47 protein-coding genes, 1 rRNA gene, 2 pseudogenes and 1 riboswitch (1 of these 51 only partly in view) are annotated in these 54,782 nt (G+C 71.3%); of the genes and pseudogenes, 20 read left to right on the plus strand and 30 right to left on the minus strand.

Annotation, left to right across the window (positions count from 1 at the left end):
• On the minus strand, positions 1-984 hold the 5' end (the start) of the coding sequence (locus tag ACZ45Q_RS20490) for an N-acetylmuramoyl-L-alanine amidase (RefSeq protein WP_468263124.1). It extends 1,116 nt beyond the left edge of the window; the window shows 984 of its 2,100 coding nt (coding positions 1-984); the start codon lies at positions 982-984; its stop codon lies beyond the left edge, outside the window.
• A 604-nt stretch (positions 985-1,588) separates the two neighbouring features.
• Between ACZ45Q_RS20490 and ACZ45Q_RS20495 the strand changes: the two genes are divergently transcribed.
• From ACZ45Q_RS20495 to ACZ45Q_RS20515, 5 genes and pseudogenes are all read left to right on the plus strand, one after another.
• Positions 1,589-7,804: an RHS repeat-associated core domain-containing protein gene (locus tag ACZ45Q_RS20495; RefSeq protein WP_468263127.1), complete on the plus strand. Its 6,216-nt coding sequence runs from the start codon at positions 1,589-1,591 to the stop codon at positions 7,802-7,804.
• Between the two features lie 167 nt (positions 7,805-7,971).
• Entirely contained in the window at positions 7,972-8,574 is a 603-nt protein-coding gene (locus ACZ45Q_RS20500) for a hypothetical protein (RefSeq protein ID WP_468263130.1), read from the plus strand.
• Between the two features lie 333 nt (positions 8,575-8,907).
• A pseudogene (locus ACZ45Q_RS20505) lies at positions 8,908-10,071 on the plus strand (IS110 family RNA-guided transposase); the annotation flags it as partial.
• Positions 10,072-10,580: 509 nt separating this feature from the next.
• Entirely contained in the window at positions 10,581-11,195 is a 615-nt protein-coding gene (locus ACZ45Q_RS20510) for a F510_1955 family glycosylhydrolase (RefSeq protein WP_468263133.1), read from the plus strand.
• Between the two features lie 197 nt (positions 11,196-11,392).
• Positions 11,393-11,698: a hypothetical protein gene (locus ACZ45Q_RS20515; protein ID WP_468263136.1), complete on the plus strand. Its 306-nt coding sequence runs from the start codon at positions 11,393-11,395 to the stop codon at positions 11,696-11,698.
• On the opposite strand, the pseudogene ACZ45Q_RS20520 reads toward ACZ45Q_RS20515, so the two are convergent.
• A pseudogene (locus ACZ45Q_RS20520) lies at positions 11,698-11,811 on the minus strand (HipA family kinase); the annotation flags it as partial. The gene ACZ45Q_RS20515 and the pseudogene ACZ45Q_RS20520 overlap by 1 nt on opposite strands.
• 137 nt (positions 11,812-11,948) lie before the next feature.
• On the opposite strand from ACZ45Q_RS20520, the gene ACZ45Q_RS20525 reads away from it, so the two are divergent.
• A complete protein-coding gene (locus ACZ45Q_RS20525) occupies positions 11,949-12,455 on the plus strand; it encodes a Rieske (2Fe-2S) protein (RefSeq protein WP_468263138.1) in 507 nt (168 codons plus the stop codon).
• A 38-nt stretch (positions 12,456-12,493) separates the two neighbouring features.
• Positions 12,494-12,961, plus strand: coding sequence for a pyridoxamine 5'-phosphate oxidase family protein (locus tag ACZ45Q_RS20530; protein ID WP_468263141.1), 468 nt, complete (start codon positions 12,494-12,496; stop codon positions 12,959-12,961).
• Between the two features lie 68 nt (positions 12,962-13,029).
• Here ACZ45Q_RS20530 and ACZ45Q_RS20535 read toward each other — a convergent pair whose 3' ends face one another.
• Positions 13,030-13,932: a LysR family transcriptional regulator gene (locus ACZ45Q_RS20535; protein WP_468263144.1), complete on the minus strand. Its 903-nt coding sequence runs from the start codon at positions 13,930-13,932 to the stop codon at positions 13,030-13,032.
• Positions 13,933-14,007: 75 nt separating this feature from the next.
• Between ACZ45Q_RS20535 and ACZ45Q_RS20540 the strand changes: the two genes are divergently transcribed.
• Positions 14,008-14,991 carry a DMT family transporter gene (locus tag ACZ45Q_RS20540; RefSeq protein WP_468263147.1) on the plus strand — a complete coding sequence of 328 codons (984 nt, stop codon included), beginning with the start codon at positions 14,008-14,010 and terminating at the stop codon, positions 14,989-14,991.
• Here the strand turns inward: ACZ45Q_RS20540 and ACZ45Q_RS20545 are convergent.
• Positions 14,982-16,313 (minus strand): aminotransferase class I/II-fold pyridoxal phosphate-dependent enzyme, encoded by a 1,332-nt coding sequence (locus tag ACZ45Q_RS20545; RefSeq protein ID WP_468263149.1) that lies wholly within the window; start codon positions 16,311-16,313, stop codon positions 14,982-14,984. The two genes, ACZ45Q_RS20540 and ACZ45Q_RS20545, sit on opposite strands and share 10 nt — an antisense overlap.
• Positions 16,314-16,349: 36 nt before the next feature.
• On the opposite strand from ACZ45Q_RS20545, the gene ACZ45Q_RS20550 reads away from it, so the two are divergent.
• Positions 16,350-17,048: a pyridoxamine 5'-phosphate oxidase family protein gene (locus tag ACZ45Q_RS20550; protein WP_468263152.1), complete on the plus strand. Its 699-nt coding sequence runs from the start codon at positions 16,350-16,352 to the stop codon at positions 17,046-17,048.
• Positions 17,049-17,079: 31 nt separating this feature from the next.
• Here the strand turns inward: ACZ45Q_RS20550 and ACZ45Q_RS20555 are convergent, their stop codons facing one another.
• From ACZ45Q_RS20555 to ACZ45Q_RS20565, 3 genes are all read right to left on the minus strand, one after another.
• Entirely contained in the window at positions 17,080-18,045 is a 966-nt protein-coding gene (locus ACZ45Q_RS20555; protein WP_468263155.1) for a DMT family transporter, read from the minus strand.
• A gap of 224 nt (positions 18,046-18,269) precedes the next feature.
• Positions 18,270-19,274: an EamA family transporter gene (locus tag ACZ45Q_RS20560; protein WP_468263158.1), complete on the minus strand. Its 1,005-nt coding sequence runs from the start codon at positions 19,272-19,274 to the stop codon at positions 18,270-18,272.
• Between the two features lie 239 nt (positions 19,275-19,513).
• Positions 19,514-20,065, minus strand: coding sequence for a Clp protease N-terminal domain-containing protein (locus ACZ45Q_RS20565; RefSeq protein WP_468263161.1), 552 nt, complete (start codon positions 20,063-20,065; stop codon positions 19,514-19,516).
• A gap of 218 nt (positions 20,066-20,283) precedes the next feature.
• On the opposite strand from ACZ45Q_RS20565, the gene ACZ45Q_RS20570 reads away from it, so the two are divergent.
• Complete coding sequence (locus ACZ45Q_RS20570; protein WP_386321121.1) at positions 20,284-20,451, plus strand: hypothetical protein; 168 nt, start codon at positions 20,284-20,286, stop codon at positions 20,449-20,451.
• A gap of 156 nt (positions 20,452-20,607) precedes the next feature.
• Here the strand turns inward: ACZ45Q_RS20570 and ACZ45Q_RS20575 are convergent, their stop codons facing one another.
• Complete coding sequence (locus ACZ45Q_RS20575) at positions 20,608-21,252, minus strand: PadR family transcriptional regulator (RefSeq protein ID WP_468263164.1); 645 nt, start codon at positions 21,250-21,252, stop codon at positions 20,608-20,610.
• 198 nt (positions 21,253-21,450) lie between these two features.
• Here ACZ45Q_RS20575 and ACZ45Q_RS20580 point away from each other — a divergent pair, with 198 nt between their 5' ends.
• Positions 21,451-22,188, plus strand: a complete 738-nt coding sequence (locus ACZ45Q_RS20580; RefSeq protein ID WP_468263167.1) for a VOC family protein — start codon at positions 21,451-21,453, stop codon at positions 22,186-22,188.
• Positions 22,189-22,405: 217 nt separating this feature from the next.
• Entirely contained in the window at positions 22,406-23,215 is an 810-nt protein-coding gene (locus ACZ45Q_RS20585; protein ID WP_468263169.1) for a PhzF family phenazine biosynthesis protein, read from the plus strand.
• Between the two features lie 92 nt (positions 23,216-23,307).
• Here ACZ45Q_RS20585 and ACZ45Q_RS20590 read toward each other — a convergent pair whose 3' ends face one another.
• Positions 23,308-24,117, minus strand: coding sequence for a CPBP family intramembrane glutamic endopeptidase (locus ACZ45Q_RS20590; protein WP_468263172.1), 810 nt, complete (start codon positions 24,115-24,117; stop codon positions 23,308-23,310).
• Positions 24,118-24,300: 183 nt separating this feature from the next.
• Entirely contained in the window at positions 24,301-25,818 is a 1,518-nt protein-coding gene (locus ACZ45Q_RS20595) for a glutamate-cysteine ligase family protein (RefSeq protein WP_468263175.1), read from the minus strand.
• 555 nt (positions 25,819-26,373) lie between these two features.
• Here ACZ45Q_RS20595 and ACZ45Q_RS20600 point away from each other — a divergent pair.
• Together ACZ45Q_RS20600 and ACZ45Q_RS20605 are read left to right on the plus strand one after the other, a co-directional pair.
• Entirely contained in the window at positions 26,374-26,958 is a 585-nt protein-coding gene (locus ACZ45Q_RS20600) for a hypothetical protein (protein ID WP_468263177.1), read from the plus strand.
• A 359-nt stretch (positions 26,959-27,317) separates the two neighbouring features.
• On the plus strand, positions 27,318-27,524 hold the full coding sequence (locus ACZ45Q_RS20605; RefSeq protein ID WP_468263180.1) for a DUF5999 family protein: 207 nt from the start codon (positions 27,318-27,320) through the stop codon (positions 27,522-27,524).
• 124 nt (positions 27,525-27,648) lie between these two features.
• Here ACZ45Q_RS20605 and ACZ45Q_RS20610 read toward each other — a convergent pair whose 3' ends face one another.
• The 8 genes from ACZ45Q_RS20610 to ACZ45Q_RS20645 all read right to left on the minus strand — a co-directional run bounded on the left by ACZ45Q_RS20610 (position 27,649) and on the right by ACZ45Q_RS20645 (position 36,480).
• A complete protein-coding gene (locus tag ACZ45Q_RS20610) occupies positions 27,649-28,413 on the minus strand; it encodes a carbohydrate ABC transporter permease (protein ID WP_468263263.1) in 765 nt (254 codons plus the stop codon).
• An 83-nt stretch (positions 28,414-28,496) separates the two neighbouring features.
• Entirely contained in the window at positions 28,497-29,495 is a 999-nt protein-coding gene (locus ACZ45Q_RS20615) for a carbohydrate ABC transporter permease (protein ID WP_468263183.1), read from the minus strand.
• Positions 29,496-29,501: 6 nt separating this feature from the next.
• The gene (locus ACZ45Q_RS20620; protein WP_468263186.1) at positions 29,502-30,794 is read right to left on the minus strand and encodes an extracellular solute-binding protein; all 1,293 of its coding nucleotides are present in this window, start codon (positions 30,792-30,794) and stop codon (positions 29,502-29,504) included.
• Positions 30,795-31,000: 206 nt separating this feature from the next.
• Complete coding sequence (locus ACZ45Q_RS20625; RefSeq protein WP_468263189.1) at positions 31,001-31,666, minus strand: potassium-transporting ATPase subunit C; 666 nt, start codon at positions 31,664-31,666, stop codon at positions 31,001-31,003.
• A 35-nt stretch (positions 31,667-31,701) separates the two neighbouring features.
• Positions 31,702-33,789 carry a potassium-transporting ATPase subunit KdpB gene (kdpB, locus tag ACZ45Q_RS20630; RefSeq protein ID WP_468263266.1) on the minus strand — a complete coding sequence of 696 codons (2,088 nt, stop codon included), beginning with the start codon at positions 33,787-33,789 and terminating at the stop codon, positions 31,702-31,704.
• A 32-nt stretch (positions 33,790-33,821) separates the two neighbouring features.
• Positions 33,822-35,483: a potassium-transporting ATPase subunit KdpA gene (kdpA, locus tag ACZ45Q_RS20635; protein WP_468263191.1), complete on the minus strand. Its 1,662-nt coding sequence runs from the start codon at positions 35,481-35,483 to the stop codon at positions 33,822-33,824.
• Between the two features lie 8 nt (positions 35,484-35,491).
• The gene (gene kdpF, locus ACZ45Q_RS20640; RefSeq protein WP_016434100.1) at positions 35,492-35,581 is read right to left on the minus strand and encodes a K(+)-transporting ATPase subunit F; all 90 of its coding nucleotides are present in this window, start codon (positions 35,579-35,581) and stop codon (positions 35,492-35,494) included.
• 284 nt (positions 35,582-35,865) lie between these two features.
• The gene (locus ACZ45Q_RS20645; RefSeq protein WP_468263194.1) at positions 35,866-36,480 is read right to left on the minus strand and encodes a DUF1707 SHOCT-like domain-containing protein; all 615 of its coding nucleotides are present in this window, start codon (positions 36,478-36,480) and stop codon (positions 35,866-35,868) included.
• A 101-nt stretch (positions 36,481-36,581) separates the two neighbouring features.
• On the opposite strand from ACZ45Q_RS20645, the gene ACZ45Q_RS20650 reads away from it, so the two are divergent.
• From ACZ45Q_RS20650 to ACZ45Q_RS20670, 5 genes are all read left to right on the plus strand, one after another.
• The gene (locus ACZ45Q_RS20650; protein WP_468263197.1) at positions 36,582-36,974 is read left to right on the plus strand and encodes a TOBE domain-containing protein; all 393 of its coding nucleotides are present in this window, start codon (positions 36,582-36,584) and stop codon (positions 36,972-36,974) included.
• A 298-nt stretch (positions 36,975-37,272) separates the two neighbouring features.
• Complete coding sequence (gene modA, locus ACZ45Q_RS20655; protein WP_468263269.1) at positions 37,273-38,094, plus strand: molybdate ABC transporter substrate-binding protein; 822 nt, start codon at positions 37,273-37,275, stop codon at positions 38,092-38,094.
• Entirely contained in the window at positions 38,091-38,912 is an 822-nt protein-coding gene (locus ACZ45Q_RS20660) for an ABC transporter permease (protein WP_468263200.1), read from the plus strand. Before modA ends, ACZ45Q_RS20660 begins: the two co-directional genes overlap by 4 nt.
• The gene (locus ACZ45Q_RS20665) at positions 38,909-40,000 is read left to right on the plus strand and encodes an ABC transporter ATP-binding protein (protein WP_468263203.1); all 1,092 of its coding nucleotides are present in this window, start codon (positions 38,909-38,911) and stop codon (positions 39,998-40,000) included. The genes ACZ45Q_RS20660 and ACZ45Q_RS20665 overlap by 4 nt, the downstream gene beginning before the upstream one ends.
• Positions 40,001-40,026: 26 nt before the next feature.
• Entirely contained in the window at positions 40,027-40,446 is a 420-nt protein-coding gene (locus ACZ45Q_RS20670) for a TOBE domain-containing protein (protein ID WP_468263206.1), read from the plus strand.
• An 84-nt stretch (positions 40,447-40,530) separates the two neighbouring features.
• Here the strand turns inward: ACZ45Q_RS20670 and gcvP are convergent, their stop codons facing one another.
• The gene (gcvP, locus tag ACZ45Q_RS20675; protein WP_468263209.1) at positions 40,531-43,416 is read right to left on the minus strand and encodes an aminomethyl-transferring glycine dehydrogenase; all 2,886 of its coding nucleotides are present in this window, start codon (positions 43,414-43,416) and stop codon (positions 40,531-40,533) included.
• 174 nt (positions 43,417-43,590) lie between these two features.
• A riboswitch (glycine riboswitch) is annotated at positions 43,591-43,685 on the minus strand.
• Between the two features lie 139 nt (positions 43,686-43,824).
• On the opposite strand from gcvP, the gene ACZ45Q_RS20680 reads away from it, so the two are divergent.
• A complete protein-coding gene (locus ACZ45Q_RS20680) occupies positions 43,825-44,196 on the plus strand; it encodes a PRC-barrel domain-containing protein (RefSeq protein ID WP_468263212.1) in 372 nt (123 codons plus the stop codon).
• 104 nt (positions 44,197-44,300) lie between these two features.
• Here the strand turns inward: ACZ45Q_RS20680 and ACZ45Q_RS20685 are convergent, their stop codons facing one another.
• The 11 genes from ACZ45Q_RS20685 to rrf form a co-directional block, all read right to left on the minus strand.
• On the minus strand, positions 44,301-45,896 hold the full coding sequence (locus ACZ45Q_RS20685; RefSeq protein WP_468263215.1) for a DNA polymerase IV: 1,596 nt from the start codon (positions 45,894-45,896) through the stop codon (positions 44,301-44,303).
• Between the two features lie 106 nt (positions 45,897-46,002).
• Positions 46,003-46,647 (minus strand): MerR family transcriptional regulator, encoded by a 645-nt coding sequence (locus ACZ45Q_RS20690; protein WP_468263218.1) that lies wholly within the window; start codon positions 46,645-46,647, stop codon positions 46,003-46,005.
• A gap of 159 nt (positions 46,648-46,806) precedes the next feature.
• The gene (locus ACZ45Q_RS20695; RefSeq protein WP_004934251.1) at positions 46,807-47,280 is read right to left on the minus strand and encodes a bifunctional nuclease family protein; all 474 of its coding nucleotides are present in this window, start codon (positions 47,278-47,280) and stop codon (positions 46,807-46,809) included.
• A gap of 108 nt (positions 47,281-47,388) precedes the next feature.
• Positions 47,389-48,126 (minus strand): transcriptional regulator FtsR, encoded by a 738-nt coding sequence (gene ftsR, locus ACZ45Q_RS20700; protein ID WP_468263221.1) that lies wholly within the window; start codon positions 48,124-48,126, stop codon positions 47,389-47,391.
• A 42-nt stretch (positions 48,127-48,168) separates the two neighbouring features.
• Positions 48,169-48,705, minus strand: coding sequence for an FHA domain-containing protein (locus ACZ45Q_RS20705; RefSeq protein ID WP_468263224.1), 537 nt, complete (start codon positions 48,703-48,705; stop codon positions 48,169-48,171).
• Positions 48,706-49,189: 484 nt separating this feature from the next.
• On the minus strand, positions 49,190-50,032 hold the full coding sequence (locus tag ACZ45Q_RS20710) for a DUF881 domain-containing protein (RefSeq protein WP_468263227.1): 843 nt from the start codon (positions 50,030-50,032) through the stop codon (positions 49,190-49,192).
• Positions 50,033-50,037: 5 nt separating this feature from the next.
• Positions 50,038-50,370: a small basic family protein gene (locus tag ACZ45Q_RS20715; RefSeq protein WP_360225068.1), complete on the minus strand. Its 333-nt coding sequence runs from the start codon at positions 50,368-50,370 to the stop codon at positions 50,038-50,040.
• Positions 50,367-51,269, minus strand: coding sequence for a DUF881 domain-containing protein (locus ACZ45Q_RS20720; protein WP_468263230.1), 903 nt, complete (start codon positions 51,267-51,269; stop codon positions 50,367-50,369). Before ACZ45Q_RS20720 ends, ACZ45Q_RS20715 begins: the two co-directional genes overlap by 4 nt.
• Positions 51,270-51,366: 97 nt before the next feature.
• Positions 51,367-53,862: a sugar phosphate nucleotidyltransferase gene (locus ACZ45Q_RS20725; RefSeq protein WP_468263233.1), complete on the minus strand. Its 2,496-nt coding sequence runs from the start codon at positions 53,860-53,862 to the stop codon at positions 51,367-51,369.
• Between the two features lie 114 nt (positions 53,863-53,976).
• On the minus strand, positions 53,977-54,585 hold the full coding sequence (locus ACZ45Q_RS20730; RefSeq protein WP_468263235.1) for a CDP-alcohol phosphatidyltransferase family protein: 609 nt from the start codon (positions 54,583-54,585) through the stop codon (positions 53,977-53,979).
• A gap of 111 nt (positions 54,586-54,696) precedes the next feature.
• A 5S ribosomal RNA gene (gene rrf, locus ACZ45Q_RS20735) occupies positions 54,697-54,782 on the minus strand; the annotation flags it as partial.

Here is a 54,782-nt window from a genome sequence, read left to right on the forward strand (position 1 = left end):
CTTCCAGGCGGCCACCCGCGCCACGGCGGCCATCGCGGCCGGTGACGGGGCGGTGTCGGTGTAGGTACCGAGCACGGAGATGCCGGTGGTCTCGGAGTTGAAGCCGTAGGCGTGCGCTCCCATGACGGGGCGATCGATGCCGCCCTTGCGGCCCTCGTAGACGGTGCCGCACTTGTCCACGAGGAAGTTGTAGCCGATGTCTTTCCAGCCCAGCTGCTTCACGTGGTAGGCGTAGATCCCGCGGACGACCGCCGGGGCCTGCTCGCAGGTGTAGCTGTTCGACTCGGCGGTGTGGTGGACGACCACGGCCTTGATCCTGCCGCCGGGGAGATATCCCGGCTCCTCCGGAGCGATCGACTCGTCCGCGCCCCAGCCGGCCCGGGAGGTGACCGGCGGTTGCTGCACGGTGGAGGGCGGGGCCGGCGGGACGCTCATCGTCGGCCCCGGGCTCGACGCCCCGGAGGGCTCGGGGGCCGAAGGCGTCGGGGCAACGCTCGGTGTCCCGGACGGGGTTGCAGACCCGGTGTCAGCGGACTCCTCGGGTGTGGCACCGGCCGGGGGAGTCTCCGGCGAGGCCGGTGGCGCCGACGGCGTGGCAGCCTCGGCCGACTCCGACGGCACCTCGGCCGGGCTCGGGGACGCGGTCTCCTCACCGGTCGCTCCACCGGTCTCCTCGACGGCGAACGCCGCCGGCTCCATACCGGTGGCCTTGCCGCTGCCGGGGTCGATCATGTCCAGCCGCAGACCGGCCGGAAGCCGATGCGACGTCGCCCCGTCCGCCGCGCGCAGCCGGACCTCGACGCCGTCCGACGGCCCGACCCACGCGGGCTCGGTGCCGCCCCGCGAGGCCCCACGCTCGCCCTGGCCGCTGTCGCCGTCGAGCCGCAGCCACGCCGACCACTGCCCGGACCGCGTGGAGCGCGTCCGCACCTCGACGGCGCCGCTCACCCGCGCCGACGGATCGGTCCACGTGACGCCCAGCATGCTGAACGGCTCAGTGCCACGCCGCGGAAGAGAGGCGGATCGGCCCCCGTCGTCCACCGTCAGAGGCTCGGTCCGCGACTCGGCCCGGACCGGCACCGGACCTTCGCCGCCCACCGCGCCCTCGTCCGAAGCACCGGTCAGTCCCTGGAAGCAGATCACCCCGCCCAGCCCGGCGACCGCCGTGGCCGCCCCCACCCATATCCGACGCTGCCGCACGCAGCCTCCCCTTCGCTGAAACGCCCTCAACAGGCGTCACGGAGCGGCTCGGCCGCCCCTGCCTCCCCTGTGCGGAGTGAACGTACACCGTGGCGCGGCGGCGTTCTCCTCCGGGTGACCTCACAAGAGGCATGAGAGATACGAATGCGGGTAGGCGCCTACGGATTTGAGTCAGGAGTCGGTGTTGATCTCCTCACTCTCGGCCGCGAAGGCGCCCCGCATTACGGATGGTTGCCGGAGTTCAGCCTCTTTTGTCTCTGAGTACGGTCACACCGGGCACTGCACAGGCAGTGCACATATGTGATGAAGAGACCGAGGAATCATGACGATTCACAGTCCCACGCCGGAGGAGCGAGGACGGTCCTGGTCCGGGGGGAGCCTGCGCTACATGGCGGGCAGCCTCACCCTGGCCTTGACCGTCACCCTGCTCGACGGCGTGAGCGCCGCCGCCGGGCCGCGCTCTGAGGTGCCGTCCGCTCCGAATAGGTCGGCCGCCACCCAGGCGGCGGACATATCCTCAGCCCGTGTTGCCGCACGCTTGTCGGGCAAGCGGGTCGAGGCGCTGTCGGAGCGCACCGAGACTTCCACCACGTGGGCCAACAAGGACGGTTCGCTCACGACCGAGCTGACCGCCGGCCCGGTCCGCTTCCAGGACGGCACGACCCGTCAATGGCGTGACGTGGACCTGGACCTGGTCAGCCACGCCGGCGGTGTGGAGCCCAAGGCCCACCCGCGCGGCCTGAAACTGGCAGGTAAAACGGGCACTCCTGCCGCCTCCCTCAAGGCCGCTCAGGCTGCCAAGGCCGTCGACCTTGTCACGCTCGGCGAGGGGGACGACCAGATCACCTTGCAGTGGAAGGGCGGGCTGCCCGCGCCGAAGTTGAACGGCACGCGCGCTGAATACGTCAACGCCGTTCCCGGTGCCGACGTCGTAGTTGAGGCGACTCGCACTGGCTTCGAGCAGTTCGTCGAGATCAAGGAGAGGCCAGCCGCCGAGGGCTACACCTACACTCTGCCGCTGCGGACCAAGGAACTGAAGGTCAACCAGCAGGCCGACGGCAGCGTTCTCTTCACGGACAAGAAGTCCAAGAAGAGCGCCGTGATGCCGGCTCCGGTGATGTGGGACGCCACGGTCGACAAAGTGTCCGGCGAGCACACCCGCCGGGCCAAGGTCGCCATGAAGGTCGTCAAGACCCGGGGCGGTGTCGACCTGGTGATCACCCCGAACGGGAAGTTCCTCGCCGACCCTGACACGAAGTACCCGGTCACCGTCGACCCCTCCACCTCCGCACTCAGTAACGTCTTCGACACCTATGTCCAGCAGGGCGAGACCGTCGACTGGTCCACCGACACCGAGCTGGACCTGGGCAACCCGGGCACGAAGAATGCCGACGGCACGCCCCGCACTGCACGGTCGTTCATCTCCTGGAACACCACACCGCTCCAGGACTCACTGGTACTGGACGCCAAGTTGAGTCTGTGGAACTTCCACTCGGGCAACACCGACTGCAAGGTGTACCCGTGGGAAGTCTGGTCGACGGGCGCTGCCTCCACGTCATCGCGCTGGACCTCGCAGCCGACGTGGACGGCAAAGAAGGCCACCTCCTCCGAGACCCGCGGCAACCCGGGATGCTCGACGCAGCCGGACGGCTGGATCGCCGCTGATGTGACCACGCTCGTGCAGGAATGGGCGTCCGCCAAGGCCACCCGCGGCCACATGGGCCTGCGAGCCTCCAGCGAGACTGTGGTGGCCCAGTGGAAGCGCGTCAACTCCGCCAACGCCGCCTCCAACCCGCCGAAACTGGTAGTGAACTACAACTACCGGCCGCGTACCGGAACCAAGCAGGAAGCAGGCCCACCGTACTTCTCCTACAGCGGCGCCCACGTGGTCAACACCACCACCCCGACGCTGCGGGACACGTTCGTCGACGCCGACGGCGACAAGGTCAACGGCACCTTCCAGATCTACGACAACGCCACCAACACCCAGGTCGGCGACGTCATCGTGTCCAGGTACGTGCCCTCGGGCCAGGTCGCATCGGTGACCGTCCCGGCCGGTGTCCTGACCAACGGCAAGACGTACAAGTTCCGCACCAGCCCGTACGACGGCAGCCACTACAACACCGGCTGGTCGGCCTGGAAGACCTTCACCGTCGACACCAGCGCCCCGTCCGCCCCGGCCAGGATCACGTCCACGGATTACCCGGCGGGCAAGTGGACCAAGGGTGCGGGCCAAACTGGCACCTTCACCGTCACCCCGCCCGCCTCCGACCACAACTGGCTGGAATGGTCGCTGGACGGCGTGACCTGGACCAAGGTGGCAACCGGCGGCTCCAGCGCCGACAAGGCCATTTCCATCACCCCGCCACACGATGGAACCCACACCCTGCAGGTACGGGCCGTGGACAAGGCGGACAACAAGTCCGAAGCCATCGAGTACGCCTTCCACGTCGGACCCGGCGGCTTCGTCCAGCCCTCTGACGGGGAGCGCACCGCACGCCGCCTGCCGCTGGTCGCCGAGGCCGACGCGGGCAAGTACAACAGCGTCTCCTTCTCCTGGCGCCGCTCGGAAGCGGACCCTTGGGTGAAGATTCCGGTCGGTGACGTAACACAGAGTGGCCAGCCGCTGGCCTCATGGCCGGTAACGCTCGTAGGCGGCAAGAATGCACAGCTCGTCTGGAACGCCACCAGCACTGTCGATCCGGACGGCAGCGTCGAGATCAAGGCGGACTTCACCGGCCCGAACAGTGCCTCGGGCAGTACCGAGCCGCTGACAGTCGTTGTCGACCGGAATGCCCAGGGCGCGGCACCCACTCGGGTGGGACCGGGAGTCCTGAACCTGCTCACGGGTGACTTCTCCCTCTCCGAGTCGGAGGCGTCCTACTTCGGTCTGTCCGTTTCACGCACGTCTTCCTCGCGTGAGCCCGATGCGGATGCGAAGAGGGATGGCCAGGTCCCGATCTTCGGCAAGGAGTGGTCCGCAGGCGTCTCCGCGGAGGTCACCGGATCGGACTACGCGTACGTCCGCAAGGTCTCCGACACCGCCGTCGACGTGGTGACGAACAACGACGATGTGGTGCACTTCACGGCGAACGCCGGTAAGACCGGCTGGGTCGCCGAGCCCGGCGCGCAGACGCTCACCCTCAAGGGCAGCCTGACCGCCGACTTCACGCTCAGTGACACCGATGGTTCCGTCACCGTGTTCAGCAAGCTGGATGACGCCCTGCCGGTATGGAACGTCTCATCGACCATGCTGGACGGCAAAAGCGACACCACCGCTACGATGATCTCCGACACGGTCACCGTTGACGGGGTCAAGCTGGCCCGACCCAAGCGCATAGTCGCTCAGAGCTCGGCCGTCGAATCCGCCACGTGCGCCGTCACCCCGGCGACCAAGGGCTGCCGGGTGATGGAGTTCACCTACGCACCGTCCACGACGGCCACGCCCGACTCCTTCGGGGATTACACGGGCAGGGTCAAGGAGATCCGCTTCTGGTCCACCGCGCCTGGCGCCTCCGCCGCAACGTTCGAGGCGGTGCAGGCATACGCGTACGACAACACCGGTCGGTTGCGGCAGACGTGGAACCCGCAGATCTCGCCGGCTTTGAAGACCTCGTACAACTACGACAGCTCCGGCCGCGTCATCACGTATGACGCGCCTGGCGATCTGCCGTGGACCTTTACCTATGGCAAGGCCGGTATCAGCAGCGCAGCCGGGGAAGGAATGCTCCTCAAAGCATCGCGGCCCGCGCTCAAGCAGGGCACAGCCGACGTGGTCGAAGGTGAGGCTGCGACCAGTATCGTCTACGACGTCCCGCTAACCGGGGCCAACGCCCCCTACAAGTTGGGGGCGAACGATGTGAGGGCATGGGGGCAGAACGATGCCCCGACCGACGCCACGGCCGTCTTTCCGCCCGACTCGGTACCCGCCTCGCATACCGGAGGCGACCTGACCGCCGGTGCATACCCGCGGGCGTCCATCCAGTACCTGGGCGTGTCCGGTGGAGCGGTCAACTCGGTCTCTCCGGGCGGCCACGTCAGCACCAGCGAGCACGACCGCTTCGGCAACACGGTCCGCGAACTGACGGCGGCCAACCGTTCCCTGGCACTGGGCCTCACCGCCGCCGACAGATCTGCCCAGGCCGAGCTGGGCATCGCCCAGCTCGCCGGCGCCGAGCGCGCGGAGCTGCTGTCCACGCGGCGGGTCTACGACACCGACGGCACCCGCAAGCTGGAGGAGTTCGGGCCTCTGCACCGGCTCGACCTGACCGCCGACCTCAAGTCTGGTACCACGACGCTGGTGTCCGCCGGCACCTCCGTCATCGGTCGGTCATGGGCTGTCAACGCCTACGACGAAGGACGCCCGACGGACGGCACGGCCACGGTCGAGGACCAGGTCACACGTACCACCACCGGCGTCCAGGTACGTGAGCACCCCTCGGTGCAGGGCGAGAAGCGAGTGACACAGACCGTCTACGACTGGGCGATCGGGCTACCGGTCAAGTCCATTCAGGACCCCGACACCCTGGCCCTGACGACGACCACGGAATACGACGACAAGGGCCGTATCCGCAAGGAGATACCCCCGGGCGCGACCGGAACGGACGCCGCGACTCGAGTGACCACCTACTGGACCGCAAGCGGAAGCGGTGCATGCACCGGCCGACCGGAGTGGGCCGACCTCCTCTGCTCCACCGGCCCGGCCGGCACGGTTACCGGCGGTGCCTCGAACCCCACGGAACTCGTCACCGCCACCACGGAATACGACCGGTGGGGTAACACGGCGAAGGTCACGGAGACGGCCAACGGCGTGACACGCACCACCACCACGGCCCATGACGACGCCGGCCGACCGACCCGGTCCACCGTCACCGGCGGACTGGGCACCGCGCTCCCCGAAATTACGACGGAGTACAGCCAGGACAGCGGCCGCCCTGTCAAGACCGTCTCCACCACCAGTGGCACGATCACGCGCACCTTCGACAAGCTGGGACGGCAGATTTCGTACACCGACGCCGACGGCGGCGTGACCAAGGTGGAATTCGACAAGCTGGACCGTCCGGTCAAGGTAACCGACTCCGTCCCCTCCACCACCACCTTCACCTACGACGACAAGGCCGAACCTCGCGGTCTGGCGACGTCCGTCACGGACTCCGTCGCAGGTGAGTTCCGCACTTCCTACGACGCCGACGGATCCGTCACGCGCGAAACCCTGCCCGGCGGCTACACCCTCAACCAGGAGAAGGACCCTACGGGCTCGGCTGACTCACGCGTCTACACCCGGGACAGCGACGGGATCGTCGTCTTCTCGGACCGGGTCACGGAATCGGTGAACGGACAGGTGACGACTCACGCCGGTTGGTCCGATCAGTCGTACACCTACGACGCTGCGGCCCGCCTCACCTCAGTCGACGACACCGCCGGGACACTCTGCACCCGGCGAACCTACGGATTCGACAAGCGAAGCAATCGCACCACCCTGACCACCGCCGTCGCGGCGCCCGGACAGGACTGCACGAGTACGGGGAGTACCGCCCAGACGACGACCTACGACAGCGCAGACCGCATCGCCGGCTCCGGCTGGACCTATGATGCACTCGGTCGTGCGACGTCCGCTCCCGGCCACGGCACCATCGGCTACTACGCCAACAACCTGGCGCATCAGCAGACATCGAACGGCCAGCGCCAGACCTGGCAACTCGATGCCAACCTGCGATTCCGGTCGTGGAAGGTGGAGAAGGGCAGCGGCACGTCCTGGACGCAGACGGCATCCAAGGTCAACCACTACGACAGTGATGACGACACCCCGCGCTGGATCGTCGAGGACACGTCCACCGGAGCGGTGACCCGCAACGTCCAGTCCGCCAGCGGTGGACTGGTGGCGATCACCGGCAAGACCGGTGAGACCACCCTGCAGCTCACCGACCTGCACGGCGATGTCACGCTCCAACTCCCGCTGGACACCACGAAGGCTCCGGTGGTACTGGACAACGACGAGTACGGCAATCCTCGAAGCGGCCAACCCGCGGCCCGCTACGGCTGGCTCGGCGAGAAGCAGCGATCTACGGAGACCCTCACCGGCCTCACGCTGATGGGCGTACGCCTTTACGACCCGTCTCGGGGTCGTTTCATGCAACCCGACCCAGTGCCGGGCGGGTCTGCCAACGCCTACGACTACTCCAACGCCGATCCCTGCAATGCCACCGACACCGACGGCATGAGCCCGAAGTGCGGCAAGCGCAGGATCAAGAACGGCTACGGTATGCGCATCATCGTCAGCCGACGAGGCGGTGGCATCGCGAAGAACGGCTACCGCTACATGGGCTACTACATCAACGTCCAGGTCATGGGCTTCGCCAACCGCTATCTCGCCTACAACGCCACCTACGCGGAGACGTGGGGCGTGCCTCCCGGCAAGCGAGGCAAGATGCGCAAGCTCCAGGCTAAGGCCACCTGGAAGAACCCCGTCAAGATTGGCTGGGCCGTCCACTACAACATCCAGGTCAAACCAGGCACCCGGATCTGGACCTACGGCGCGGTCGTCGTCTCAGGCTGGAACGGATATGTAGCCGACATGTCCTACTCCTGCACGGCTGCCAGGTAACTCACCTTGCGGGCCGGCCGTTCCGCATCGCATGAGTCGGCCGGCCCGCACCCACTGAACTTGCTGGTGTGGCGCACCTTCACGGCGCGCCACACCAGTAACCCGCCTATGACGGAACATGGCGAAAATCCAAGGAAGGGTAAAGACAGGGCATCATGAGAGAATCCATGGCCGACATCGCCAGATGCGCCCTCCAGCAGGGGCGTCCGACCACCGCCGCCGCGGCGCCGAACCAACTGGCCATTCCCCCTGACACTCCTGTCGTCGCCGATGTCTGGGAGAGCGGTAACCTCGGCTTCGTCCTCTTGCTGCACCGCAGGAGGGACGGCCTCGTGGGCGAAGAACTCTACTACTCCGTGCGAGACGGGGACGGTGTCTGGGAAAGCCCAGACCACCTCAGCGGCGGCATTGTCGACATGGAGATCACAGATCGCCACGCCGTTGATAATGCGCTCGCCGGGGCACCGTTGGCCGTCGTTGGCGAGTCCGAGTCCCTGATCTACACGGGGTGCGAAGCGAGCTGCGACGAAGGCACACTTGTTAAAATCTGGGAAGTCTTGGTGAGCGAAAAGGCGGAGATCATCGAGGTCGAGTTCCTCTCGTCGAAGTCACAAGCGGCATCGACGCTTTCCAGGCGAGATATGACGAGCCCTTTGATGCTCCTCGTCCTTTCGCCCGGTGAACGCGTGCGCGTTTCCGCCGCGGGGAGAGGGAACTTGACGCTCACTCCGCTTGGCGAGGCTCTGGAGCTGTACTACCCAAAGCAGTGAAGAGACCACTGGTACCCAACCCGACCTCTCCGGTCAGGAAACCAACTCCTACCTCTACTACGCCATCGCCTCCCGTCTTCCTTTTCGCGGTCCTCCAAGAGGGCCGCTGGCCTCCGGGCCCGGCATGGCTGTTCCCCCGTGTCAAGTGGATGATCTGGGGGGTGGTGCCACCGGGCGCGAGTGGCGCCGTTGGAGACGCTGATGAGAGGTCTGACTACCGCCTGGCCTGGTGGAACGCCCGGGCGGTTGCGGGCAACAGATCTGCATAACGTGGATGCGCGCACGACGCCAACGCCCAGGCCGGCATACACGACATGCGTCCGGGAGGACGGCGTGAACGACAACGATGAGACAGGTGTCTTCCTCGGCCTGGACATCGGCAAGAGCACCCACGAGGGCACGACCTCACGCCGGTCGGCAAGAAGGTCTCCGACAAGCAGCTGCCCAACACCGAACCGAAGCTGCGGGACGTCTTCACCAAGCTGAAGACCGAGTTCGGCACCGTCCTGGTGATCGTGGACAAGCCCGCCTCGATCGGCACCCTGCCCCTCACCGTTGCCCGCGACGCGGGCTGCAAGGTCGCCTACCTGCCCGGACTCGCCATGCGGCGGATCGCCGATCTCTACCCCGGCGAGGCGAAGACCGCCGAGAAGGACGCCGCGGTCATCGCCGACGCGGCCCGCACGATGCCGCACACCCTGCGTTCGCTGGAGCTGACCGACGAGATCACCGCCGAGCTGACCGTCCTGGTCGGCTTCGATCAGGACCTGGCGGGCGAGGCCACCCGGACCAGCAACCGCATCGGCGGCCCGCTCACCCGGTTCACCCGTCCCTGGAGCGACTCCTGGGCCTGCGTCTGGATCACCAGGCTGTCACCTGGCTGCTGGAACGTTACGACTCCCCGGCCGCGCTACGCAAAGCCGGCCGGCTCAGGCTCGCCGTGGTAACCGGCCCAGGGCGCCCCGGATGGCCGACCGCCCGGCCGACGACATCTTCGAGTCCCTCGACGAGCAGACCGTCGTCGTTCCGGGAACCAGCACACTGGACATCGTGACCCCCTCGCTGGCCCGCTCGCTCGGCGCCGTCCACGGACAAAGACGGGCGACCGAAGCCCAGCTCACAGCCCCGCTGGAGGACCACCCTCTTCCGAAGGTCCCTGACGTCGCTGCCCGGCGTCGGCGTCAGGACCACCGCCACAATGTTGATCACCGTCGGCGACGGCACCAGCTTCCCCACCGCCGCCCACCTGGCCTCCTACGCCGATTCGTCCCGACCACGAAACCGTCCGGAACCTCGATCCACGGCGAACACGCACCCCGACGCGGCAACCGGCAGCTCGAACGAGCGACGTTCCTCTCCGCATTCGCCGCCCTACACGATCCCGCCTCTCACACCTACTACGACAAATGCCGGGCCCCCGGGAAGACCCACCCCCAGGCCCTCTTCCGGCTCGCCCGACAACGCATCAACGTGCTGTTCGCGATGCTCCGCGACGGGAAGGATCAAGCCCAGGGCCTCTTCGAGTCCGGGTCTTCCGATCCGGCCAGCGACCGGGCCGACCGGTCAGGCCATGGGCCAGCTCCACGACAAGACGAACGGAATGCTCCGGATCTGTGGACTCCGGAAACTCCTGTCTAACGGTGACGGTATACGCGAAGCCGTCGACAGCGACGTCCACTCCGCCCTCGCGCGGGTAGAAGGACGACCCGGCCTTCCGCACCTCGTACCCTCGCCGGACCGCCTCAGCCGCCAGTCCCTGCAACAGCAGGAGCGACCTACGGCGCAGCGCAGACGGCATGACGAGTCGGCGCTCGGTCAGCTGCGCGAACATCGCCCGCACCGATGCCCACCTCGGGAGGTTCGGGTGTCTGTCTGGGTTGGCAGGCGTCGGTGGGCCGCTCAGTTCGTCTCTGTGGGTAGCGGTGCCCCGACTAACGAAACTGGCCTGGACTGCCCGGCGGTATCGGGGGTATCTGAGCCGCGATCCGTAAATACTGGGCTTCACCGTGAAAGGCCCCAACACCTTCCTCGGCAGCGGCCACCCCGCACCGGGCAGCGGCGACCACGCCAACCGCGGCCTGATCCAGTCCGCCGACTCGGGCAAGACCTGGAAAACCCTCTCCCTCGGCGGCGAAGCGGACTTCCACGCCCTGGAGTACGCCCACGGCACGGTCTATGGATACGACAGCACCAACGGCCTGCTCCGCGTCAGCAAGGACGGCAAGACCTGGGACAACCGCGCCAAGCTCGCCGCCCTCGACATCGCCGTCAGCCCCAACGACCCCGACGTCGTACTGGCCACCACCCAGCAGGGCGTCGCGAAGAGCACCGACGGCGGAAAGACGTTCGCCCCCGGCACCGAACCGGTCATGTCCTACCTCTCCTGGGCCGAGCCCGACGCCCTCTACGGCATCGCTCCGACCGGCGCACTGCACCTCAGCACCGACAGCGGCAAGACCTGGACGAAGACGGGCACCGTACCCGGCGGGCAGCCCCAGGCGCTCACCGCGGTCAGCACCGACCGTGTGCTGGCCGCCACCCAGGAAGGCGTCTACGAGACCCGCGACGGCGGCAAGACCTTCGCCGAGCGCGTGCCGGTCACCCAGGCGGCCGGTCACTGAACCACACGGGCTGCAGCTAGTCCGGCCAAGGAGGGCCTCCACGGACGCGAAGACGAGCCGGGCTGCACGGGTACGGCGGTGCTGGAATCGCGACGCACTCTTGGCGCAACGGCTGCTTGTGCTGCCCGTACGACCGGCTGCTGGTCGGTGATGGCCGGTCGTGGACGTGCGCGCAGGCAACCGGCACGGTCCTGGAGGTGGCCGTCGGCACCGGCCGCAACCTGCCGCACGCCCCGGCCCGGACGGAGGTGATCGGCATGGACCTGTGCCCTGGAATGCTGGAACGGGCCCGGCCGCGCGCGGCCGCCTCACCGGCGGCGGCGACACCGGTGGGGGATCCGCCGTGGCCCTGCCGTTCCCCAATACCTCTGTTGACACGCAGCTGGGGAGCGCCTGGGGAGGATCAACCGCACAAGACGACATGCCAGCGAAAGACGCTGAAAGACGTAACCTCCCTGGTCAGCGCCGGTCCTGGGCGAGTCACCGCAGGTATTCGCCACTAGCCGGACGACTTCAGGACGTACGTCCCGAGATCGTCGGCCTCGACCAGTCCCGGCAGCGAGCCGCCCTCACGCAGCGGCGTGATGTAGCGGGTCGCGGTGACGTCCTTGAGCATCGCCCCAGGCTACCGGCGTGCCGCCGGCCCGCAGGAGCATGGCCGGGACACCATCTGGGCACGGTCTGAACGGCGGCCGCCCTCGGCCCGTACCTCACGGCAGATCACGTACTCGACCCCCGGAAGGGAACGTCAGCATGACCAGCGGATCGCTTCAGCCCGCCTCGGGACCGGCCCGTCGTACCGTCGTGGCCGCGGGAGCGGCGGGCCTCGCCGTCGCGCTGACCGCGTGCGGAGGCTCCGACGACGACGCGGCGAACGGCGCGGGTGCCGCCGGCGGGTCCGCCGACACGAGCGCCACGGGCGCGGGCGGCTCCTCCGGCGACGGCGGCGGTTCGGGCGGCGGCGGGAACACCGGCGCCGCCCTCGCGTCGGTCGGGGACATCCCCGAGGGCGGGGGCAAGGTCTTCCCCGACCAGAAGGTGGTGGTCACCCAGCCGGCCGCCGGTGAGTTCAAGGCGTTCTCGGCGACCTGCACCCATCAGGGGTGCGCGGTGAAGAGCGTCGCCGACGGGGTCATCAACTGCCCCTGTCACAACAGCAATTTCTCGATCACGGACGGCAGTGTGCAGAGCGGCCCCGCGCCCAAACCGCTGCCCGCCGTGCAGATCAGCGTCAGCGGGGACTCGATCAGCCTGGCGTGACCGCCGCCGCGAGCGGGGGCTGGAGAAGGGGGGGCGGGATGAGCGCCGCTCAGCGCCGGGGCCGGAAGATCATGATGACGTCCGGGGAGCTGGACGCGTTCCTCACCGGCGAGCGCACGTGCCGCGTCGCCACGGTGTCCGCCGACGGCGCGCCGCACGTGAGCGCGTTGTGGTTCGTCTGGGACGGCACGTCGTTGTGGCTGTACTCGGTGGTGCGCAGCAAGCGCTGGGCCGACCTCGGCCGCGACCCGCGGGTGGCGGTCGTGGTCGACACCGGCGAGGAGTACGACGAGCTGCGCGGCGTCGAGTTGTCCGGCCGGGCCGAGCGCGTGGGCGAGGTGCCCCGCACCGGTGAGCTGTGTGCGGAACTGGACCTGCCCGAGACGCTGTTCGCCCGGAAGTACTTCGGCCTGGAGGAGATGCCCCACGACGGCCGGCACGCGTGGCTGCGGCTGACGCCCCGGAAGGTGGTCTCCTGGGACTTCCGCAAGCTGGGACACGTCTAGCCGGGGCCGGCCCGGGGGCGGGGGCCGCGGCCGGTCCAGGGCGCGGCCGGTCCAGGGCGCGGCCGGCGTCAGCCGAGCCGCTCCGCCGCCGTCCGCAGGGCCCGCACCGCCGCCCGGATGGACGGCCGGCGGTCGGCGTCGGCGCGCCAGACCACGTACACGTGCCGGCGGACGCGCTGCTTGAGCGGGACGGTGACGACGCCGGCGGGCATCGGGTGCCGGCCGAGCAGCGGGGCGATGCACACGCCGAGGCCCGCGGCGACCAGGCCGAGCTGGGTGTGGGTCTCCGCGGCGCGGTGACCGATGATCGGCTCGATGCCCCGTGAGCGCAGCGTGTACAGCAGCCACTCGTGGCAGAACTCGCCCTCGCCCCAGGTGATCCACTCGTCCTCGGCGAACTCGGCGAGGTCCACCTCCTCGCGCTCGGCGAGCCGGTGGCCGGCCGGCATCGCCACGTCCGCGGGATCGTCCAGGATGGGCGCCTTGACCAGGCCGTCGGGCAGCGGCAGCGGCTTGTTGTACCAGTCGAGGACCACCGCGAGGTCGAGGTCGCCGCGCACGACGCCGGAGATGCCGCGCTCCGGCTCCAGTTCCCTGGAGCGGACCCGCAGCGCGGGGTGGGCGGCGCGCAGGTCGGCCAGCACGGCGGGGAACAGCCCGCGCGCGGCGGTCGGGAACGCCGAGAGCCGCAGCTCGCCCACCACCTGCCCGCGGTGGGCCTCCAGGTCGGACTGGGCCAGTTCGACCTGGGACAGGATGCGCGCGGCGTGCTCGGCGAGCAGCCGGCCGGCGTCGGTGAGCCGCACGCCCCGACCGTTCTTGGCCAGCAGTTGCTGGCCGACCTCCCGCTCCAGCTTGGACAGTTGCTGGGAGACGGCGGAGGTCGTGATGTGCAGGCCCTCGGCGGCGCCGCTGACCGATCCGTGCCGGGCGAGGGCGTCCAGGGTGCGTAGCCGGTCCAGGTTCAACATGTAAGCAATGCTACGAGATACATCGTGGGAAATCTCGATTGTGCTTAGAGATTCCGGTGCTCCATGGTGGGACCCATGAGCAGCGCTCCCCTCTCTTCCGCGCCCGGGCGCCGCCTCGACTGGCGGCTGCGCTTCGCGGCGCTGTCCCTCGTCTGGGGCTTCAGTTTCCTTCTGATCAAGGTGGGCACCGAGGGCTACGCCCCGCTCCAGGTCACCCTCGGCCGGCTGGCGTTCGGCGCGGCGGTGCTGGCCGCGGTGATGACGGTGAAGCGGCAGCGGCTGCCGCGCGGGGCGCGCACCTGGGCGCATCTGGCGGTCGCCGCTCTCCTGCTCAACGCGCTGCCGTTCTCGCTGTTCGCCTACGCGGAACTGACGATCCCGTCGACGCTCGCCGGCATCTGCAACGCCACCTCGCCCCTGTGGGGCATGGCCCTGTCGCTGGTCGCGCTGTCCGAGGACCGGCCGACGCGGCTGCGGGTGGCCGGCCTCGGCATCGGCTTCCTCGGCGTGCTGACGGTGCTGGGCGCCTGGCAGGGGTTCACCGGCCTGGACCCGAGGGGCACGGGGCTGGCCCTGCTGGCATCGCTCAGCTATCCGGTGGGCTGGATCTACGTCCGCCGCACCCTGGCCGGCACCGGCGGCTCCCCGCTGTCGATGACGGGTGCGCAGTTGCTGCTGGCGACGGCGCAACTGGCGGTGGTGACCCCGCTGTTCACCGACCTCCCGGCGCGGGTGGCCGTCGTGCCGCTGCTGGCGATCGCCGCGCTGGGCACGCTCGGCACCGGGCTGGCCTTCCTGGTGCAGTACCAGCTGGTCTCCGAGGTCGGTCCGACGACGGCCCAGATGGTCACGTACTTCGTCCCCGTGATCGCCACGGGCGCGGGTGTCACGATCCTGGGCGAGTCGCTCACCTGGTCCACGCCGGTCGGCGCGCTGATCGTGCTGGCGGGGGCCGCTCTGACGCAGGCTCGGCCCCGGGCCTCGACGGCCTCCGCAGGGCCTAGCGCCGCACCGGCCCGGCGGCTCGAGAGCCCCGTGCGCAGCGGCGGTCAGACGTAAGTGCGCGCCGGTCCCGGCCCCAGTGCCGAGGCGACGGCGTCCGCGAGCGGCTCGATGTCGTCCTCGGCCAGCGTCGAGACGGTGATGCGGATGCCCGGCCGCGCTCCGACTCGGAAGCGGGCGCCGGGAGCCACGGCCCAGCCGGCGTGCAGCAGCCGGGCGACGGCGCCGGTCTCGTCCGGCACCGGCACCCAGACGTTCATGCCGCTGCGGCCGTGCGCCGTCACGCCGCGCTCCGTGAGGGCGCCGAGCAGCGCGTCCCGCCGCCGCCCGTAGGACGCGGCCACCCGCGCCGTGTCCACCGCGCCGTCGGCCCACAGCCGGGCCACCGCCCGCTGGAGGACGAGGCTGACCCAGCCGGGCCCGAGGCGCTGCCGGCCGCGCACCCGGTCGAGGGTGACCGCGTCCCCGGTGAGCACGGCGAGCCGCAGGTCCGGCCCGTTGGCCTTGGCGGCCGACCGGACGAACGCCCAGTGGTGCGTGGTCCCGGCGAGGGGGTGCGGGGGCTGGTCGACGATGCCGTGGCCGTGGTCGTCCTCGATCAGCAGTGTCCCGGGGTGGTCGCGCAGCACGGACCGCAGCGCACGCGCGCGTGGGTCGCTCAGGACGGCACCGGTCGGGTTCTGCGCGCGGTCGGTGACGACGAGGGAACGCGCCCCGGCCGCCAGGGCGCGGCGCACGTCGTCGGGCAGCGGCCCCTCGTCGTCCACCCCGACCGGGACCGTGCGCAGCCCCAGCGCCGGGACCAGGTCCAGCAGGCTGCCCCAGCCGGGGTCCTCAACGGCGACGGCGTCCCCCGGCCTGAGGTGGGCGGCGAGCACCCGCTCCATGGCGTCCAGCGATCCCGAGGTGACGGCGACGGGCCCGCGCGGCACCCCGTCGGCGTCCAGCCCGGCCCGCGCGAGCCGGGCCAGCTCCGGGTCCACCGGCGCGTGCCCGTACAGCACCGGCTCCCGGTCGCCCCGCTCGGCGGCGGCGGCGAAGGCGGGCCCCAGCGCGGGCAGCAGCGCCGGGTCCGGGTTGCCGTCGGACACGTCGCGCGCCCCCTCGGGCACCTCGACCCGGATGAACTCCCGCCCGGTGGTGGCCGGCCTGGGGCGCACCCGGCTGCCCCGGCGTCCCGCGGTCTCGATGACCCCGCGCTCGCGCAGGGTGCGGTAGGCGGCGGCGACCGTGTTGGGGTTCACCCCGAGCCGCTCGGCCAACTCCCGCATGGGCGGCAGCAGTTGCCCCGGCTCCAGCTCGCCGGAGCCCACCGCCCGCTCGACGCTCGCGGCGATCTCGGCTGCGCCCCGCCCGCTGATCCGATACTCTCCTAGCACAAAACCAATTATGCACTAGTACAATGGAGTCTCGCAATGGAGAGTGCCGTGCAGGGGAGCGCGCAGACACCGCCGCAGGCCGCCACCGCCTACGCCCCGACCGACCGCACCGTCCCCACCCGTTCCGCGGACCGGGCGTCGTACGACCGGGACCTGGTGCACTCGATACTCGACGCGGGCTACGTCTGCCATCTCGGCTTCGTGCGCGACGGCGCCCCGGTGGTGCTGCCGACGCTGTACGGCAGGGTCGGCGAGCGGCTCTACGTGCACGGTTCGACGGGTTCGCGCCCGCTGCGGATGGCGGGCCGGGCCGAGCCGGGCCTGGCGGTCTGCCTGACGGTCACGCATGTCGACGCGCTGGTGCTGGCGCGCTCCGCCTTCCACCACTCGATCAACTACCGGTCGGTGGTGGTGCACGGCACCGCGTACGACGTGACCGACCCCGAGGAGAAGCGCACGGCGCTGGACGCCCTGGTCGACCATGTGGTGCCGGGCCGCTCCCGCGACTCGCGGCCGGCCAACAAGAAGGAACTGGCCGCCACCGCCGTGCTCCGCCTGGACCTGGGCGAGGTCTCGGCCAAGCTCCGCACGGGCGGGGTCAACGACGAGCCAGAGGACCTCGCCCTCCCGCACTGGGCCGGCCTGCTTCCGCTGCGCAAGGGGTACGACGCCCCCGTTCCCGACGCGGACCTCACCCCCGGCACGGCGCTGCCCGCCTATCTGACGGAGCGGTGACCCCGCGCCGGGGCGAGGGGACGGCCGGCGGTCAGGCGAGGGCCGGGTGCTCCTCGCCCCGCCGTGCGCCGCGCGCCTCGGCGAGGGCCAGCCCGCCGACCGAGCCGAGCATCAGCAGGGTGCCGGCCACGGTCGCCGCGGTGAGGTGCTCGCCGAGCAGCACGACCGCGAGGACGGCCGCCGAGACCGGCTCCAGCAGCATGATCACGGACACGGTGGCCGACCGTACGACCGCGGCGCCCGCGAAATACAGCCCGTAGGCGAGGGCGGTCGGGACGGCCGCGACGTACGCCAGCAGCCACAGCAGCCGGACGGGGTCGGCGGTGTGCGGCACCAGTCCCTCGGCGAGGGCGAACGGCAGCAGGCACAGGCTGGTGACGGCGAACGCGCCGACGGAGGTGTCGCCCGCGTCCGCCGAGCCGTCCCGGCCCCACCAGCGGGTGAACAGCGTCATCGCCGAGTACCCGGCGGCGGACACCAGCGCGAGCAGCACGCCCCACGGCCGTACGGTCGCACTGCCGCCGCCCAGCACCAGCACGGCGAGCCCGGTCAGTGCTCCGGCGACCGCGGCGGCGCCGCTCCTGCCGAGGCGCTCCCCCAGCGCCGAACGCGCTCCGAGCGCGATCAGCACCGGTCCTGCCCCGAGGGTGACGACGGTGGCGACGGCGAGCCCGGTGGCCTGGACCGCGGCGAAGTAGGCGGTCTGGAACACGGCGAGCCCGACGCCGGTGACGACGGCTCGCGGCACCCTGGCGCGCAGCGGCGTCGGCGCGGTCTTGCGGAGCGCCCGGCGGGACAGCGGGCGCGCGAGGGCGCGGACGGCGAGGAGCAGGACGAGTCCGGCGGCGCAGCGCCAGAACGACAGGGCGACGGGCCCCAGGTCGCTGGTGCGGTAGACCAGCGAGGCGGCGGCGCCCGCGGTGCCCCAGGCGGCACCGGCGACGATCAGATACAGCAGGCCTCGCCCGACGGGCAGGCCGGAGACGGCATTCGACACGAGTTTCTCTCCGCAGACGCGCGCGTGGCGCGGAAGGCCGGGAGGACCCCGGCTCCGTCGGAAGCACGCCGAGGGCGCGCACGGGACGGGTGCACGGGCTCCGGGGACTGCGTCCGCGGGCAGCACGGTCCGGCCCGGCGGTACGTCGCCGGGCGGATTCCGGGGGCCCGCCTCAGGCGGCGGGAGGCGGAAGAACGCGTGCGTCCGAATGCATGATCCGCACCTTAGGCCGCCGTTCCCCGGGCCGACAACTCCCTTTCCGGGCCGCCGCTCGCCACCGGGTCGGCGGTGCCCTTCGCGGGCGTTGAGGACTGGGCGATGAACGCCCCGACCAGGACCACCGCACCGCCGGCGATCTGCGGCGCCGACAGGTGCTCGCCGAGCAGCACCCAGGCCAGCACGGTGGCGACCACCGCCTCCAGGCAGGCGACGACGCCGGCGACCTGCGGCGAGAGACGGCGCACGGCGACGATGCCGGTGACGTAGGCGAGGACCGTGGCGACGAGCACGATCCAGCCGAGCAGCAGGGCGGCGGCCACCGGGGTGCCGTCCATCGGCGCGGTGTGCGCGAGCACGGACCAGTCCATGCCCCAGGGCCGGGCGACGACGGTGAGCACGGCGGCGCCGACGAGCAGCCCGTACGCGATGACACCGAGGGGGTCCGGGGCGTCGTCGCCGGCGTCGCTGCCCTGGTCGGACAGAACGAAGTAGCCGACCTGGCAGCAGGCGGCGCCGAGGGCGAGCAGCAGACCGAGGGCGTCGAAGCGGAGCCCGGACCAGACCTCCACGACGCAGGCCAGGCCGCCGACGGCGAGGACCACACCGAGCGCGGCGGACCGGGTCACCGGCCGCCGCTGCACGAACCGCACCCAGCCGAGGACCAGGGCCGGTGCCAGGTACTCGACGAGCAGCGCGACACCGACCGGGATGCGGGAGATCGCGGCGAAGTAGCAGGCCTGCACACCGGCCACGGCGAGCAGGCCGAACCCGGCGAGCAGTCCCGGGCGGCGGCGCAGCAGACCGCGGTGGCGGACGGCGAGCGGCACCATGAGCAGGGCGGCGCCGGCCACCCTCAGCCACACCACGTGGAGCGGGTCGAGACCCGCCTCGATCAGCGGCTTGGCCGCCACCCCGGAGCCGCCGAAGGCCACCGCGGACGCGAGCGCGAGACCGAGCCCGACGCCCCTGCCACGGCCGACCGGAACGCTGTCAGACGTATGCACCGGCACATGATGACAGGCGACGACATGACCGTCACCCCCGATGACACCTGTCTCACCGGCTGGACGCCCCGGGGGAACCGCGACGCCGGGCCCCCGCGCCCCCGGCGTCACCTGGCCGGACGCCCCGGGCGCCGCGACGCCGGGCGCCTGCGCCCCGGGCGTCACCTGCCGGGCACCGGGGTCCGGGAAACCCAGGGCGCGGGTCCGGGGCGCCAGGACGGGACGCCGGGGCGGGCGCGCGGGTGTCAGGAGGTCGGCTCGACGCGGTTCTCGGCGCGGGCGAGCACGGCCGCCGGGTCGAGACCCGCGCGGCCGAGCACCTCGACGGCCCGCGCCTCCGGGTCTGCGACGAGGGCCGCGAGCAGGTCGGTGCCGAGGGCCTGTCCGGCGCCGCGCCGGGCGGCGCGCGCACGCGCGTGCTCGAGGCAGGCGGCGGCCAGCGGCGAGAGGCCGGCGTGCTCGGCCACCACGGGCACGGCACCGGAGTCCTCCACGGTGCTCTGCCACCGCAGGCCGTAGCCGATGCTGCGCTGGACGAGGTAGCCCAGCAGGCGGGCGAGCTGCGGCCCTGCACCGAGGGCGGCGCGTGCCTCCGGGTCGTTCTCCAGGAGCGAGTGCAGCAGGTGGGCCGTGTCGATCTGCCGGTCCCCGTCCCGCACCGCCCTGCGGCGCGCTCCGGAGACCACCACGGCCAGTTCGGCACTCAGCACGGCGTCGGCGCCGGTGACGCCGTCGATGCCGTCCGGGCGTCGGGCGGACGGCTCACCGGCCGACTGCCGGGGGATTCGGGGTTGCACATCCCCTACCCCATCAGCCCCGTCGGCCCAGGTCATCCCCGAAGGGGAGCATTTTCGCGTCCCACGCGGAGTGGACAACGGGGGCAGGCATCTCCTCCTTACGGATGAGATCAGGCCGATTCGCGCGACCGGCGCGCGCCGCCTTGCCTCGCGCCCCCTCGGGCAACCGTAGCGGGGCACCGGGGGTCCACCAGAGCATGAGGAGCGGGTGCTGGCTTGTGGCCCTGCCTGCGGTGGACGGCAGGCAGTACGTGTACCGGGTGTACGCCCCGGAGGAGGCGCTGCTCGCCGACTTGTTCTGGGAGGCGTGGCACTGCCACGACGAGAGCGCGTTCCCGCGCGCCTGGGACCTGTTCGACGCGGCGGTGATACGGCGGGTCGACTGACGACCGGCCGGAGGGCGCCGCTCAGCCGGCCGACGGGCGAGCGCCGTCGACCGGCGGCACCCCGCGGACACCCCTGGCAGCCGGGAACGGCGCCGGCACCCCGCTGAGCAGCACACCCGCCCCGCGCCCGCCCCCGGCCCCGGCCCCACCCCGTCCTCAATCCTCGTCGGCGAGGATCAGGTACAGCTTCTTGCGGGCCTCACCGATGACGGCGAGCGCCTTCTCGCGCTGCTCCTTGCTGCCGGTCTTCCAGACCTGCCCGAACGCCTCCATCAGACCGAAGCCGGCCTGCCGGATGTCGTTCAGGGCCTCCCAGTCGACGCCCCGCGAGGCTTCTTCCCAGGGCGCCTCCGGCCCCTCGTCGGCCGCGGCCCGGCCCGCCTCCGTGAGGGAGAACAGTTTCTTGCCACCCTCGCTCGCACTGGCGATCAGCCCCTCGTCCTCCAGCAGCTGGAGGGTGGGGTACACCGAGCCGGGGCTCGGCTTCCACGCGCCGCCGCTGCGCTCGGCGATCTCCTGGATCATCTCGTAGCCGTGCATCGGCCGGTCCTTGAGCAGGGCCAGGATCGACGCGCGCACGTCCCCGCGCCGCGCCCTCCCCCGGGGCCCGCCGCGCCCTCGCCCCCAGGGCCCGGGACCGAAGCCCGGCCCGAAGGGACCACCGGGCCCGCCGGGACCCCCCGGCCCGAAGGGCCCGAAAGCCGCGCGCAGCCCCTCGAAGGCACCCTGCCCACACCCGAAGGCACCGCCCCGTCCGTGCCCGTGACCACCGTGTCCATGCTCGAATCCATGGGTACGCATCGCGCTCACTCCATTCCATCGTTGATCCATCGCGACACTTCAACGATATATCGGAAATCCCCGACCGACAAGCCCTCGCCGGACGCCGGTCACCACGGCGCGAACCGACCTGCCGCCCACCCTGACCCGGGAGTTGGCGATGACGCCCCCTGAAAAGCCAGAGGCGGCCGCTGCTTCCCCACGGCTAGGGTTGGCGGCATGTCGTTGCAGCTTGTTCAGGTGAACTTCAAGGCCCGGGACGACTCGGCGCTGGGCCGGTTCTGGGCCGATGCGCTCGGGTGGGGTGTCTCCAGTGAGGGCCCCGGGGTGACGAACGTCGAGCCCGTGGGCTTCTCCTGGCCTGACCCGGCCGCCGTCTGCGTCGACGTCGTCACCGTCCCGGACCCGGAAACGGTCCGGTACCGCGTGCACCTCGAACTCGCCACCGACTCCGCCGCCCATCACGCGGAGTTGGTCGCGCGCCTGAAGGAGCTGGGCGCGACGCAGGCCGGCGTGGCCCGGGAGGAACTGACGGGGACCGTGCTGGCCGACCCGGAGGGCAACGTGTTCTGCGTACTGGAGCCCCGGGACCTCTACCGGGACACCGGGCCGATCGCCGCGGTGGTCGTGGACTGCGCGGACCCGCGGGCCATGGCGCGGTTCTGGGGCGAGGCGGCGGGCTGGACCCCGCACGACGTGACCGACGAGCGCGCGCTGCTGCGCTCCGCCGAGGGCGTCGGCCCGTATCTGGAATTCCTCCGCACGTCCCACGTGAACGACGCCTGGACCCGCGGCCACATCGACCTGCTGCCCCGGCCCGGCGACGACCAGGCGGCGGAGGTCGCCCGCCTCCAGGCCCTCGGCGCCACGCTCTCCGACGTGGGGCAGGGTGACGTCCCGTGGAAGGTGATGGCCGACCCGGAGGGCAACCAGTTCTGCGTCCTGCGCCGGGGCTGACGACATCTCCGCTTCCCTCCCTTCCCGGGGCCGCCCGGGCACACCGGCCGACGGCCCGGACGGTCGGACGGGTGCGGCCGGCCCGGTGAGAACCGCGGATTCCCGCCGAGCCGGTCGCCGCACCGCCGTATCCGGTCCAGCCCGCACCGCCGTATCCGGTCCAGGCATCCCGAATTGGCCTTGGTCCGCGCCTCCGCGGAGGCCCTAGCGTCGGCTCATGCGCATCCGAATCGTCGACGCCTTCACCGACCGGCCCTTCGCGGGCAACCCCGCCGGGGTCCTCCTCCTCGACGCCTTCCCGGACGACGAACGCCTCCAGGAGATCGCCCTGGAGGTCAACCACGCCGAGACCGCCTTCGCCCACCGCCTGCCCGAGGGCGGCGAGGCCGACTGGGCGCTGCGCTGGTTCACCCCGGCCTGCGAGGTCGCGATGTGCGGCCACGCCACGCTCGCCACGGCCCACGTGCTGCGCACCACCGGCGCGCACGAGGGCCACGTCCGCTTCGCCACCCGCAGCGGCGTCCTGGTCGCCACGCCCGGGCGGGACGGCTCGATCACCCTGGACTTCCCGACCGCCCCGCTCACCCCGGTCGACGCCCCCGACGGCGTCGGTGAGGCGCTGGGCGCCGAACCGCTGGCCGTCGTCGACACCGGTCCGAACGTCGGCGACCTGCTGATCGAGGTCGCCGACGAGAAGACGGTCCGCGCGCTGGCCCCCGACCTCAAGGCGCTGGCCGCCCACTCCGAGCGGGGCGTCATCGCCACCGCCCGCGCCGAGGACCCGGCCGGCGGGTACGACTACGTCTCCCGTTGCTTCTTCCCGAACATCGGCATCGACGAGGACCCGGTCACGGGCAGCGCCCACACCGCCCTCGCCCCGTACTGGTCCGAGCGCCTGGGCCGCGACGACCTCACCGGCCTCCAGGCCTCGCGCCGCTCCGGACTGGTCCGCACCGGGCTGCGCGGCGATCGCACGCTGCTCGGCGGGCACGCGGTCACCGTGATCGACGGCGAGCTGCTGGCGTAGCCGGACGGCCGGGGCGTACGCCGACGACGCGTGCGCCCCGCCGGTCACGGCGCGTGCGCCCTAGCTGGTCAAGAGGCGTGCGCCCCGGCGAGTCACGCCGTCGGCAGCCAGTCCACCTTGCCGGCCAGCAGCGCGTACCCCACGAAGGCCCCGATGTCGAGCAGCGTGTGTGCCACGACCAGCGGGCCCACCCGCCCCCAGCGCCGGTACAGGTACACGAACACCACGCCCATGACCATGTTGCCGATGAATCCGCCGATGCCCTGGTAGAGGTGGTACGACCCGCGCAGCACCGAACTGGCCGCCAGCGACGCGCCGGGCGACCAGCCCAGCTGGTCGAGCCGGCGCAGCAGGTAGCCGACGACGATGACCTCTTCCAGGACGGAGTTCTGCGCCGCCGAGAGGATCAGCACCGGGAACTTCCACCAGACGTCGGGCAGCGCCTCGGGGACCACGGTGAGGTTGAAGCCGAGGCCTCTGGCGGCCAGGTAGAAGGCGATGCCGGTGCTGCCGATGCAGGCCGCGATCGCGGCCCCGCGGCCCAGGTCCGGCCACGGCCGGGTGCGGTCGAAGCCCAGGGTGCGCAGGCTTTGGCCCTCGCGCAGCAGGAGGTGGGCGACGAGCACCACCGGCACCAGCGCGGTGGTGATGCCGAACAGCTGCCAGGCCAGGTCCAGCCACGGGCGGCCCGGCGCCGCGGAGGCGTTGAGGGTGGCCGCCTGGTCCTTCAGGCCACCCGGGCGGGTGACCGAGCCGATGAAGCTGATCAGGGCGGACACGCCGCTCGCGCCGAGGGAGAGGGCCAGGACGAGCAGCGTCTCGTCGCGCAGGACCCTCCGTGACGGCCGCTCCGGCCGCCCCTGAGGAATCGAATCGCCCACCGGACCCGCCTCCGCCCGCACCCCTGCCTCCACTGTCGCCGCTGCCGCTGCCGTCACTCAGGACGTCACAGCTTGCCCGAACAGTATGGGACGGGCCCGGGCGGACCCCCGCGGACCTCCGCGCCCCGCCGGCCTCCGCACAGTGGAACACGGTCCCCGCCCGTCCGGGCGAAGGGCGAAGGGGGAAGGCCGAGGCCCCCGGGCTCAGGACGAAGGGACCGGCTCCGGCACGCCCACCGGCCACAGATGCACGGGGTCGCCCTGGTAGGTCAGCTCCCGGTACCGCCGCGTCATGGCGGCCAGCGCCGCCTCCCTGGTCAGTCCCGCCTCCAGGCCCCGGTGGAAGGTGGCCGCCTGCCAGGAGGCGCCGTTGACCCGGCGCCGGCAACGCTCCTCGATCACGCCCAGGTAGAAGTCCCGGTCGGCGGGCTCGATGCCCCAGGCGTCCAGCCCGGCCGCGGCCAGCGGCAGCAGCTCGTCGCGGACCAGGGCGGCGGCGTCGACCTGGGCCGTACCGCCGTGCCGGCCGCGCCGCGGCCACTCGAAGCGGGCGTCGATGCCGTCCTTGCACGCGGCGTCGAAATTGGCGGCGGCCGCCTCGAACGGCAGCCGGGTCCACACCGGCCGGGCGTCCTCGGCGAGGGCGCGCACGACGCCGTAGTAGAACGCCGCGTTGGCGAGCACGTCGGTGACGGTGGGGCCGGCGGGCAGCACGCGGTTCTCCACCCGCAGGTGCGGAACACCGTCGGCGACGTCGTAGACCGGGCGGTTCCAGCGGTAGACCGTGCCGTTGTGCAGCACCAGCTCGGCCAGCGACGGCACCCCGCCGGCGTCCAGGACCTCCAGCGGATCCTCGTCGTCGCAGATCGGGAGCAGCGCCGGGTAGTAGCGCAGGTTCTCCTCGAACAGGTCGTACGCCGAGGTCACCCACCGCTCCCCGAACCAGGTGCGCGGACGCACGCCCTGCCGCTGGAGCTCGGGCGGCCGGGTGTCCGTGGACTGCTGGAACAGCGGGGGCCGGGACTCGCGCCACAGTTCGCGGCCGAACAGGAACGGCGAGTTGGCGCCGACGGCGATCTGCGCCGCGGTGACCGCCTGGGCCGCGTTCCACACATCGGCGAAACGCGCCGGAGTGACCTGGAGATGGAGCTGCACGGAGGTGCACGCCGCCTCCGGCGCGATGGACTTCGAGGTGACGCTGAGACGCTCGACGCCGTCGATGTCCAGGTGGAACTCCTCGCCCCGCGCCGCCACGATCTGCTCGTTCAGCAGGGCGTACCGGTCGACGTCGGACAGGTTCGAGGAGACGAGGTCGTCCCGGTCCAGGGTGGGCAGGATACCGATCATCACCACACTGGCGTCCAGCTCACCGGCCTTACGGTCGGCATATGCCAGGGACGTACGTATTTCCTCCGCGAGCCGGTCGAATACCCGCCCGCCGAGCCGGTGTGGGGCGATGTTGACTTCCAGATTGAACATGGCGAGTTCTGTTTGGAAGTCACGGCTGGCGATGCGCTCGAGGACTTGCGCATTCAACATCTTCGGCATGCCGTCGGCACCGAGGAGATTCAGTTCGATCTCCAGCCCCATGAGATTCTTGGGACGGTCGAACCGCTGCTCCGCCAGCAGTCGCTCCAGGCCCGTCAGACAGCGCCGGAGCTTGTCGCGGTAGCGCTGGCGATCGGACAGGTCGAACCGACCTGCCGCGACCTTCTCCCCCATGGAACCGTCCCTTCATCGGATCAGCGGGCCACCGGGGGCGGGCCGCCGGTGTGCGGGTCAGGTGGGATGATGCCCAGCGAATGCGATCGATAACGTCCCCGCAACGGGCCCGCACCCGCTAGGCTGTGCCGCGGTGACCGCTGGCACATTCACCGGGCAAGGCGTGTTACGCAGTTTCCGCCTCCCGGTAACTCGTGAAAAACGCCGACGACAACAGGCCGACCGCGCCACGGGCCTTTCCCGAGGTCACGGCCCTCCAGCGGGCGCGGAATCAGGATGTTTCCCCGCATTTCGACGACCGAATGTCTCCTTGTTCTGGTTGCCGGAAACGGCTAGCGGAAACACCGCGTGAACACTCGTCGTATAAACTCGCCGGACAGGGCAGAAGGCCGGCGACCCGCGGTCCAGGGCATGCCGCCGTCAGGCGTACGGCAGGCCCCACCCCCCTCTCCTCTCGGTAGCCGGACTTCGGCCCTGCTCTCCCATCCCCTTGAGCTGACAGCGTCGTCCGCCCGCCCTCGCGCCACCGTGCCTTCGAATGAGAGGCGACCCACCATGCCGCTGCATTTCCCCCCGGCTCCCGCGCCCGCCCTCCGCTCGGTCCTCGCCGCGCTCTCCTCCCCCACCGCTGTCCGCGAGGCCCGAACTCCCGCCCTGCTCCGCGCCGAGGGGCCGGCCACGCCGGAGCTGCCCCTGCCCGTGCACGTCCTGGACCGCGTCACCGCCGACGGCGTGCCGGTCACCCGGCTGACCGGCTGGCGGTTCCTGATCCGTTGCGGCGACCGGGCGGTGGCCGCGGCGGAGACCATGCTGACGCCGGACGGCTGGGCCTTCTCCCACTTCTTCGAGGGCCCCTACGTCACCTCGACCGAGCGCGCACTGCGCCAGGCCGAGCCGGTGACCGAGGCCGGCCAGCCGCGCCTGCTGTCCGTGCCCGGCCTGTACATGCTCACGCTGTGGCTGCACGGCGATCCCGCCGCGGACGCCGCCGCCGGCCATCCCGCCCCGGCGGACCTGCTGATCCCGCTGGCCCCCGCGCCGCCCGGCATCGCGGCCCACCGGGCCCATCGGGTCGCCGACCTCCTCCCGGTCCTCAGCCATCGGGTCGCGCCGACCCGGCTGCTGCGCTCACCGGCCTGAGCCCGTACGGGCGGACCCGGGCGGGCCCGTGGCCTTCCGGTCACAGCGGTGACCCGGGCCGCCCAATTCCCCCTGCTCGTACGAGCGTTCACATGCTCGCACGAGTCGGACTAGCCCTTTCCGGTCATGCAGGACCATCCGAAAGGGCCGTCGGGTCGGAATGAACCGCCCGCGCGAGTGATGCGTCATCAACCTGTGAGTAAGCCGTGCTGCGAAATCCCTGCGGATTGACGCCCGTGGGGCAACACTGGGTTCGAACCGACGTATCGCAACGGGGGGCGGCCATGAACGACGTTTCACGCCGCGGGACAGACACGACCACCGACCTGAACCACACGCCAGAGCGAAAGATCCCTTCCATGTGCCAGCACCAGCCACCGTGCCCGTCAGCAGAGTCCGCCGACCGGGAGTCCGCCCGTCTCGTGGCGCACCACCCGGAGCAGGGCTGGAGCCTGCTGTGCAACGGCGTCGTGCTCTTCGAGGACACCGGTGAGCTCCTGCCGGACGGCCAGATCATCGCGCCGCACCGCCCGCTCGGTGCCGGCCGGGTGGTGACGGCCGCCTGAGTGCCGGCCGGGCGGCGCGACACCCGCCCGGCTCGACCGAGGGCCGGTCCGCGGCGACGCGGACCGGCCCTCGGCGGTGTCCGTGGCCCGTCACTCCCCGTGGCCCGCGGGAGCACCCACGGTCTCAGCCCTTCGTGGCACCGGCGGTGAGACCGCCGACGAGCTGCCGCTCGGCGACCGAGTAGAAGGCGAGGGCGGGGACCATCGCCAGGACCAGATAGGCGAAGACCCGGGCGGTGTCCGCGGAGTACTGGCCCTGGAACTGCTGCACCCCGATCGGAATGGTCCACCACGTCGACTCGGTGAACACCAGCAGCGGCAGGAAGAAGTTGTTCCAGCTGGTGACCACCGCGAGGACCGAGACGGTGCCGAGCGCGGGCCGGGCCATCGGCAGCAGCACCCGCCAGAAGAAGCCGAGCGGACCGCAGCCGTCGAGCGTGGCCGCCTCCTCCAGCTCACCGGGGATCTGCCGGAAGAAGCCCCGCAGGATGATGATGGTCATCGGCAGCCCGAAGGCGGCCTGCGGCAGGATCACACCGAGCGGGTTGTCCAGCAGGCCCAGCGAGCGCAGCAGCAGGAACAGCGGCAGCGCGGCGACCGCGAACGGGAACATCAGCCCCATGGTGAACAGGGTGAACAGCAGCTCCCGCCCTCGGAAGGCGAACCGGGCGAAGGAGAAGGCGGCCAGCGCGGACACCGCGACGACGAGCACGGTGGTCGCCACCGCGATCAGCGTGCTGTTGCCCACCATCCGCCAGAACGAGCCGGACGCCAGGATGCCGGTGTAGTTGGAGCCCACCCACGGGTCGGGCAGCCCGACGGGGTTGCCGGAGAGCTGGTCGGTGGACTTGAACCCGGACAGCACGGCGTACAGCAGCGGTACGGCCATCACGGCGCCGACCACGACCAGGACCACGTGCAGGGGCAGGGTGCGCAGCCGCCGCCTGACGGGGGCCGGTTTCCGAGCGAGCGTCACTTCCCGCCTCCTCGCATGGTCGTGGTGGCTCCTTCCAGGTCGCGCCGGAGCACGAACCGCTGGTAGGCGAGGGCGAAGACGAGGCTGATGCCGAACATGACCACGCTGATCGCGCTGGCGTAGCCGACCTGGTAGCGCTGGAAGCCGTACTGGAACAGGGTCACGGCCATGGTCTCGGAGTGGTGGTCGGGGCCGCCCTGGGTGACCACCCAGACCAGGTCGAACAGCTGGATGGCGCCGATGACCGACAGGAAGACGCTGATGCGCAGCGTCGGGGCCAGCAGGGGCAGGGTGACGTTGCGGAAGCGCTGCCAGGCGTTCGCGCCGTCGATGAGCGCCGCCTCGTTCAACTCGGCCGGGATGGATTGCAGTCCGGCGAGGTAGAGCATCATGTGGAAGCCGAAGTACTTCCAGGTCATGACCAGGAACAGGGTCGCCATGACCATGGACGGGTCGGCGAACCACTCGCCGCCCAGCCCGTCCAGGCCGACGCCGCCCAGGATCTGGTCGGCCAGTCCGTCGCCCGGGGCGAAGATCATGGCGAACAGCACACCGGTGATCGCCTCGGACAGCACGTACGGCGCGAAGAAGAGCATCCGGTACACCGCCCGGCCGCGCATCCGCTGGTTGAGCAGCACCGCCATGGCCAGCGCGAACGGCAGTTGCAGAGCCAGGGACAGGACGACCAGGAGCAGGCAGCGCCACAGGTCGCCGAGGAAGACCGGGTCGGCGAACAGCCGGCTGAAGTTCTCCAGGCCGATGTAGTCGGAGGGCATGCCGAAGCCGCCCCAGCGGAAGAATGCGGCGTACAGCGCGAACAGGATCGGCAGCAGCACCAGCACCAGGAACAGCACCAGGGCGGGCAGCTGGAAGCCGACCGCGGTGAACCAGTGGGCCGCGCGGCGCCGGGAGCGCTCCCGGGCCGCGGCGGAGGACGGAGGCGACGGGTCGGCCTCCGGCCCGGCCTTCTTGTCCGGCAGGAAGGTGGAGGTCATCGGCGGCTACTGCGCTTCCTTCGCGGTCTTGGTGATCGACTCGGCGACCTGCTCGGGGGACTTGGAGCCGGCGATGAGCGCGGCGACGCTGTCGTTGATCTCCTGGCCGAGGGCGGGCGCGTAGGCCTGGTCGAGGTAGAGCTGGAAGCCGGTGGCGCCCTTCAGCTGCTCCTGGACGGCGGTGAGGTTGGGGTCGGTCAGCGCGTCCTCGGCGGCCGGGACCACGGGGAGCACGCCGGTCTCCTTGACCAGTTCGCGGTCGGTGGCGGCGGAGGCGAAGAACTTCAGGAAGTCGACCGCCGCCTGCGGGGCGCCGCGCCGCAGCGCGTGCCCGCCGCCTCCGCCGAACACCTCGCTGATCGCGCCCTTGCCGCCCTCGACCGCGGGGAAGGGGAAGAAGCCGAGGTCGTCGCCGAGACCCTTGCCCGCGTCGGCCTGGACGACGGGGGCCCACTGGCCCATCAGCTCCATCGCCGCCTTGCCGTTGCCGACGGCGGCGGCCTGGCCGGTGGGGGTGGAGTAGGCGGCGCCGAGGTACCCCTTCTGGAACGGCTGGAGTCCGGCCAGCTCCTTCAGATGGCGTCCGGCCTCGATGAATCCGGGCCCGGTGAAGTCCTGCTCCTCGGCGGCCTTCTCCAGGGCGCCGGCTCCGGCGCTGCGCATGGCGAGGTAGGCCCAGTAGTACATGCCGGGCCACTTCTCCTTGCCGGCCAGCGCGATGGGCGTGATGTTCTCGGCCTTCAGCGCGCGCACGGCGTCCAGGAAGCCGCTCCAGGTGGTGGGCGGGGAGGTGATGCCCGCCTTCGCGAAGTGGGCCTTGTTGTACCAGAAGCCGACCATGCCGATGTCGAACGGGATGCCGTAGAGCTTCTGGTCGATCAGGTACGGCTCCTTGGCGACCGGCAGCAGGCCGTCGGACCACTCCTTCGTGCGGTCCGTGAGGTCCTCGACAAGCCCGGCGTCGACCTGCTGCCGCAGTACGCCGCCGCCCCAGGTGTGGAAGATGTCCGGGAGCTTCCCGGAGGCGGTCAGCGCCGTCATCTTCGACTTGTAGGCGTCGTTCTCCAGCTGGACGATCTTGACCTTGACCTTGGGGTTCTGTGCCTCGAACTTCTTGGCGAGGGCGGCCCAGACGTCCTTCGTCGGCTGGGTGGTGGAGATGTTCCACCACTCGATCGTCGTCGTTCCCGACGCCCCTTGGCCGGAGTCACCACCACAGCCGCTGAGTGCCGTCATGCCCAGGCCGGCCGCGGCCGAGGCCGCCAGGAAGCCGCGGCGGGACAGTGCCGGGTCGCCCATTGTGTACTCCTCGAGGGTTTTCGAAAGTTTCGGACTGAATCCAGAAAGCTGCGTTGCTGCCGCACCCTAGAGACAGCCTGTAATGGGTGACAACCCCTTGGGCGCCACCAATCTGCGACGGCCAGACCTCCGACGGGCACAGAAGGGACGCCTGTCGACCAATCAGGCCGACAGGCGTCCGAAAGTTTCGCCAGTTCAGTCGATCGTTACGAAGAGGCGTTCCGCTCCTCGAGCGCCACATTGAGTTCCAGGACGTTCACCCTCGGCTCGCCCATGAATCCCAGGGTGCGCCCCTCGGTGTGCTCGTCCACCAGCCGCCGCACCTCGGCGACGGGCAGCCCGTTGAAGTGGGCGACCCGGCGCACCTGGAGCCGGGCGTAGGCCGGGGAGATGTGCGGGTCCAGCCCGGACGCCGACGAGGTCACCGCGTCCGGCGGAACCTGCGAGGGCCGCACGGGGTGGCCCGGCAGGGAGTTCGCCGCGACGACCGCCGCTTCGGCCTCCCGGACCTGCCGGAGGAGTTCGGGATTGTCGGCCGCGAGGTTGGTGGCGCCGGAGACGACCAGGTCGTAGCGGGTGTTGAGGCTGTTGGTGGTCAGACCGTGTGCGGGCCGTCCCTGGAACCACCTCAGGTCCGGCTCCGGCGTCTTCCGGCCCGCCCGCAACGGCAGGTCGTACGGCTGCCCGATCAGGGACGAGCCCGCCACCCTGCCCTGCGACACCAGCTCCGAGCCGTTCGCCCGGTCCCGGAACAGGCCCTGCGCGACCCCGGTGACGGCCAGCGGGTAGACGACGCCGGTCACCAGGGTCAGCACCAGAAGGGCACGCAGGCCGGCGGCGATCAACCGGACGGTGCCGGCTGGGTTGTTCATGACGATCAGCACGCTTTCGGGGAGGTCCCGGCCGGTCACAGCCCGGGGACGAGGGAGAGGAGCAGGTCGATGAGCTTGATGCCGACGAAGGGGGCGAGCAGGCCGCCGAGGCCGTAGACGGCGAGATTGCGGCGCAGCAGCCGGTCGGCGCTCACCGGCCGGTAGCGGACGCCCCGCAGCGCGAGCGGCACCAGCGCCACGATGACCAGCGCGTTGAAGATCACCGCAGAGAGGATCGCGGAGTCCGGTGAGGACAGCCGCATGACGTTCAGGGTGTCCAGGCCCGGATACACGGCGGCGAACAGCGCCGGGATGATCGCGAAGTACTTGGCGACGTCGTTGGCGAGCGAGAACGTGGTCAGCGCGCCCCTGGTGATCAGGAGCTGCTTGCCGATCTCGACGATCTCGATGAGCTTGGTCGGGTCGGAGTCGAGGTCGACCATGTTGCCGGCCTCCTTGGCGGCCGACGTGCCGGTGTTCATGGCGACGCCGACGTCGGCCTGGGCGAGCGCGGGGGCGTCGTTGGTGCCGTCGCCGGTCATCGCGACCAGCCCGCCTCCGGCCTGTTCGCGTTTGATCAGCGCCATCTTGTCCTCGGGGGTGGCCTCGGCGAGGAAGTCGTCGACGCCGGCCTCCTCCGCGATCGCCCGGGCCGTCAGCGGGTTGTCGCCCGTGATCATGACGGTCCTGATGCCCATGCGGCGCAGCTCGGCGAACCGCTCGCGCATGCCCGGTTTGACCACGTCCTTCAGATGGACGACGCCGAGGAGCCGGGCCCCGTCCGCGTCCGCCACGGCGACCGGCAGCGGCGTACCGCCGGCCGCGGCGATGCGGTCGACGACACCCTGGGCGTCCGGCGGCATCACGCCGCCCCGCTCCCGGACCCAGGCGGTGACGGCGCCCGCGGCGCCCTTGCGGATCTCCCGGCCGCCGACGTCCACACCGGACATCCGGGTCCGCGCCGTGAAGGGGACCCACTCGGCGCCGGACAGCTCCCCTCGGTGCCGCTCGCGCAGTCCGTACCGCTCCTGTGCCAGGGCGACCACCGACCGGCCCTCGGGCGTCTCGTCGGCCAGCGACGACAGCTGTGCGGCAGCCGCCAGTCCGGCTTCCGTCGCCCCGCCGACCGGCAGGAACCCGGCCGCCTGCCGGTTGCCGAAGGTGATCGTGCCGGTCTTGTCCAGCAGCAGCGTGGAGACGTCTCCCGCGGCCTCGACCGCCCGGCCCGACATGGCCAGCACATTGCGCTGCACCAGCCGGTCCATGCCGGCGATGCCGATGGCGGAGAGCAGGGCGCCGATGGTCGTGGGGATGAGACAGACCAGCAGCGCCACCAGCACCACCATGGCCGGCCGCGTGCCCGCGTGACCGGCGAGCGGCGGCAGGGTGGCGCAGGCCAGCAGGAACACGATGGTCAGCGAGGCGAGCAGGATGTTCAGCGCGACCTCGTTCGGTGTCTTCTGCCGGGCGGCGCCCTCCACGAGGCCGATCATCCGGTCGATGAAGGTCTCGCCCGGTTTCGTCGTGATCCTGACGACGATGCGGTCGGACAGCACCCTGGTGCCGCCGGTGACCGCGCTGCGATCGCCGCCCGACTCGCGGACGACGGGCGCCGACTCCCCGGTGATCGCCGACTCGTCGACGGACGCCACGCCGTCGACGACGTCGCCGTCGCCGGGGATGACGTCACCGGCCTCGCAGACGACCAGGTCCCCCACCGTCAGCTCGGTCCCCGGCACGACGGTGCCGTCGGTCCGGCGGGCCACCGTGCCGGTCCTGGCCCGGCGCAGCGTGTCGGCCTGTGCCTTGCCGCGGCCCTCGGCGACCGCCTCCGCGAGGTTGGCGAAGAGCACGGTCAGCCAGAGCCAGGCGCTGATGGTCCAGCCGAACCCGTCGCCGGGGTCGGTGAACGACAGCAGCGTGGTGAGCACCGCGCCGGCCCACACCACGAACATCACGGGCGAGGCGGCCATGACCCGCGGGTCGAGCTTGCGCAGCGCCGCGGGCAGCGACCGGAGCAGCCGGCCGGGCCGGAACAGTCCCGTGCCGGCCCGCCGCGGGGGCGGCCGGTGGCCGGAGGGGGTGTCGCCGCGCGGGGCGCGGGCGGGGGTGAGCGTGGACATGGAGTCCTCGTGCTTCTCGGTACGGGTGGTCGTCACGCCAGTCCCTCCGCGAGCGGGCCCAGGGCGAGGGACGGGAAGTAGGTGAGGCCGGTGACGATCAGGACGGTGCCGGCCAGGACGCCGGCGAACAGGGGCTTGTCGGTGCGCAGGGTGCCCGCGGTGGCCGGCACCGGCCGTTGCGCGGCCAGCGAGCCGGCGAGGGCGAGGACGAACACCATCGGCAGGAAGCGGCCGAGCAGCATCGCGAGGCCGGTCGTGGTGTTGAACCAGTCGGTGTTCGCGTTCAGACCCGCGAAGGCCGAGCCGTTGTTGTTCGCTGCCGAGGTGAAGGCGTAGAGCACTTCGGAGAAGCCGTGCGGGCCCGGGTTCAGCATCGAGTGCGGCGGGGTCGGCAGGGCCATGGACGCCGCGGTGAGGACCAGCACCAGCGCCGGGGTGACGAGCAGGTAGAGGGCCGCCTGCTTGATCTCCCGCGGACCGATCTTCCTGCCGAGGTACTCGGGAGTGCGGCCGACCATCAGGCCGGCGAGGAACACCGCGACGACGGCCATGACCAGCATCCCGTACAGGCCGGAGCCGACTCCGCCGGGCGCGATCTCCCCGAGCATCATGCCCAGCAGGGCGATCCCGCCGCCCAGGCCGGTGAACGAGGAGTGGGCGGAGTCCACCGCGCCGGTGGAGGTGAGCGTCGTGGACACCGCGAAGAGCGACGAGCCGCCGATGCCGAAGCGCACCTCTTTGCCTTCCATCGCGCCGCCGGCCGCCTGGAGGGCGGGGCCGTGGTGGGAGAACTCGGTCCACATCATCAGGGACACGAAACCGAGCCAGATCGCGGCCATCGTGCCGAGGACGGCGTACCCCTGCCTGAGCGAACCGGTCATGAGGCCGAAGGCGCGCGGCAGGGAGACGGGGATCAGCAGGACCAGGAAGATCTCGAAGAGGTTGGTGAACGGTGTCGGGTTCTCGAACGGGTGGGCGCTGTTGGCGTTGAAGTAGCCGCCGCCGTTGGTGCCCAGCTCCTTGATGGCCTCCTGCGAGGCGACGGCACCGCCGTTCCACTGCCGGCTGCCGCCGGTGAACTGCCCGGCCTCGTGGATGCCGGAGAGGTTCTGGACGACGCCGCTCGCCACCAGTACGACGGCGGCCACGGCGGCCAGCGGCAGCAGCACGCGGGTGACGCCGCGCACCAGGTCCGCCCAGAAGTTGCCCAGTCCACCGGAGCGGGACCGGGCGAAGCCCCGCACCAGGGCGGCGGCCACGGCCATGCCGACGGCGGCGGAGACGAAGTTCTGCACGGCCAGACCGGCGGTCTGCACGACCTGGCCCATGGTCTGTTCGCCCGCGTAGGACTGCCAGTTGGTGTTGGTCACGAAGGACACGGCCGTGTTGAAGGCCTGCGCCGGTGCGACGGAGTCGAAGTGCGGTGCGCCCGGCAGCACGCCCTGGAGCCGCTGGAGGAGGTAGAGGAACAGGACGCCTACGGCGGAGAAGACGAGCACGCCGCGCAGGTACGCGGGCCAGCGCTGCTCCGCGTCCGGGTCGGCGCCGATCCCCCGGTAGATCCACTTCTCGGCCCGCCGGTGGTTGCGGGCGGTGTAGACCCTGGCCAGGTGGTTTCCGAGGGGGATGTGGGCGATGGCCAGCGCGCCGAGGAGGGCCAGCAGTTGCAGCACGCCGGCGAGTACGGGACCCATGGCTGTTCTCAGAACCTCTCCGGGAAGATCAGGGCGAGGACGAGATAGCCCAGCAGGGCGACGGCCACGACCAGGCCGACGATGTTCTCGGCGGTCACAGCTTCGTCACCCCTTTGGCGACGAGGGTTACCAGCGCGAAGGTCGCGATCGTGATGACGACGAAGGCCAGATCGGCCATCGTGGGCTCCTGGATGAGGTGTGTCGGAGTGGGACGCTCCGAGAAAACCTCGCCCCTGGCCGAATCCGACCGTTGTTGACGGCTCCGATACGTCACCGTGCACGCCGTTGACGGCTTTCATACGACGCCGGTGCCTGCTCGCTGACACGTACGACGCCGGTGCCTGCTCCGTGACGCGAGGGGCGCCGCTGGCCGCAGCTGCCGTCAGCCGCGTCCGGTCCTGTGCCGCCGACTCCGGCGGGGCGCGCGCACCAGGACGTGACCGAGGCTGATCTCCCCGGTGACCGTCACGCGCAGCACCTCGGGGACGTCCGGGCCGGTCCCCCGGCGTGCTCTGCCGCTCTCCCTCACCGTCGCATGACTCATCGCCAGCGAGTCCGTGTCCACCACGATGCCGGGGCGGGTCACCAGCCTCAGCAGTCCGCCGTGCACGTCGAGGTCGAGGGCGAGGGCGCGGTGCGTGATCACCGCGTCCGTGAAGTCGAGCGTCACCTCTCCCCACTGCGACCGGATCTCCATCCGCCGCGGCACGACCCATCCGTCGCCCCGCCGGACCGACGCGTGCACCTGCTCGATCCGCACGACGTCCTTCGCCGCGGTCGGCGCCCCGCCCGCCGTGTCCGGCAGGTCGGCCGTCAGGCGGGCCAGCTCGCCCAGCGTGCGCGCCGACAGCGCGGCCTCCACCCGCTGGTCGAGTTCCTCGGCGGTCAGCCGCCCGTCGCCCGCCGCCGCGCTCAGCACGTCCACGACCCGGTCCCGCTCCGCGTGCGACGCGCGCAGCCCCAAGGACCCACCCGCCGGCAGCGACTGTCCCGTCATCGTCCACCCCACCCTTCCCCAGCCCTGACGTTATATCGCGTTATACCCAACGTCCGGCCCCACGTCCACCGTTCCCCGGTGTCCGCCCTATCGTGACCGGCATGCAGTCCTACACGATCGGCCAGGCGGCGCGGCTGCTCGGCGTCAGCCCCGACACCGCACGCCGCTGGGCGGACGCGGGCCGGCTCACCACCCACCGCGACGACAGCGGACGACGGCTCGTCGACGGCCGGGACCTCGCCGCGTTCTCGGTGGAACTGGCCGGTTCCGGCACCGACGAGGACACCCCGTACACCTCGGTCCGCAACTCCTTCCCCGGCATCGTGACGGCGATCAAGCTCGGCGACGTCGCCGCGCAGGTCGAGATCCAGGCCGGCCCGCACCGGCTCGTCTCCCTGCTGACCCGGGAGGCCGTCGAGGAACTCGGCCTGGAGGTCGGCATGGAGGCCACCGCCCGCGTGAAGTCGACAAACGTCCATATCGACCGCACCTGACCCGCCACCGCCCACCGCCACCGCCCGCGCCCCTGTCACTCCGTAGAAACGCACATGCGAGCCCACCAGCACATCGGGCTCGCTCATGCGATGCGACAGGAGACATACGACCCGCAGATGCGGAAGTATGATCGGCGTGTCGGAGGAGACGTGCCCGTCGCCCGGCCTGGCCGGCCGCGAGCCGTCCGGCCCGGTCGACGCCCGGTCTCCCCAGGATGTGAGGAGTGGCCCTGTGACGACCCGTTCCGCGCGCCGCCGCACGCACCGCGTCCTGCCGGCCCCGCGGACGCCGCGGAGCCTGCGGGCACCGCGGAGCCTGCCGGCGCTGCGGCCCGTGCTGGCCGGGACCGCCGCGCTGCTGGCCCTGAGCGCCTGCGCCCCGTCCGGTCCGGAAGCCGCCGATGCCGGTGCCGGCTCCGGGACGAGCGGTTCGTCCGGGCGGCTCTCGGGCACGGTGACGGTCTTCGCGGCCGCCTCGCTCAAAGAGAGCTTCAGCACCCTCGGTGAGCGGTTCGAGAAGGAGCACCCGGGCACGCGGGTGACGTTCAACTTCGGCGGCAGCGACAGCCTGGCCGCCGGCATCACCAGTGGCGCACCGGCGGACGTGTTCGCCGCCGCCAGCACCAGGACGATGCAGACCGTCAGCGACGCGGGCGACGCCGCCGGTCCACCGGCCACCTTCGCCCGCAACCGGCTCGAGATCGCCGCCCTGCCCGGCAACCCGGCCGGGATCACGTCCCTCGGCGACCTCACCAGGCCCGGCCTGAAGGTCGTCCTGTGCGACGCGGCCGTGCCCTGCGGCGCCGCCGCGCAGCAGGCGCTCGAGGCCGCGGACGTGGCGCTCACGCCGGTCTCCTACGAGGAGGACGTCAAGGCCGCTCTGACAAAGGTGCGGCTGAAGGAGGCCGACGCCGCCCTGGTCTACCGCACCGATGTGCGCGCGGCCGGCGACAAGGTGGAGGGAGTCGCCTTCCCGGAGGCGGCCGAAGCCGTCAACGACTATCCGATCGCCCCGCTCGAGCACGCCCCCAACCCCGAGGCCGCCCGGGCCTTCGTCGACCTGGTCCGCTCCCCCGAGGGGCAGCGGGTGCTGACCGGCGCCGGGTTCCTGACGCCGTGACCGGCTCGCGCGCGAAGCCCCGCGGCACGCCCCGCAGCGGCCGGCGGGCACCCCTGCCCCTGCTCGTCCCTGCGGTGGCCGGCCTGGCGTTCCTGCTGCTGCCACTGGTCGCCCTGCTGGTCCGGGCCCCGTGGAGCAGCCTCCCGGAGCAGCTGACCAGCGCGGAGGTGTGGCAGGCCCTGCGCCTGTCGCTGGTGTGCGCCACGTCGGCGACCCTGCTCAGCCTGGTCGTCGGCGTCCCGCTGGCCTGGCTGCTGGCCCGCACCGACTTCCCCGGTCGCGGCTTCGTGCGTGCCCTGGTGACGCTGCCGCTGGTGCTGCCCCCGGTGGTCGGCGGGGTCGCGCTGCTGCTGGCGTTCGGCCGCAACGGCGTCATCGGCCAGTACCTGGACGCGTGGTTCGGCGTCACACTGCCGTTCACCACCACCGGCGTCGTCCTCGCCGAGACCTTCGTGGCCATGCCGTTCCTCGTCATCAGCGTCGAGGGCACCCTGCGGGCCGCCGACCCGCGCTACGAGGAGGCCGCCACCACCCTCGGCGCCTCCCGCTTCACCGCGTTCCGCCGTGTCACGCTGCCGCTGATCGCGCCGGGCATCGCGGCCGGAGCGGTGCTGGCATGGGCCAGGGCGCTGGGCGAGTTCGGGGCGACGATCACGTTCGCGGGCAACTTCCCGGGCCGCACCCAGACCATGCCACTCGCCGTCTACCTCGCCCTGCAGAACGACCCGGCGGCGGCGATCGCCCTCAGCCTGGTGCTGCTGGCCGTCTCCATCGCCGTACTGGCCGGACTCCGCGACCGCTGGATGACCCCCTCATGACCCACCCCGAGCCGACCGCCACCGAAGCCGCGCCCGCCGACGCGGGCGCCGAGGGCCTCCACGCCCGCCTCGTCGTCGACCGCGGTGCCTTCCGCCTCGACGTCGCCGTGACCGCGGCCCCCGGCGACGTCGTGGCACTGCTCGGCCCCAACGGCGCCGGCAAGACCACCGCCCTGCGCGCCCTGGCCGGCCTCGTCCCGCTCACGGACGGTCATCTGCGCCTGGACGGCAGCGCCCTCGACGGGACCCCGCCGGAGGCCCGCCCGGTCGGCGTCGTCTTCCAGGACTACCTGCTCTTTCCGCACCTGACCGCGCTCGACAACGTGGCCTTCGGCCCACGCTGCCGGGGCGCGAGCAGGGCTCGGGCCCGTGCGGAGGCCGCCGTCTGGCTGGAGCGGATGGGCCTGGCCGACCACGCCGGCGCCAAGCCGCGCCGCCTCTCCGGCGGTCAGGCGCAGCGCGTGGCCGTCGCCCGGGCCCTGGCCACCCGCCCGCGGCTGCTGCTGCTGGACGAGCCGCTCGCCGCGCTCGACGCCCGCACCCGGCTGGAGGTGCGGGCCCAGCTGCGCCGTCATCTGGCCGAGTTCGAGGCCGTGGCCGTCCTGGTCACACACGACCCGCTGGACGCCATGGTGCTGGCCGACCGGCTGATCGTCGTCGAGCACGGCCGGGTCGTCCAGCAGGGCACCCCGGCCGACATCGCCCGCCGGCCCCGCACCGACTACATCGCCCGGCTCGTCGGCCTCAACCTCTACCGGGGACGGGCCGAGGGCCACACGGTGCGCCTGGACGCGGGCCCCGCCATCACCACCACCGAGGACCTCACGGGCCCGGTGTTCGTGGCCTTCCCACCCGGCGCCGTGACCCTGTACGGGGAACGCCCCGCCGGGTCCAGTGCCCGCAACGTCTGGCGCTGCGAGGTGGCCGGCCTGGAGACCCACGGCGACCAGATCCGCGCCGACCTGACCGGCGAACTCCGGCTCGCCGCCGACCTCACGACGGTCGCCGCCGCGGAGCTGGGCCTCCACCCGGGCGCACCGGTGTGGGCGACGGTCAAAGCGGCACAGGCCCACGCATACCCGGCATGACCGATGCTCCGGGCTACCGTGCCCCCATGAGCCTGAGCATCCGCAACCAGCTCCCCGGCACCGTCACCGCCGTCACCGCGGGCGAGGCCATGGCGACGGTCGGGGTCCGCCTCACCGGCGGCCAGGACCTCACCGCGGCGATCACCCGGGAGGCGTGCGACGACCTGGGGCTCGCCCCGGGCAGCGCCGTCCGCGCCCTGGTGAAGTCGACCGAGGTGTCGCTGGCCACCGGCCCGGTCGAGGGTCTGTCGATCCGCAACCGCCTCCCCGGCACGGTCACCGCCCTCACGGCGGGCGAGGCGATGGCGTCCGTCCGGGTCGCCGTCGAGGGCGGCGACCTGACCGCCGTGATCACCCGGGACGCCGCCGACGCCCTCACCCTGACGACGGGAAGCTCCGTCGTCGCCCTGGTCAAGTCCACGGAGGTCTCCCTCGCGGCCGGGTGACGCGCACCGCAGACGCGAACGCACAAGGGGCCCCGCCGCGCGGGGCCCCTTGTCGGTGCACGTCGCCGTGGACCGGCGGACCGGTCAGTCCTCGTACGCGTCCAGCGGCGGGCAGGAGCAGACCAGGTTGCGGTCGCCGAAGGCCTGGTCGATGCGGCGCACCGGCGGCCAGTACTTGTCGGCGGCCGAGACCCCGGCCGGGAAGACGGCCTCCTCACGGCCGTAGGCGTGCTCCCAGTCGCCGCTCAGCGCGCCCGCGGTGTGCGGCGCGCCCCGCAGCGGGTTGTCGTCGGCGGGCCACTCGCCCGAGGCGACCTTCTCGATCTCCGCGCGAATGGCGATCATCGCCTCGCAGAACCGGTCCAGCTCGGTGAGGTCCTCGGACTCGGTCGGCTCGATCATCAGCGTGCCGGCCACGGGGAACGACATCGTCGGCGCGTGGAAGCCGTAGTCGATGAGCCGCTTGGCGACGTCGTCGACGCTGACGCCGGTCGCCTTGGTCAGCGGGCGCAGGTCGATGATGCACTCGTGCGCGACGAGTCCGCCCGGACCGGTGTAGAGCACCGGGTAGTGCGGCTCCAGCCGCTTGGCGATGTAGTTGGCGGACAGCACGGCCACCTGCGTGGCCCGCTTGAGCCCCTCGCCGCCCATGAGCCGGACGTACGCCCAGGAGATGGGCAGGATGCCCGCGGAGCCCCAGGGAGCCGCGGAGACCGGCCCCACGCCGGTCTCCGGGCCGGCCGCGGGCTGCAGCGGGTGGTTCGGCAGGTACGGCGCCAGGTGGGAGCGTACGGCCACGGGGCCGACGCCGGGACCGCCGCCGCCGTGCGGGATGCAGAACGTCTTGTGCAGGTTCAGGTGGGAGACGTCGCCGCCGAAGTGGCCGGGCTTGGCGAGGCCGACCAGGGCGTTGAGGTTGGCGCCGTCGACGTAGACCTGGCCGCCCGCGTCGTGCACCCGCGCGCAGATGTCGGCGACGTGCTCCTCGAACACGCCGTGCGTGGACGGGTAGGTGATCATCAGCACGGCCAGCTCGTCGCGGTGCTGCTCGATCTTGGCCCGCAGGTCCTCGACGTCGATCTCGCCGTCCTCGGCGGTCTTGACGACGACGACCTTCATGCCGGCCATGACGGCGCTGGCGGCGTTGGTGCCGTGCGCGGAGGACGGGATCAGGCACACCGTGCGCTGCTCGTCGCCGTTGGCCCGGTGGTAGCCGCGGACGGCGAGCAGACCGGCCAGCTCGCCCTGCGAGCCGGCGTTGGGCTGGAGGGAGACCTTGTCGTAGCCGGTGACCTCGGCGAGACGTTCCTCCAGCTCCCGGATGAGGGTGAGGTAGCCCTGCGCCTGCTCGGCGGGGGCGAAGGGGTGCAGCTGTCCGAACTCCGGCCAGGTGACCGGCTCCATCTCGGTGGTCGCGTTGAGCTTCATGGTGCAAGAGCCCAGCGGGATCATGCCGCGGTCCAGCGCGTAGTCGCGGTCGGCGAGGCGGCGCAGGTAGCGCAGCATCGCCGTCTCGGAGCGGTACTGGTGGAAGACCGGGTGGGTGAGGTAGTCGTCGGTGCGCAGCAGCGCCTCGGGCAGCGCGTCCTCGGTCGCCGCGTCCAGCGCCTCGATGTCGCCCTCGACGCCGAACGCCGCCCACACGGCGCCGACCTGGGCGCGCAGGGTGGTCTCGTCGCAGGCGAAGGAGACGTGGTCGGCGTCGACCAGCCGCAGGTTGACCCCGTTGTCGCGGGCGGCGGCGGCGACCTCGGCGGCCCGGCCGGGCACCCGGGCGGTGACGGTGTCGAAGTAGGAGCCGTGGACGATCTCCACGCCGCCGGCCGCCAGGCCGGCGGCGAGGATCGCGGCGTAGCGGTGGGTGCGGCGCGCGATGGTGCGCAGGCCCTCGGGACCGTGGTAGACGGCGTACATCCCGGCCATGACGGCGAGCAGCACCTGGGCGGTACAGATGTTGCTGGTGGCCTTCTCGCGGCGGATGTGCTGCTCGCGGGTCTGAAGCGCGAGGCGGTAGGCGCGGTTGCCGTCCACGTCGACGGAGACGCCGACGAGGCGTCCGGGCAGGCTGCGGGCCATCTTGTCGTGGACGGCCATGTAGCCGGCGTGGGGGCCGCCGAAGCCCATGGGTACGCCGAAGCGCTGGGTGGTGCCGACGGCGATGTCCGCGCCCAGCTCGCCGGGGGACTTCAGCAGCGTGAGCGCGAGCAGGTCGGCGGCGACGGTGACGAGCGCGCCCAGCTCGTGCGCCTGGTCGATGACCGGCTTGATGTCGCGTACGGCACCGGAGGCGCCCGGGTACTGGATCAGGACGCCGTTGATCTCCCGCTCGGCGACCTCGGCCGGGATGCCCTCGCCGAGGTCGGCGACGACGACCTCGACGCCGGTCGGTTCGGCGCGGGTCTGGATCACGGCGATGGTCTGCGGCAGCGCGTCCGCGTCGACCAGGAAGAGGCCCTTCTTGTTCTTGCCCATGCGCCGGGACAGCGCCATCGCCTCGGCGGCGGCGGTGCCCTCGTCCAGCAGCGAGGCGCCGGAGGTGGGCAGGCCGGTGAGGTCGGCGACCATGGTCTGGAAGTTCAGCAGGGCCTCCAGTCGGCCCTGGGAGATCTCCGGCTGGTACGGCGTGTACGCGGTGTACCAGGCCGGGTTCTCCATGACGTTGCGCAGGACGACCGGAGGCGTGAACGTGCCGTAGTAGCCCAGGCCGATCATGGAGTCCAGGACCTGGTTGCGGTCGGCGAGCGAGCGCAGCTCGGCCAGCACCTCGGGCTCGGTGCGGGCGCCCGGCAGGTCCAGCGCCTCGGCGTTCTTGATCACATCCGGCACCGCGGCGGCGGTCAGCTCGTCCAGCGAGCCGTAACCGACCTGCGCGAGCATCTTGGCCCGGGCCTCGTGGTCGGGGCCGATGTGGCGCTGCTCGAAGGGCGTTCCCTGTTCGAGCTCGGAGAGCGGGGTGCGATGGGCGGTCATTGCGGAGGCCTCCTGGTCTGACGACCTTCGAGGGGCACCACGGCGCGGGTACCCGGACGGCCTCCCCCTCTGTCATCTCAACCTGAGAGCTTCACCGGGCCACCCGAGGGCTCCCGGCTTTCACCGTCGGTGAGAGCGGAAGCCGTCGACACCCGCTCTGCTTTCCAGAGTGACCTCGTCCGTGCGGTACAGGGGCCTGAGAGATTCCGGGGAGGATTTGCTCCTTCGGCGCCCCCGATGGTTTCGGAGGACTCTCCCGCACGGGGTCAGCAGCCGCTGCCAGCCTACCAGCGAGGTCAACGCCCGTACCCTCGAGTGGCCGTCATCACGAATGTGCCGTTTTGTAGTGCTTACGGATGATTTACCGGGCCGGATTCACCGGATGGCTTGCGACCACGTGGAGGGACCGTGCGCACCGACATCGATCCGCGCAATCTGATCGGCCGCAAGGCGTTCGACCGCAACGGCACCAAGATCGGCACGATCGACGAGGTCTACCTCGACGACGCCACCGGCGTACCCGAGTGGGCGGCCATACGCACCGGCCTGTTCAGCAGGGACGCCTTCGTCCCCCTGGAGCCCAGCGAGCTGGTCGACGGCACCCTGCGCGTGCCCTTCGACCGGACCCTGATCAAGGAGGCCCCCGACTTCGGCGTCGGCCGGCACCTCTCCCCCGAGCAGGAACTCCAGCTCTACCACCACTACGGTCTCGACGTGGCGGCCCCTCCCCCGCCCCCCGACCACGACTTCGGCAAGCTGGCGGGCTCGGAGGAGACCTGACCCCCCTGCCGGGCCACGCACCCGGGGCGTCCACCCGAGCCGGGCCGGGACGCGGTCACACCGGCCAGGCCGGCCGAGCAGGCCCCCTGCCGGGCCGGGACGCGTCATCCGGGCCGGCCCGGAGCCGCGGACGCGGCGGCCTCCGGACCGTCGGCGTCGTCGGACGCGCGCCGCCCGTCCCACGCGCCGGGCCCCACTCGCGCACCCGCTCCACCGGAACCACTGAGTCCGTCTCCCCCGTGACCTTCACCCTCGGCACCCCCGTCGGCCCCGTCCCCCTGCCCTGCCCTGTCGATCCCCTCGGCCCCCGCGATCCCACCGGCCCCGCCTGCTCTCCGGGGCACCAGTGGCAGCGGGTCCGCCGGCTCCAGGCCGGGGTCGTCGACCCGGAAGGTCCGCACCCGCCCCGGCTCCCCGTCGGGTGTCTCGAACCGCACGGTGACCCGCCCGAGGCCGCTGCCCTGCACCCAGCCGTGCCCGTACCCGGCGTGCCGTACGTCGTGTCCCGGCGGCCACCGGCGCTCCACCGGCGGGTGCTCCCCCGGGCCGGGGGAACCGGCCGCCCCGACCGGCGCCTCCTCGGCGGGGCGCTCCGGCTCCGTCGGCTCCTCGTCGGCCGCCCGCTCCCCCGCCGCCTGTGCGAACAGGTCCTCCTGCGTGTAGTCGGCGAGCCCGGTGACGCCGACGCCGAGCAGCCGCACCCCGCCCGTGGTGTCCACCGAGTCCAGCAGCCGCGCCGCCGCCTCCCGGACCACGGCGGGATCGTCCGTGGGCCCGCGCAGCGTCTCCGACCGGGTCAGGGTGGAGAAGTCGTACCGCCGCACCTTGAGCACGATGGTCCGCCCGGACAGCCCCGCCGCGCGCAGCCGCCGCACGCAGCGGTCCGCCAGCCGCTGCACCTCCAGGCCCACCCGCAGCCGGTCGTGGATGTCCACGTCATAGGTGTCCTCGACCGACACCGACTTGGTCTCCCGCTCCGCCACCACGGGCCGTTCGTCCCGCGCCAGGGCCATCGCGTACAGCCCGTGCCCGTGTGCCTTGCCCAGCAGCCGGACCAGCTCGTCCTCCCCGGCCTCGACGATCTCCGCCACCGTGGTGATGCCGGCCCGGCGCAGATGGCCGCCCGTCGCCGGGCCCACCCCGGGCAGGGTCCTGACGGACATCGGCGCGAGCATGGCCCGCTCGGTGCCCGGCGCGATCAGCACCAGCCCGTCGGGTTTGGCCTGCTCGGAGGCGATCTTGGCGAGCATCTTGGAGGCGGCCAGGCCCACCGAGCCGGTCAGTCCGGTGACGGCCCTGATGTCCGCGCGCAGCTTCGCCCCGGCCCGCCGCGCCGATTCCGCGTCCCAGGCCGTGCCGCCGGCCTCCAGGTCGACGAACGCCTCGTCCAGGCTCAGCGGCTCCACCAGCGGTGACAGCGCCCGCAGCAGCGTCATCACCTGCTCGCTGATCGACCGGTAGAACGCGAAGCGCGGCACCAGATACGCCGCGTTGGGCGCCAGGCGCCGGGCCTGCGCCATGGGCATCGCCGAGTGGACGCCGAAGACCCGTGCCTCGTACGAGGCGGTGGCCACCACTCCGCGGGGCCCGAGCCCGCCCACGACGACGGCCTTTCCGCGCAGACTCGGCTTGGACGCCTGCTCCACCGAGGCGAAGAAGGCATCCATGTCGAGATGCAGAATCGTGGGCGCGGTCCTCACATCTCCGATGCTGCCCTACGCCACTGACAATGCCCTGCGCACGGGCCGGTCCGCGCTCTCGACGGACCCCCGGATTCCGCGGCGGCGGACACGCGGACCGAGGACTTCAGACCGCGCGGTTGCGGCGTCGGGCCAGCTCGTCCGCCGGGTTGTGCCCGACCAGTGTCTCGCCCGTGTCGATCCGCTCGCCGTGCAGCTGCGACAGCGCGCTCTCCACGTCCCGCCACACCACACCCACGGCGATACCGAAGACGCCCTGCCCGCCCTGGAGCAGTGCGTGCACCTCGTCGGGCGACGTGCACTCGTACACGGTCGCGCCGTCGCTCATCAGCGTCATCCGCTCGAGGTCGCGGAATCCGCGCTCCCGCAGGTGCTGGACGGCGGTGCGGATGTTCTGCAGCGACACGCCGGTGTCCAGGAAACGCTTGACGATCTTGAGGACGACGACGTCGCGGAAGCTGTACAGGCGCTGTGTACCCGAGCCGTAGGCGGGCCGCACGCTCGGCTCGACCAGCCCGGTGCGGGCCCAGTAGTCGAGCTGCCGGTAGGTGATACCGGCCGCCGCACAGGCCGTGGGGCCGCGGTAGCCGATCTGCTCGGACGTCATGGACGTCGCCCCTCCGCTGCTCGGCACGACCGTGGGTCGCTGCGGAACGTGATCGGCCGCACCACCGGTAAGCCGGTACGGGCCACCCGCCCCGAGACTGCGCCCGGAAGCGCCCCCAGCCGTACCGTCGCCGCTGATTCTCACGCCGACCTCCGTCCTTGACCTGCCTCCTCGAAGGTAGGCAGTCACCGAGGGTGCGTCAACGATCGCCACACTCGGCACGCCGAGTGATAATCACCCTACGAGTGGTTTGGCGTGCCCCATCACGGGGAACGGCTAGCCGAATGCGCTCGGTGAGGTCCGTCACTGGTTGCTGGTCCCGAAGTCCTCCGGTGAGATCTGGTCGAGGAACTCCCGGAACTTCTCGACCTCGTCCTCCTGCTCGTCCGGGATCGCGATACCGGCGTCGTCGAGCACCGTGTCGCTGCCGTAGATCGGCGTGCCGGTGCGCAGCGCGAGCGCTATCGCGTCGGACGGACGGGCACTGACCTCGACCCCGCTGGCGAAGACCAGCTCGGCGTAGAAGACCCCCTCACGCAGGTCCGTGATGCGTACTTCGGTGAGCTCCTGGCCGACGGCTTCCAGCACGTCCTTGAACAGGTCGTGGGTCAGCGGCCGGGCGGGAGCCATGCCCTGCTGGGCGAAGGCGATCGCCGTCGCCTCCCCCGGCCCGATCCAGATGGGGAGGTAGCGGTCGCCCCCCACTTCTCGCAGCAGAACGATCGGCTGGTTGGAGGGCATCTCGACCCGGACACCTACGACATCGAGCTCGTTCACACAGCAACCCTAGGCCGTGCTCGGGACGTTTGGGTAGTCGAGCAGGGAACGCGTGGCCGATCCGACCCCTCTCCGCCCGGCCCCGCCGCCGGCCCCCGGAGGCGCGGCTCAGGGCAGGCGAACGCCCAGGGCACTCTGCACGAGCGCCGCGTGCAGCCGCACGGCGAGCCCCGCCAGTTCCTTGGTACGGGCCTCCGCATGGGCCCTGGTCTGCGGGTTCCGATGGCGCCTGAGCGGGGCCACCACCTGGTCCACCAGACCGGCCTCCCGGTCGGCGGCGGCCTTCATCACCCGCAGGTGGCGGGGCTCGATCCCGAAGCGGCCCAGCTCGACGATCAGGGAGGCGACGGTGACCGCCTCCGCGTCGTAGGCCCCGTCGTCCAGCGGACCGATCAGCCCGTAGGACTCCCACTCCGTCAGCTGCTGCTCCTCTATGCCGGCCGCGGCCAGCAGCTCCGCCCGGCCGATACGGGCCGCCGTGGGCCCCTCCGCCGGTTCGGGCACGGTCTCGCCGTCCCGCTGGCGGCCGAGCGTCGGCAGCTGGACCGCCTCGCCGCGCTCCATGGCGTCCAGGTGCTCGCGGATCACCTTCAGCGGCAGGTAGTGGTCCCGCTGCATCCGCAGCACATGGCCGAGGCGCTCGACGTCGCGGGCGCTGAACTTGCGGTACCCGGCCGGGGTGCGCCGCGGCTCGACCAGGCCCTCGGACTCGAGGAAACGGATCTTGGAGATGGTGATGTCGGGAAACTCGTCGCGCAGCACGTTCAGCACCGTGCCGATGCTCATCAGCCCACTGTCCGTGGCGGCGGTACCGCTGCCGGCCCCGCCGCTCGGTGTTTGAAGCATGGACCTTCCCTGGGGTCCCCCCGGAGCATGTCCGGGGGACGGTCAGTAGCCCCGCTGGCTCGCGTAGAACACCAGCCGGTACTTGCCGATCTGCACCTCGTCACCATTCGACAGGGCGACCTGGTCGATCCGCTCGCGGTTGACGTACGTGCCGTTCAGGCTGCCGACGTCGGCCACCGTGAACGTGCCGTCCGCGCCGCGACGGAACTCCACGTGCCGGCGCGAGACCGTCACGTCGTCCAGGAAGATGTCGCTCTGCGGATGCCGCCCGGCCGTGGTCAGCTCACCGTCCAGCAGGAAGCGGCTGCCCGAGTTCGGGCCGCGCCGCACGACCAGGAGAGCCGAGCCCATGGGGAGCGCCTCGACCGCGGCCTGCGCCTCGGGCGAGAGCGCCGGCACCGGCGTCTGGCCGGTGGCCTCGGCGTCGTAGGCCTCCAGGCCCGAGATGGAGATCGTGGACGTCGTCTCCGACGCACGCTCCGCCGCGATGCCGGGGCGCAGCGGCGCGCCGCAGTTGGAGCAGAAGCGGCTGTTCTCCGCGTTGCGGTTACCGCACCTCGTACACACCAGGGCCGACATGGACGGATCCTCCTGCGGCGGCTGCCCCGCCGGGGCGTTGGACGCGTACGGATCGGGGGCAAACCCTCCACCCGTACTTGAGGTTGACGGTTGCCCGAAACCTATGCCGCCGGACTGTGCAGGGTCAACAGACGCCGCGCCCTGACCTCCGGAAATGTCACCGCCCGGACCAGCCACCTGGTCCCGGAACAGCGGGCGTCCGCCTTCCGCGTCGGGCTGTGCGCGATGACGAGCGGTGGCGTTGTCGCTGCCCTCTCGTGCACTCTTGCCGAACAACTTCGCAAACAACTTCACGGGCGATTCCCCTTGACCGAAACAGACCCGCCCGTGGGGCAGGACGAACCCTCACTGAACCTACCGGCCGACCCGGACATCCTCACAACGTCCGTCTCCACCAGACAGTTTCCACCACGCACCACCCAATCGGTGCGCCGACCCCCCGCAACCTCATGCCCTCGTCGGACGACCCCCATGCACCCCCGGTTCACTGGGAGGACGACCGAGCGTAGTCAGGCCGCTTCACCGCTCGCAAGGCGTCCACGACGATCTTGCCCGACCGCTCGACGGTGACGGTGGCCTGTTCCTTCTCCAGAGTCTGCACCACGCCTCCCGGGATGTTGAGCGCCGGTTCGAGATCCTGCGGCTTGCCGATGACCTTGAAACGATAGGGCGCGTTGATCTTGTTCCCGTCGACGCTCACATCACCGTCCGAGTCGGTCAGGTAGGTGCCGGCCACGACTCGCACGCCGTTCACCTGGATGGCTTCGGCACCAGCCGCACGCAGCTCCTGGATGGCGTCGAGCAGCATGTTCGCCTCGACCGTCCCCTTCGCGTCGTCGATCCTGATCGTGATGCCGGGCCCCTCGGCCGCCACGGTGCCCGCCAGGATGCCGAGTTGCCGCTCCTTCTCCAGTGTCTGCCTGCGGGCCTCCTCGGCCTGGTCGGAGCTGTTCTCCAGCTCTTCGCGCTGCTTCTCCAGCCCCTGCTTCTCGTCCTCAAGACGCTCCGTGCGGTCGTCGAGTTCATCGAGGATGCGGACGAGATCCTCCTGCCGGGCGCCGCGCAGCGCGCTGTCGCCGTCGCTGTTGGACGCCACTTGCACGGCCAGCCCGAATCCGAGGCCGAACAGCAGCAGGGCGACGATGAGTTGGGCCCGGCTGACCCGTGGGGGCCACAGCCCCTTCAGCAGCCGCTGGCGCCCGGTGAGCTCCGGCTGCGGCTCCTCGGCCGCCTGCGCTGTCCCGGCGGCGGGGCCGGCCGCCGCGGGCACCTCCTCGGGCAGCTCCTTGCGCAGCGGGCCGTCCGGCGTGCGGTCCTGGTCGCTCATCGGCCTCACGCCCGGAACACGTGCCGGCGGATCGCCGCGGCGTTGGAGAAGATCCGGATGCCCAGGACGACCACGACACCGGTGGACAGCTGGGCCCCCACGCCCAACTCGTCGCCGAGGAAGACGATCAGCGCGGCCACGACCACGTTCGACAGGAAGGAGACCACGAAGACCTTGTCGTCGAAGATGCCGTCGAGCATGGCCCGCAGACCGCCGAAGACGGCGTCGAGCGCCGCGACGACGGCGATCGGGAGATACGGCTCGACGGCCGCCGGAACCTCCGGCCGGACCAACAGCCCGGCCACGACTCCCACCACGAGGCCCAGTACGGCGATCACGATGTGCCCTTCTCGGTTTTCGGCTGTGCGGTACGTACGATCACGCTCGGAGCGGCGGCCAGCCTGACCTCGTCCTGCGCGGCGATGGACGTCCGGATCCCGTAGTTCTCCCGCAGCGCCCGCAGGTAGTACCCGTCCGGGGTGTCCTGGAAATCGGAGGCGAGCCGCTCGCCGTCCCCCACCGCGAGCACCGTGTACGGCGGTACCAGCGGCCTGTTGTCGACCAGTATGGCGTCACCGGCGGCCCTGATCGCGGACAGGGCGGTCAGCCGCTGCCCGTTGATGGAGATCGCCTCGGCGCCGGAGGCCCACAGCCCGTTCACCACGCGCTGCATGTCCCGGTCGCGCACCCTGCCGGTGTCGGAGAACCCGGAGGTGCCCCGCGGGCCGTCACCACCGGTGCCGGTGTCCTTCGCGTCGTCGATCACGAGCTTCACGCCGGGCCCGTGCACCGGGACGGCGCCCGCCAGGATGCCCACCAGGTCGGAGCGGCCACCGCCCCCGCCGCGCTCCAGCGCCTCCTGCTGCCGGGCGCCCACGTCCGCGCGGAGCTTGTCGATGGTCTCCTCGAGTTCGTCCGCGGCGGCGCTCTGCTCGTCGATGCGGTCGATGAGCTCCTCGCGCTCCTTGGCGACGGTCGGGGCCGTCACCCGCGCCTGTGCCGCGCCGACGGTGACCACGAGGGCGGCGAGCACCAGCCCGGCGGCCAGACCGAGCTTGGCCCGCAGCGTCTTGGGCAGCCCGCCCTGGCCCTCGGCGCGCTTGCGCGCGGCGGCTTCGGCGTAGCCGTCGTCCAGGCTGTGGTCCATGACGTTGGTGATCAACGACATGGAAGCATCCGGGCGCGGGGGCCGCGTGGATGTGCTCCGAACGGGGGGTTGCTGCGGCATGCCGCACATCGTCGCACGTCGCCGCCACCGCCTTCGAACGGCCCCGCCGAGTGCCGGACAGGCCCCCTTGAGGAGGCTTGTCCGGCACACCCGGGTGCCGCGCGGACTACCGGCCCGCGCTGTCCACCACGGCGGACCACTCGTCCAGCAGGGCCTGCGCGGAGGCGTCGTCGGGGCCCTCCGCCCACAGGTGGGTGACCGCTTCGGCCGGGTCGGGCAGCACCATCACCCAGCGGCCGTCGGACTCCACGACCCGGACACCGTCGGTGGTGTCCACGGAGCGCTCTCCGGCCGCCTCGACCACTCGCCGCATCACCAGGCCCTTGACCGCCCACGGGGTCGCGAGATCGCGCTTGAGGACGTGGGCCCGCGGAATGCGCGCGTCGATCTGGCTGAGGGTGAGCTGGGTCCGCGCCACCAGTCCGATCAGGCGCACGAACGCCGCCGTGCCGTCGTAGACGCTGCTGAACTCCGGAACGATGAAGCCGCCCTTGCCGTCGCCGCCGAAGATCGTCCCGTCCTCGCCGCCGACCCTGGTGAGGTCGTCGGGGGAGGTGGTGGTCCACTCGACCTGCGTGCCGTGGTAGGCCGCCACCTGTTCGGCGATGCGCGTGGTGGTCACCGGCAGGCCGACCCGGCCGCTGCGCCGCTCTGCGGCGATCAGGTCCAGCATGACCAGCAGCGCCCGGTCGTCCTCGATGATCCGGCCCTTCTCGTCGACGAGCGAGAGCCGCTCGCCGACGGGGTCGAAGCGTACGCCGAACGCCGCCCGGGACGACGCCACGATCTCGCCGAGGCGCACCAGGCCGGAGCGCCGCATGTCCGCCGACTCCGTGGGCCTGGACTCGTCCAGACCGGGATTGACGGTCAGCGAGTCCACACCGAGCTTGCCGAGCAGGCTGGGCAGGACGAGGCCGGCGCTGCCGTTGGAGGCGTCCACGACGACCTTGAGCCCGGACTCGGCGATCCCGGTGGTGTCGATGTTCCGCAGCAGCGACCCGGTGTAGGAGTCGTACACGCTGGCCGGGAAGTGCAGGTCGCCGATCTCGCCGGGGAACGCGCGCCGGTACTCCTGCCGCGCGAACACCCGGTCCAGCTTCCGCTGGCTGGCCTGCGACAGGTCGGCTCCCTGTCCGTCGAAGAACATGATGTCGACGGAGTCCGGAACCCCCGGCGTGGTCCGGATCATGATGCCGCCGGCGCTGCCTCGCGCGGTCTGCTGCCGCGCCACGGGCAGCGGCACGTTCTCCAGGTCGCGTACGTCGATGGCGCTGGCCTGCAACGCGGAGATGACCGCCCGCTTCAGTGCCCGGGCACCACGGGAGTGGTCGCGGGCCGTGGTGACCGTGGAGCCCTTCTTCAGCGTGGTCGCGTAGGCGCCGGCGAGCCGCACGGCGAGTTCCGGCGTGATCTCGACGTTGAGGATGCCGGACACGCCTCGGGCACCGAAGAGGTGCGCCTGCCCGCGGGACTCCCAGATCACCGAGGTGTTGACGAAGGCGCCGGCCTCGATGGTCTTGAAGGGGTAGACCCGGACGTTGCCCTGGACGATCGATTCTTCACCGACCAGGCACTCGTCGCCGATGACGGCGCCGTCCTCGATCCGCGCGGCGCGCATGATGTCGGTGTTCTTGCCGACGACGCAGCCGCGCAGGTTGCTGTGCGGCCCGACGTAGACGTTGTCGTGGACGACGGCCTTGTGCATGAAGGCGCCGCTCTTGACGACGACATTGGAGCCCACGACGGTGTGCTCGCGGAGCTCGGCGCCGGCCTCGACCTTGGCGTAGTCGCCGATGTAGAGCGGGCCTCGGAGCACGGCGTCCGGGTGCACCTCGGCGCCCTCGGCGACCCACACGCCCGGGGAGAGCTCGAAGCCGTCGATGTCGACGTCGACCTTCCCCTCGAGCACGTCGGCCTGGGCCTTGACGTAGCTCTCGTGCGTGCCGACGTCCTCCCAGTAGCCCTCGGCCACGTAGCCGTAGATCGGCTTGCCTTCCTTCATCAGCTGCGGGAAGACGTCACCGGACCAGTCGACGGGCACGTCGGCCTCGACGTAGTCGAAGACCTCGGGCTCCATGACGTAGATACCGGTGTTCACCGTGTCGGAGAAGACCTGGCCCCAGGTCGGCTTCTCGAGGAACCGCTCGACCTTCCCGTCGTCGTCGACGATGGTGATGCCGAATTCCAGCGGGTTCGGCACACGGGTCAGGCAGACGGTGACGAGCGCACCCTTTTCCTTGTGGAAATTGATGAGCTCGGTGAGGTCGAAGTCGGTCAGCGCGTCGCCGGAAATGACGAGGAAGGCATCGTCCTTCAACGCCTCCTCGGCGTTCTTGACGCTTCCCGCGGTACCGAGTGGCTTCTCCTCATTGGCATAGGTGAGCTCCATTCCGAGCTCTTCACCGTCACCGAAGTAGTTCTTGACCAGCGAGGCCAGGAACTGGACGGTGACGACTGTCTCGTTGAGCCCATGCCTTTTGAGCAGCCGCAGAACGTGCTCCATGATCGGCCGGTTGGCCACCGGCAGGAGCGGCTTGGGCATGCTCGAGGTCATGGGGCGAAGGCGCGTACCTTCGCCTCCGGCCATCACGACGGCCTTCATGTCGGAAGCGTCCTCCTCCAAGAGACGACGGTCTAGCCGACTTCACCCGCCTTGATTGTCCCGTACTTTTCCAGCACGGGCCATCGGGCCATAACGGCCACTTGAACTGCGGGGTCAATCAGCCATGGCGTCCGCCCGGACCAAACGGCGGACCTGCACCACGTAAAGAACACCTGCCCACCAGTAGAGCGTTGTACCCCATCCGGCGAACGCCCATCCGAAAATAGCAGCGAGTGACGAGATCCATCCACTTCCGTCACTGAGCAGGAGCAGCGGGAAGGCGTACATCAAGTTGAACGTCGCCGCCTTCCCCAGGAAGTTCACCTGCGGTGGCGGGTACCCGTGCCGCCGGAGAATACCCACCATGACCAGCAGGACCAGCTCACGCGCCAGGAGGACCAGCGTCAGCCACAGCGGCAGGATCTCGCGCCAGGTCAGGCCGACCAGTGTCGACAGGATGTAGAGCCGGTCGGCGGCGGGGTCGAGGAGCCGGCCCAGGCTGCTGATCTGGTTCCATCGCCTCGCGAGCTTGCCGTCCAGGTAGTCGCTGACACCGCTCAGGGCCAGCACCAACAGCGCCCAGCCGTCGCTCTTCGGACCGCCGAACTCGGGCCGCAGAATGAGCCACAGGAAGAGGGGCACGCCGACGAGGCGCGCCATGCTGAGGATGTTCGGGATGGTGAGGACCCGGTCAGTCTGGACACGGGTCTCCTGGACCTCCACCCGGGGGCCTCCTGGGGAACGAACCAACGATGCTCCCTGACCTTACCTCAACGCAAAAAAGCTCTGGCTCCCGGGCTGGGCGCCCAAGAGCCAGAGCTTTTCTCAAGAATTGTTCGGCGGCGTCCTACTCTCCCACAGGGTCCCCCCTGCAGTACCATCGGCGCTGTAAGGCTTAGCTTCCGGGTTCGGAATGTAAC

Source organism: Streptomyces sp. NPDC031049, from assembly GCF_055571015.1.

Coding starts and splice junctions, on each gene's coding strand:
- ACZ45Q_RS20540 (WP_468263147.1), top strand. CDS start 14,008: ATGAGCAGCGCTCCCCTCTCTTCCGCGCCCGGGCGCCGCCTCGACTGG.
- ACZ45Q_RS20665 (WP_468263203.1), top strand. CDS start 38,909: ATGACCCACCCCGAGCCGACCGCCACCGAAGCCGCGCCCGCCGACGCG.
- ACZ45Q_RS20575 (WP_468263164.1), bottom strand. CDS start 21,252: ATGCGTACCCATGGATTCGAGCATGGACACGGTGGTCACGGGCACGGA.
- ACZ45Q_RS20550 (WP_468263152.1), top strand. CDS start 16,350: ATGGAGAGTGCCGTGCAGGGGAGCGCGCAGACACCGCCGCAGGCCGCC.
- ACZ45Q_RS20605 (WP_468263180.1), top strand. CDS start 27,318: ATGTGCCAGCACCAGCCACCGTGCCCGTCAGCAGAGTCCGCCGACCGG.
- ACZ45Q_RS20625 (WP_468263189.1), bottom strand. CDS start 31,666: ATGAACAACCCAGCCGGCACCGTCCGGTTGATCGCCGCCGGCCTGCGT.
- ACZ45Q_RS20525 (WP_468263138.1), top strand. CDS start 11,949: ATGACCAGCGGATCGCTTCAGCCCGCCTCGGGACCGGCCCGTCGTACC.
- ACZ45Q_RS20710 (WP_468263227.1), bottom strand. CDS start 50,032: ATGAGCGACCAGGACCGCACGCCGGACGGCCCGCTGCGCAAGGAGCTG.
- ACZ45Q_RS20535 (WP_468263144.1), bottom strand. CDS start 13,932: ATGTTGAACCTGGACCGGCTACGCACCCTGGACGCCCTCGCCCGGCAC.
- ACZ45Q_RS20585 (WP_468263169.1), top strand. CDS start 22,406: ATGCGCATCCGAATCGTCGACGCCTTCACCGACCGGCCCTTCGCGGGC.
- ACZ45Q_RS20620 (WP_468263186.1), bottom strand. CDS start 30,794: ATGGGCGACCCGGCACTGTCCCGCCGCGGCTTCCTGGCGGCCTCGGCC.
- ACZ45Q_RS20500 (WP_468263130.1), top strand. CDS start 7,972: ATGGCCGACATCGCCAGATGCGCCCTCCAGCAGGGGCGTCCGACCACC.
- ftsR (WP_468263221.1), bottom strand. CDS start 48,126: ATGCTTCAAACACCGAGCGGCGGGGCCGGCAGCGGTACCGCCGCCACG.
- ACZ45Q_RS20495 (WP_468263127.1), top strand. CDS start 1,589: ATGGCGGGCAGCCTCACCCTGGCCTTGACCGTCACCCTGCTCGACGGC.
- gcvP (WP_468263209.1), bottom strand. CDS start 43,416: ATGACCGCCCATCGCACCCCGCTCTCCGAGCTCGAACAGGGAACGCCC.
- ACZ45Q_RS20530 (WP_468263141.1), top strand. CDS start 12,494: ATGAGCGCCGCTCAGCGCCGGGGCCGGAAGATCATGATGACGTCCGGG.
- ACZ45Q_RS20615 (WP_468263183.1), bottom strand. CDS start 29,495: ATGACCTCCACCTTCCTGCCGGACAAGAAGGCCGGGCCGGAGGCCGAC.
- ACZ45Q_RS20670 (WP_468263206.1), top strand. CDS start 40,027: ATGAGCCTGAGCATCCGCAACCAGCTCCCCGGCACCGTCACCGCCGTC.
- ACZ45Q_RS20725 (WP_468263233.1), bottom strand. CDS start 53,862: ATGAAGGCCGTCGTGATGGCCGGAGGCGAAGGTACGCGCCTTCGCCCC.
- ACZ45Q_RS20610 (WP_468263263.1), bottom strand. CDS start 28,413: ATGGCCGTACCGCTGCTGTACGCCGTGCTGTCCGGGTTCAAGTCCACC.
- ACZ45Q_RS20720 (WP_468263230.1), bottom strand. CDS start 51,269: ATGTGCGGCATGCCGCAGCAACCCCCCGTTCGGAGCACATCCACGCGG.
- ACZ45Q_RS20600 (WP_468263177.1), top strand. CDS start 26,374: ATGCCGCTGCATTTCCCCCCGGCTCCCGCGCCCGCCCTCCGCTCGGTC.
- ACZ45Q_RS20595 (WP_468263175.1), bottom strand. CDS start 25,818: ATGGGGGAGAAGGTCGCGGCAGGTCGGTTCGACCTGTCCGATCGCCAG.
- kdpA (WP_468263191.1), bottom strand. CDS start 35,483: ATGGGTCCCGTACTCGCCGGCGTGCTGCAACTGCTGGCCCTCCTCGGC.
- ACZ45Q_RS20645 (WP_468263194.1), bottom strand. CDS start 36,480: ATGACGGGACAGTCGCTGCCGGCGGGTGGGTCCTTGGGGCTGCGCGCG.
- ACZ45Q_RS20705 (WP_468263224.1), bottom strand. CDS start 48,705: ATGTCGGCCCTGGTGTGTACGAGGTGCGGTAACCGCAACGCGGAGAAC.
- kdpB (WP_468263266.1), bottom strand. CDS start 33,789: ATGTCCACGCTCACCCCCGCCCGCGCCCCGCGCGGCGACACCCCCTCC.
- ACZ45Q_RS20650 (WP_468263197.1), top strand. CDS start 36,582: ATGCAGTCCTACACGATCGGCCAGGCGGCGCGGCTGCTCGGCGTCAGC.
- ACZ45Q_RS20580 (WP_468263167.1), top strand. CDS start 21,451: ATGTCGTTGCAGCTTGTTCAGGTGAACTTCAAGGCCCGGGACGACTCG.